Source organism: Pantoea sp. YR525, from assembly GCF_900116775.1.
GTDB classification, from domain to species: Bacteria; Pseudomonadota; Gammaproteobacteria; order Enterobacterales; family Enterobacteriaceae; genus Pantoea; species Pantoea symbiotica.
Genome location: NZ_FPBU01000006.1, coordinates 113,628 through 170,955 on the forward strand (window position 1 = coordinate 113,628; position 57,328 = coordinate 170,955).

Here is a 57,328-nt window from a genome sequence, read left to right on the forward strand (position 1 = left end):
AGCGTTCAAAACTCCCACCCTGAATAATGAGTCGCATATTGGGTGATTTATAGTACCAGGCTTTCTTAACGCCTGCAGTTACAGGCAACAGCCGTTTAAGCCATTTTTCCAGACTTCCGTCCCAAAGTTTACCTCTTACATCACCTTCCTCAGTCAGCTCGGCCTCCCCTACATTCAAACTTTTTTCGATTGTCAGATTGCCCTGTACAACGACATCGCCGCCAATATGTCCTCCGTCGCGGGAATAATACTTTTGATCCGATTCATCTGTGGTGTAGCTGCTTTTAGGTGAACTGAGAATCCAGGCGCCGATCGCGCTATTCCATTCAACTTCCGCAGTATGTCCCTGAGAAATCTGACCAGCCGGCAATTCCTGGTGTTCAGCAGTGAGGATGCTGGCCGCTGGAAAACGACTTACCGCCAGTGCCGACGGACCCGAATTTGTATTCTTCGCACGAAAATGTAATCGCATACCGTCGCTGATATGGCCAATTGCTGGCTGAAAAGAGACCTGATAGTGATTTACGGTTCCCGAATCCATTCCGTAAGTTAGCCTGCCCTGCTGAATCTCACCGATGAGACCATTTACGGGTAGAAAGGGAGCGCCATCAGCGGGACGGATATCCGCCGCATTAACATGACGATCGCCATAGTTAATCGTGATGACCCAGGCAGATGTATAGCCTGCATCGGGAAGAGGCGTAATCTGAGAGCCAGATGCAGCAGCTACTCCAGCTTTGAGACGAACAATACATGCACCTGAACGCACCGTACTCTGAGCATTGCCGGTATTATCAGGACCGCTAAATGCCATAGCAGGATCTGCAGCGTTGTAATAAGGTAGAACGGTTTGGCCGCCATCCACATCGTTATAGGCAACCTGAATCAGATAGTTGATGCTGTGGCCAGGCGTCGCTGGTGCAGACAGGTGGAATGTAACTGAATCAGGATTAAGTCCCTGCTTCAGCAGTGTATGTGTCGTGTCAGCTGCCAGCGATGAATACGGCGTACCGTCTGTGTTGTGCAGACTGTAAATCTGCCCTTCTCCTATGCTCACTGCCAATGATTCGGCAACAGCTGGTGTACAGACGAGTCCATGAAGATAGGTATTATCTCCCATAATGACTGATGCCAGTTTGGCCACCCCTGTCATGGCGAATTTGTTGGTGTTAAGTAGGTCAGTTTCGAGCGGAATAGCGCCCGGATAAACAATAAGACGATCCATTATTTCTCCATAGAAATGGCATTTGCTTAAGTGTCCTTAATGACGCCATTTATCTGAATTAACTATTTACTGCAGTCGCACCCATACGAGCGTGCCTTCCATCTTCACTGCTTCAATGGCAGCGTAAATCTGTGCATCCGTGATACTGCCGGCAACCATCTCACGAGAAACATACTCCCCCTGAGATGATTGCCCGTATGCCGCTGTAGAAGTCCGGTAGCCCGCTACCCACGGAATGCCCGCCTTCTTTGAACGCTGGACAGTAACAAATGCCTGGTAAGGTAAAAGGGATGAACCATAACCACCAGCCGCGCCATAACCCATTGTCGGCCGACTATATGCTCCCGTGTCCTGCACCCGCTGCGGCTCAAATATCGTCGGTGAATTGCCCGTCAGTTCTGCAAGAACATCGTTGATAGCCTGTCGTGTTCCCCGCTCACGTAAGAGTGCCCGTTTAATCACCGTGCGAAAGACGTCATCAGTCATATCCACAGGCCGCGTAAGAGAGTTCCCGAAAAAATCATACGCCGCCATATCCAGCCAGCCATCACTGGCGGAAGAGATACGGATCTGTGTTTTGGCGTAAAGATACAGGGTGTAGCACCAGGATAACGCCGCAGCGCATGCTGATAGCGGTCCATTCAGAATGGTGCTTTCCTCTGCAAACCATGCGGGAGGAAGCAACACCCTGAGTCTGGTGTAAAAGTCGTTCTGATCACCTTTGGCCATTCAGCTCACCACGATTTTCCCGGCACGAATAATCTGTCTGGCAGAAACCGCAAAATCCGCCATGCCACCGTTTACCGTCAGAGAAGTAACGTTGATTACACATGGGCTGGCGGCATAGGCCACTCTTACCAGCTGGGTGTAGGCAAGCAATTTGCCCAGTGACAGGCTCGACAGGTATTGATTAAGAGAAGCGCGCACCTGATTGACGATCTCCGCGTGATTAGCAGTGGCCTCGGTAGATACCATTAAGACGACATCGACTTCGATGGTTTCTGGGGGGAACACGCCGAACGACACCGTGAATCCCCGGGTATTTTCGATAGCCTGATAGGCTTTTTTCAGTAATGCAGGTGCGGGCAGCCCTGTGCCATCATCCACCACAGCATAAAAATAGCCGGGCTTATACTCTCCTTCCAGCGTGACATTTTCAGTCAGCGTATAACTGATACCGCTCTGCAGATTACTGATCGCAAAACCAATAGCCGCTTTCGTGGCTCTGGACAGTGAAGCAATCCACAGCACAAAGCGCGCGCGGAAGCTGTCATCGGATTCTGCATCCTTACCGTTTGTAAAAGCATCGTTATTAGTTACGGCATCAACCGACATTACCGAGCCAGTAATGACAGTAACTGTCTTCGCCTGCGCGTTACCTGCAGTCCCGGCAATATTCGCACGCACCGGGACGGCTAGTGAACTCACACCGGGGGCGATGACATACGCAGCCCGTGCTACATCCCACTCTTTAATCAAAGTGTTGGGTATGACTGAATAGGTCTGAGAGCAGTCAAATGTAGTCACCTGCGCGCCTTCCTTAATCAATGCCTCGCTGCCTGGAGTAAACCGGCTAAACGTCACTATCCCACTGGCCTGAACGGCCTGAAGGCGGAAAAAACTGAAGTCCGCCATCCAGCTGTCCAGGTCTTCGCCAGAGCAGGTAGCTGCACGTGTCGTGACCAGCAACTTCACTATCATCTGCTGTATCCACATGGCCACCCCAGCGTTGGATTCCGCAAGCGATCGCAGGATGCTACCGATCGAAAAATCCAGCAATTTTTCCGCTCGGGCCTGAATAGCCGTGACCTGTTCACTGACGAGTTCAGAGAATGACCTGGTGTTAAGGGAAGCCATCGCTTTACCTCGTTACGTCGAAATGGAGAGATTCATTGACCCTGGTCGTGGCGTCGGTGTAAGCAACTGAGACACTGACCCCACCTTCAATAATTGTCAGCCTGATTACCGGCGGTGGATTACTGGCCACCGATTCCTCCAGTAGCATCTGCCCGGTGATGAGCACTTTCCACTCTCCAGGGTTCACCGTTTCACCAATTTTTTTTGCCAGTCCGGCGCCATATTGTGGGTGAAAAACGTAGTCGCCCGGATTAGTCAGTAGGCGACGTAAAATTCGTTGATTAGTGCGCTCGCTTCCTTTTACTGTTCGCAGGTCTCCAGTAGGCGCCTCCTCGAGGTCGCCGCCTGTGAAGTGATAGATGTCGTACATGCACTAAGGCGCCCGCGTTGATTTAATCTGCTGCTCGGGAGGGTCAGTACGCTTACCCCGACCTTTTTCAAGGTGGGTATGACCGCCATAAACAGTGCGGATGCGATGTAACGATCCAAACCTGCCGTTTTTGTCGAAGATGTCTTTAACGACCCTGAGGTTTTTATCGACCGTCACATCACCGCCGGTAAAGTGATGCGCCGGTGCGTTAAAGGTGAGCTTAATTTTCGCACTTAGCAGAACTTCACCGCTGTTCAGGAACTTCAGGAGGGAGCCACTCTTATGCATCAGCCAGAACTCGCCTGATGGCGGCCCAGGACAACGGTCTTCATCGTTATAAAATTGCCCTGCTGCCATGCCGACGCCTGTCAGACCACTATCAAACTCAATCTCCACCACTGCACCGATCATCGGTCCAGCGGCCATGCCCCAGCCATTGCCTACCCAGGGAGAACTCAGTGATATCCAGCCTGTTTCTTCACCCGTAGGTTGCAACTGAACCTTCACGGCATAATTGTCAGGATTATAGGCAGTGATGATGCCCTGGCGTGTGCCACTTTCACCGGCGGCACTCTGTTGTGCTGTCGCCGCCATGATATTCAGTAATGCTCTCAAAGCCAGACTCCCAGCGCTGGGCTGTGGTTTTTCCCTGATATGTCCATGGTGTACCCCGTTTCCCAGCTCAGCGTCCGGCGTATCCGATCGCAGTGGTAAATCTGGTCGAAAGGACTCTGTGTGCCCTCAATACGTATATGTCTACCCGGCATAAGCAGATTGTCTCCTGCCGTTGATCCACTGAACTTCATCTCATGCTGTACCACCTGCCGGTAAATGGATTGCGCCAGCGCGTGAGCACCCTTTTCTGACAACCCGTTGCGGATGACCCGATAGACCTGCTTTTGGGATGTGGCTTTTCCTGGTGCGATACTTTTAGCCGAAGCCGGAAAGGACACGACAAACTGCTTATTTTTCAGTTTTGCATTCCAGCTCAGCACCTCAACCGTAATCCCCCGGGAAATGGTCAGCGCGCGTGAAAACGACAGGTCGTCGGAGGTATTGCACTGTGGATACGCCAGCAATCCGGGAGGCTGCCATCGAATGACATAGTTCTCAGCTTCAGCCGGATCCCGTTTCGGCTCAAAGTGCAGGTTGTCGCCATCCACGTAAACCAAGAAATTCTCAATGGCCGCAAGCGTTGTGATGAGGTCCCACTCCGTCTGCTCACCTGTCAGGTGTGCAGTATCAATCTGGTAAAATTCGCCAACACGCCTGCTGGTTGCGATAACAACCGGCGTGAGGCTGTGCCGTTTGGCCAGCATGGTCGCTATCTTTGAGCTGGTCATGTTTTTAAAGCTTTCCCCTGTGGTCTTCGCATCAATAAGCTTCGCGGCAAAGTCACGTCCTTCAGCCAATATCACAAAGCGCGCGGGTTCGAAGTGCCAGGTATCAATGTTGCCGGTGATGTGCCTCTTCTCATCAATGCCTGCTCGCGTGCTGACCGAGATGAACAGTTCAACCCGGATAGTCGTCTGCACTGCCCACCAGTTCAGCATCTGCATGGCGGCTGGCAGAGCTGTGATGGCCAGTGTCAGATCAAACGTCCCGGCGCCGCGAAAGGCATGCGCTTCAACACTAAACGATATGAAAGGCACGTCAGTACCATTCAAAAGACAACGCCCGCTGATTTGGCGGGCGCTGGATAAAACAAGAGGATCGTTGACGTCCATGGCTAGTTCATCGTTCCTGAGGGTATTTGTAGAGTGTTGATACCGCTCAGTTGCGGATCGGTCAGGTCGTTAGCTTCGGCAATTCTGGTCCACATAGATGCGTCCCCGTACTGTTCTGATGCCACCTGATACAGATTGCCTCCAGCAAGGGTAACGGCTTTAAACCCCTCAGCAGACTGACCTGTTCTGACGTTTTTATTCAGTCTTCCCAGCACTTCCTGTAACCGATACAACGCTAAAATACGCGTGCTGCAGTCCAGATGGATAAGCAGGTTACTCACGGTTTTTGATACCGGATTACCTGGAACCAGGCCACCGAGTGAGGTGATATCGCCGGCAGCGGCTTCCAGTAATGCCAGCTCATGCTGGATAATATTACGGGCGGCAATGAGGGGTCTGATTACAGACTGAATCTGCGCCACGGTAGCATGGGCAAAGTCCGTAATCTGTTTTACCGCCTGATGGAAATCTTTTACTGCCCTGGTGACAGCATCGATACTGATCATACTGGACAGGCCCAGCGCGCGCCCAAGATCACTGTCAATCAGCCCCCGCAATGCGCCCGTCAGTGCATCAGCTTTATCGGAGTAACCATCATTGCTGATGATTGCCACTTCAATGGAATACGGGCGACGCCATACATACTCATAAACCGGCGCAAAACGGGTGATGATCACCGTAAAGCGGTAATCGTCGAAAGTGAGCACTGTTGGTCGCCCTTCGTCCCGCATCCGCTCAAGGGCACCAACGCGTTCACCTGCCTGCGAGCCGGTGATGACGCCAGACCAGGTCAACGGTTCGTATTCGGTACCCAGCACATCAATGATGCGCCTCCCCCCGATTAGTTGGTGCTGGACTGTCTTCTGCCGACCGGGAATAACCACACGTTCCGGCACTTCGAATTCCATAAATTCGAATTCGCCTAATATCAGACGTGTGGCGGTCGGATCTCCACCACCGGTGAAAGATAAATTTATATATTGAATGCTCATACGATGATGACTGGACTTTTCCAGTAAGTGGCCCTAAAAATCATTGTTCAGGGATTTACGCCTAATGAAGGCTGAGGGGATTACATGCGTCACACTGTCCATTTTTTGTGTCCGGTTAACATGTCCACGGTTTCAGGCCTTCAGGACGCATGTCTGAAAGCTTTGGGGAATGGTGCAACGCAAATTAACCTGCATATCTCCAGTCCGGGCGGTGAGCTGTTGGCCGGTTTTACGGCTTATCACTTTTTAAAATCCCTGCCTGTGCCGGTGCATACGCACAATCTCAGTAACGTAGAGTCCATTGCAACGGTGATTTATCTGGCTGGTTGCGACCGCCGGGTAAACCCAGGTTCGCGATTCTTGATCCACCCTCTCCAGTGGGGCTTCACTAATCATGCTGCGGATCACGCCCGAATAGCAGAGTGGGTTAGAAGTCTCGATAATGATATGAAACGTTTCATTGATATCCTCACTGCAGAGACGAAAAACTCTGGTACGGACTGGTATGCGAAAATTGAAAACGCTTCATTTATTGATGCTGAGAACGCCGTTAGTTTCGGCCTTGCTGATTGTGAGATCCGGGCGACGCTTGAAGGTTCGGTAACTAACTGGTGGGTTAACTGCTGAAAATTATTGATAATGCAATATTGCGCGCGATGCATAAAGGTTCAGTGAGTCAGGTCCCAATTACTTAACACGAATGCCCACAGAGAACATTGTGGGGTGATTAATGTAGTGCGTACGCGGTTTGCTGTTCCTGAATCAATGTCAGAATAGGTTTGTGATCATAAGTTGTCCTCCAGAGATTCAATTGCCATCCGCATAGCCTGATGTTCCTCTCCGGTAAGAATTTTGTAACGTGCTGCAAGCTTTTTAATCTCTTCAACTAACAGTAAGCGGGTGGTCTCTTCTCCCCGCGCAGCTTTTTGTATAGCTACCTGCCCTATAATCTGACACGCATCATCAAAATTCTGTTCGAGTTGTTTACTTAATTTAGACACGATTGGCTCTTAATTCTGGTTATTAGTCTTAACTAAGAGTGGATGAATATGAGATAAATTCCAATAAGAAAAGAGGAAATGTTGAGGAGTATCAATGCGCTGCCCTTTCGAATCCCATGTAGAAGGATTCACACCTCGTCTCATGGTTCATCTACACTAAGATGATCACGGCCCCTGGTCCGATAAAAGATAAAAATTTGCCGCTTTACATGTACTTCTCTCAACATAATCTACAATCATAATTGTCTTTATCACCCCCTGTGATGAGACCCGCTCTTGTTGGAAATTTGGCACAGGATTGTGCCCAGCCCGGTTGCCACCACTACCGGGCTTTTATTTTTATCACCCCTTCTCATCCCTCATTGTCTTTAATCTGATGCTTTACTTCTCACAAGATTATTAGCAATTGACGGCTATCAGATAACTGAAGTTTTGTTTCACGTTACTGCCGCTTTAGCTTGTCGCCCGCATGAGTCGTCGATCGCTACAATTGATGCATAAAAAATGATTAGCAACAGTATGGCTGGGCATAATGATGACGATGGATTTAAAAATACATACGAAACTCAGCCTAATCCCGCCCCTTAAGTCAATTTTTGGTTGCTTATTTGACCTTCATCATTCTATTCCCCTGCCTGAGGGTGGAAAAAACACACAAGCTGCCTAATATTTTTATGTGAGTGGCTTAATCCTAACCTAAATGCAAAATTAATTAAGGACTAACTATGGCAGAAGTAAAACTCAGAGGCGGTGCAGGTAATTTTGCTAACGATCCTAATAGAGCGAGTGAGGCCGGTAAGCGAGGAGGACGTGTCAGCGGTGGTAACTTTAGAAACAACCCGGAACGAGCAATCGAAGCTGGACGTAAAGGAGGACGGATAAGCCGTCGCCCTCCAAACCCATCTACATGAAGAATTAATAAGATATGTGCCATGGATTGGCATAAACACCTGTCCTGTTAACTATTTTTAGGACCTTTTAATTCTCCAGTCATATGCAATTAAGGAATTAGAGAGCTTCTTTATTGTTGGTAATTTCATCACCAATTTTGGCAATGAACTTTCTTTATTACCTTTTAATGTTGAATACGATTCGTCATTAAATAAGTATCATACGGCCATTCTCCTTATGTTCCGTACGGCGCAAGGGAAGTTTAATTAACAATAGTCAAGGCATAAATACATTGCTGACCTGGCCCGGATGAGTCATTAGCATAGATGGATCGAACCTACTACTCCCTTCTGTTGCACGAGTCGCCTCACGTACCTGATGTTGCGTTACGGCCTCGCCCACTGCTTTTTTGTCCAGATAGACCTTGCTGTGAACCTGAACCATCTGCTGAATTCTGTCTGGCATTGGCGGGACGTCATTACCGCGATGTAAGCTCTGCATACCTTTAGCATAATCTATCCCACCCTTATTTCTTCCCTGCGTTGCCATGGCGATCGCTAATGCTGAATGAGTTCCGGAGACGCGTGTACCACGGGTTATGGCCTCAATATCATCGTACAGCGTGTACGCGCTCTTCTTCAGTTGGCGTTGAGCCGTTGTCGGAATGTTGACGCCTGGCAGATTGTTGAGCAGGCCGATGATGTAGTCAAACAACCGGTTAAAGCCTGACTGCATACTTTCTCCGAACTTATCCGCCCTGCTCTCAATGCCTTCCCACCAGCCAATGAAATGCTGCCCCATCCCCTTTATTGCTGACCAGGTGGTACTGCCCACTTCGCTGAACTCTCTCCACATTCCCGTCAGCGCGGGACGGATGCGTGCCCAGTTGCTGTAAATCAGCACGCTGGCACCTGCAACTGCTGCGATGGCCAGCGTCACCGGACCACCCAGCATGGCGGCAACAGAAGTTATAACGCCGAGACTGCCCACCAGCCTTGCTCCGGCAATGGTGGCACTTAACAACAGAATGCCACCGGACAGCAGTGTCAGACCCGCGAGCGCAGTCGCAGAGTAAGCCGCAATCCGGGTGGCCCATGGATTGTCTTCGGCGAACTGGCTGAGCTTGTCGATAAATCGTGTAAGTCCCAACGTCAGGCTGGTTACCGTGGGCAGCAGCTGGATGCCCAGGATGGCTTTCAGGTTGGTCCAGGCTGCCGTGAGCCCAACAGCGGCACCGTCAGGTGAATTCAGATAAGTGTCGTAAGCAGCGCTGTAACTCTGCGCACGGTGGAATACCTTGGCGTCTTTGCTCAGCTTAGCGGCATTCTTAATGTGCTGGCCATAAAACTGTCCGGCGTTACGGTTCAGGTATTCACCGAGCATGTTTCCGACTTCATCATCGGTAAGCCCGCTGCCGTAACGCTGTCGGATTTTATCCGCCATCACGGCAGCAAGTTTATCGGGGCGGGAAAACAACCTCGCATACTCCGGCTTCAGACCGCTACTGGTAACGGACTCACTGCCAAGACTCTGCCGGTATAAATCCCTCTCTTCAGCCGACATGTTGCGCATAGCTTCGCGCATCATCTTCAGTCGTACAGGACTGACACCCTCTTCCAGCATGCCTATTTCAGCGAGCAAACCCTTTGCCTTCCGGTCCATGTGCCCACCAATCAGCGAACTGAATGCTGTCATAAGCGCAGTACCGGATTTGTTACCCCCTTTGTCCATGCTCATCAGGCCAGCAAACTGACCATACAGATATTGCGGATCGAGCATCATATAAGCGGCTTTGCCCGTCTGCGAGGCGGCAAGAAAGTCTTTCGGGCTGACACGCCCGCGAGATGCAAGCTGTACCTGAGACATCATTGACAGCTCATTCAGGAATCGGGCGGGATCATTAATCACCGCACCGCCACGGTGCTCTAAAGCCTTCGCTGCGGCATTGACCAGTCCGTCAGTTGCGCCTTTACCAAGCGCCATACGTACTGTCGCTTCATAGCGGGCAAATTCTGGCGCGGTCTCAACGGCATGGTGCAGATCACCAAAGGCTGTATGCAGGTCCTGAATCAGGCGAATATTACCTGCAATCGTGGTACCCAGCGTCTGGTGTGCCAGCAACTGCGCCTGACCCGTCACTGCGGCATTGTCCTGAGCTGAAAGATTAAGCGTGCGGAAATCAGTCTGAGCGCGCACCAGGTCTCGTGCAGCCTTAAGGGTTGCATCCAGTCCCTTTGTAATACCCAGGCCAACAGCTGTCAGACCTCCACCGGCGATCGTCATTCTCCCGATCTGTTTCATCTGAGCCTGAAACAATGCAGCCTGCTGGTGGGTGTCTGCAAACCTGCGGGAGACAGCCAGTAAACCAGCGGAGATGTTTTCAGTCAGACTAAGCCTGACGGCGACTTTGTAGGCTTCTATATCCATCGACACTCCGTTAACAGGCAATAAAAAACCCGCTTTCGCGGGTTTAGTCAGGCTGCATGGCTTTTACGCCATTCATCGACCATCTCTCGTGAAACTTCTTTTTTGTAGCAAATAGGGGCATACCCGCCCTGCTTGCTCCACGCACTTCTTCTACCACAGCTACTGCCATTACGGGCGGAGTTGAACGGACAAGCACAGACGCCAGGGTAAGATGCGATTGAATCTTCGATGATGAGCTGTCGTATCTGATCGTCGGTTTGTTTTGATGATTTCGCTTCTGCTGCGCCTACAAAAAGTAAACTAATTGCCATGGCCATCGAAAAAGCGATACTGCGTGTTTTCATGAACCCCTCCTTATGATTAGAGGGACAAATTAGAACAACCTGACACACAGCAATCGTGTGATAAAGAACCAATATATTGCTTAATTTTAATCAATGACTAAAGGCAAAAATCAGCCAACTCTTCTGCCACTAAGTCGGAAGTGACTTTTTCAATCAGCCACCTTTTTATGAATTTTGACGAGGACTTGAGAAACCCGGCGCCGACTAGGAATATTCTCATAAATTTTATTGATAATTTTGTGCCTCAGCCGTAATGTGATTTCGCCATTTGGCAACACAATCACACAGCGAGAAACATGATGAAAAAGGTAATGGCTATTTTTTGCCTCATTCTGTCAATGGGTGCTTCGGTAAGCGCATTTGCGGGTAATTGTCAGCATAACAACGATACTGCTGCAGACGGTTCACGTTGCGGTAACCGCTCTGCGGACGCTCGCCCGGGCGGCAACTAAACTGATGGCCCACGAAGGTGGGCTATAACTCTCAGACGGCTTAATGTGGGATAGATGATCAAAGGTTATTTTGGCTAAATGATCCTCGTTATTCGCCGATAATCTCAGGCAATCAACTCATGGAGAACTCTCAATGGAAAAGCCAAACCCTCTCGCAGCCCTGTCACTAATCATCTGGTTTCTGATGTTCATCCCTTGCTTTCGTATGGCTCAGAAAGCTGGTTTCGGATGGAAAATGGCGTTGCTGCTATCCTGTCCGGGCCTTCACTTCATCATGCTCTACGTCTTTGCCTATAAGAAATGGCCAACTGCCCCATATCGGTAAGCATTGCTCACATTTTAGACTAGGCGACAAGGAAAAGATGAGTTAGGATAATTCTTAATTCACTTCACATTCATACAGTTAGACGTTGGTAGCTAAATACATAAACTTGGATATCAATGATATGCATTAAGTGTTAAGTGAATTTTGTCAATTTAAAGTGTTAGTCCTAAAAGATGCCATCTATCGAATCGCTTACAATTTTCAATGTGACACTACAGGTGATGTCAACTACTATGAGCAAAGTATCAGATGCTATAGACTATCTGACCGCTAGGAAAAAATCTGTAGCGTGTATGGGTAAGCAAGGTTTGCGTCTTATGATGACTGACCTAGGGTTTAAGGATACTCCCGGTGATACAGATAACCACCGAATCTTCACACATGCTGCTCTGAGTGATGAAACAGACTTCAAATCTACTTCTGTAGATTGCACTCACCAGCAAAGTAGACCAATGAAATTGCCTTACGTTGTTAAGATCATTGGTGTTCTTCGAACTTATAAAGGAACATTCGAAGAGTGGGAGAGAAATGAGAATGAGAATGCACAAAGCTGAAGAATATACAGTCTCAGTCAGACTTGAGATTATTGAAGATGAAAACTATTTTGTTGGTCGTGTGGCCGAGCTACCTGACGTTGAGGAATATGCTGATTCAGCTGAAGAAGCCATGTCTTTGGTCTTAGACTCTATTCGCACGACTCAGCGAGTGTTTGCTGAGGAAGGTCGTGAGTTTCCGACACCACTGGTTTTCGATAGGGAATCAAAAAATGCAAGTGGGAGAGTCACGCTTCGCTTGCGTAAAAGCACACACTACAAAGCCGTAGTGGAGGCTGAGTCTGAAGGGGTAAGCCTTAATTCTTACCTCTCATCGTTGATAGAAAGTAATATCGCATTGGCAGGCTTCAGTGAAGCTACCAATAAGCTTAACTTTGTCCAGCAAAACATTCAGAAACTGACTACGTTAGTTGAGAAAATCTCCACAAATAGCGATATGCATTTAACGATTTTCTCCACATTATTCAGAAAGACTGCATTTTCAATGCAATCAAAAGTTAATTACTTGCTGGAAGATGAAATTGAATATGAATCACAAAGTCAGCCATCTTTCGCACGTTTAAATGTAAGTTTCATGCAGGGCGATAAACATGTCAGCTGTTGATTTTATTGAAAGCGTGAGTCTGAAATCAATCAGACCTGAAAAGCTTATATCTAATTACGATAGAAGCACAGTTTGTCCGGGTGAAAAAGAAATAAAGCTCACCCTGCAATCTTCATATGGGCAAGACAAGTCTGAGCTTAATAAGTACGTTTTGAAATTTTCAGCATGCACCGAAGTGTTCGAGGATAAGTCGCAAAAAGAACTTGTCTCAGTAACCTTTGAAACACATTACCTCTTTGACATTATTAACGCTGACAGAATCAAGAATATTAGCGATGAGGATAGAACCGCAATAAGTTCATCGATGGTATTTCTTGATTTTAGAACAAGGCTTATTAGAATCCTTGCGGATGTTGGTTTAAACTCTGTAAAAGTGCCACTTAGCCCTATTAACGCACAAACATCAGAATAGCACTAAAATTAATAAGCAGTCGCCATGGTAACTGCTTATTACATCCAATCACTCCCCTTAAAAAAACATTCCAAAATAGTTCCTCGGTTTAAATCGCCATTAAAGTCTGCATTAATCATAATTTTTGCACGCAACTTTGCTCGCCTAGGCCACCCATCACTCCCGGACTTTTTGTTTTCTAACTTTTGCGTTTCTTCTCGTCCACTTTTTTCAGGAACATCCACTGAATGCTGTAGGCCACACCGCCGGGCGCCCGTACCCACGAAGACGAAGAGTGTCCATCTGTGCCCATCACCACGAACGTCACTCCGACCAGGTTAAGCAGTTCGACGACCTTTCTGTCCCAGGTTTCTGCGATACCGGTATCGCCTGGCACCACATCCACTTCGACGCGTGTACCTGGCGGGCATGTTACACGTGTGCATGTTCCATGAATTTTAGCCATGGTGTTGTCCCAGCTGTCTCCGTAGTAGGTTTCACTGTCATTCGCATCCATGCCAGCGCCAACCATCGTCAGCGCAAGTAAAGATAATACTGATAATGAGTTCATACTCTTTCGCCCCGAAAAATGCCGAGACTATAAGCTGACACTGACAGCATTAAGTTTTCCGCAAATATGCTTTCCGTTCGTATTCACTCATCATGTTTCCGTCTGTGCGCGCTTCACCGCCTCTTCAAGTTCACTGAAAGGCACATCACCCGTCAAAACGGTGTCGCCGATAAGGGTCGCGGGCGTATGAGTGATGTTGAGTTTTTTCATCAATGCTTTGTTCAGCGCCAGGGTATGCGTGACATCCGGGCTGAGTTGATAAATGGTTGAGCCTGCAGAGCGGACTGCATTCCGGATACTGTAATCATCCAGTAAGCCCTGATAACGCATCAGATAGCGATGAAAGGCCTCAAATGTTGAGGGCTGTTGTTCCCATAAGGTGAGAGCCATACGCGAAGGGTTAAGCGGCTGAAACATGGATGGGCTGAATTTGTAAGTAACAGCCAACTGAGGATGCAGCGCCAGCAGCCGATGCAGTTTTTCATCCAGGCCTTTACAGGCTTTGCAACTGTAATCGGTAAAACATACCAGCGTCAGCGCCGGTTGCAGCGCCCCGACTCGCGGTGAATGCGGATCATCAAGCAGGTTGCTGCGAATTAATGCCTCCGTCTCCGGAACCCTTTCGGGGGTATATGCCACCAGCTCCGGAGCAGGCACGCGATGGATGTGACCTGGTGCGATGGAAACAATCTGCGCAGGTGCAGGTAAAGCAGGCAGTAAAATCATTGGGACAATCAGGGCTTTCAGCATAATTACTCCCGAAACAGTTCATCGGCCGGCCCCGTGAGAAGGTCAACTATTGGCCGTAATGACATTGAGGCGCTAATTTGACTTAAGTTTGGCGATGAAGTTTCGTGGCGGGATTTATATCTGGCGGTCATATCCCATAACACTGTGGATGGCGGTGCCTTCAGTGATACCCGTAACTGCAGCACGCCCCAGTATCCGGCGGATGGTGCGCTCATTGTGGATGACTGCCGGGCCAAGCACCGGACGAGGAGGCATATTGACGGTACCGAATTCAAACCAGGGAGCTCTTTTATCTTTTGAACCTACCACCGCCTCGAAACCACTGATCTCATGCTCCCACGTATCGCGGAACTCACCGGTACGCAGAAGCGGAGCTTCCAGTGGAAAGCCTTTTCTCGCCTTGTCCTCTTCGGTACTCTCAGCCAGCGGAGCCCAGTCCTGAAAAGGACCCACCGCCGGCTGATAAAAACCGATTTCATCTTTCGCGGTCTGTGCGATAGATTCTGCGACGTTTTCGAGTCCGTCAGCCAGTCGCTTGTGCAGCGTGACTTCCAGCGCCGCAAATTGCAGTGCCGCAGCGAGGAATCCATCTAACTCTTTCACGTCTGTTTCTCCCAGGCCCATGTCTGCCAGTTGAACTGCGCCCCTTCCAGCTCTGAAAAGACGATCGCCATCGCGTGCCGTTCGTGCGTCACCATCTCTGTCACATCAAATACCATTGAGAATGGAACCCCGTTCTTCAGCAGCCAGCAACGACTGCGAAAATCAGGGTTCAGGGCGAGTTTTTTGTGGCGGTCCTGTGAATGTCATCACCTTGATTGCAGTCTCCGGTCGGGAAAAATTGGGTGGCCAGCGCGTCCATGCCCTCGCGCCCCAGAATGCTGATCATGGCATCTACCTGAGCCTGCGTCTGAGGAATGGGGTACTCATCCCCATCAATGTCTGAGACCCGCGCTGCAGGAATGGCATACACATTCACATAAACCGGGTTCATTGCGGCCTGCGCGCCAATTGCCAGAATCAGACGTGATTCCTGTAACGGGTCAAGCTCGCGATAGCGGATAACGCGACCGCGAGTGTCAGTTACCTGATTTAGTACAGCAACGGAGGGTTCATCAGATCTCGGTTTTTCATGGACTGTGACTTTCACTCAGTAACCTCAGTTAACTTTTTTACGACGGCTGGCTGTGAACGTCAGCGTCTGGTTGACGGTTTTCTCACCCTGCTTGTTGCCGGCATCGGTGAGGTGAAATGACACCCCTTCATAGCGGAACACGCTGACCGTGCCATTCGCTTCAGTGATGGTTTCAGTAATGGTGCCGCGCGGCTGATCAATACCGTTGTAGTAGTTCTCTTCCCACTTCGCCCAGAAGTCATCCAGCGTGGCATCCATACGTTCAGCCGTAATGGTCCCATGCCAGCCAACAGGGATTTGTAATTCATCAGTAATGCCGTTGAGCGGGGTAATCTTCTGTGTCGAAACCTGCGGCTTTGAGTCAAAGCTCATTATTTTGGGAATGCGCAGCTTGCCCGTGTGCGTATTGATATCAACAGCGATATCGCGGCCCACGGTATAGCCAAGGGTTGGCATGGTTTATCTCCGGATTAATAGCGCAGCGGCATTAGCGGTGTGAGTCGTTTGAGACGGAGATGGACACGCTGCCGCCCCCTTCCATATTCACCAGGAAATAGCGCACCACATTCAGATATTTGACCTGCACATCGGCCGTCATATAGCCCAGCGCAACGCGGGAATCCGGGTTGTTGGTCGCATCGAGGCGCACTGAGAAAGCCGGCCCGCCGTTCGGATCGCCGATCATCTTCAGCCCTTCCAGGTTTGACAGGAATGACTCCAGCGTGCTTTTCGTTTCCCGGCGCAAATCCACCGTCTGGTTGTCACCCACCACGCCACCAAAGCTTACCGCAATCGTCAGCGACAGGAAGTTGGTCATGCGGGTGTAAGTGTCATCATTCTGGGTCGGGTTGGATGAGGTATTCCGCCCCGAGCGCATGCCAAAGTAATGGCCGCCCGGACAGGGATTGGTGATGACATCAAGACGCGCTGAGTTAATCGCGCCGATTTCCGGTACTGAATAGGGACGCCCCGCCTGCTGGCGCTCCGTGGCAATAATGCCAGGGATACGTTTGTTCAGGGTGGAGATATGCGGTGATCGGGATGCAATATTCGCCGCTTCGAAGGTGGCTGGCGCAATCAGCCGGTTAATCCCGTTGGAAGTGTCTTTCCAGGACGGCCAGTCGCCCACAATCAGTTTCAGGTGCCAGTCATCCACACCAGAACTGTTAAGCTCTTCAGACAGGGTTTTGTAGTCGGTGGAAACACCGCCCTGGGTGATGATATATGCCCCTTCTGACTCCGCAAACGCAGCCATCGAAGGCCAGCAATTTTTATCCGTCACATCAATCAGGTTGATGACCTGCGAGTTGGTACCTCGCAAGGCAAACATGCCTTTACGAGGGGTATCAATACCGTCCTGACCAAGGAGAATTGTGTCATTAATTCCTGTTACGCCATCGGTACCGCCACTCAGGGTGACCTCAGTAGCCGGTGACGGCGTCGTCGCCTCTGACTCGGTGACTTTTGCCCTGACTAGCTGGCTGGGACCGCGAATATTCATCTGCCCGTGGTTCACCGCCTCTGCCATGGCTTTCCACATCGCATCCCCTTCACCTTTCAGGTTATCGAAGACCTCAGCACTGACACCCGGCAGGCTGATGGTGAGCTTTCGTGAACCGACGGCGGTACCGTTACTGATGCCTGCGCTGATCTGATTACCGCGCGTGCCGCTGTACAGTGCCGTAAGCAGCAGGCCTGATTTATTGGCATTTTCACAGAGTCTGCCACTGGCCGCTTTATCCTGACCGTTTGTCACACGCACACAGTTCAGGTTTGTGGCACCGAGCTGCAGTGAAATGGCAGCCGCCGTGGCCAAGTCATACTGGCGGTCTTTAGGCGCGCCCAGAAAGAAGGCCATGTCGTTATCAGAAAGGATACAAAAGGCGCTGTTAACCGGCCCCCAGCATGCCACACCCACCAGCCCCAGCCCGTCGGTGGGTACACCATTAATGTAACGGGCCCGGGGCGGGACAACCTGAACATAAAGGTCAGGTGCCGTGAGTGCAGACGTGTTGAGGTCGCCGGTTGAATAAATCGGCATGAGAGAGACTCCGGATGAGTGAGCTGATGCTGGAAAAAGGGTTATCGCTTGGTCTGGTGCCCGTTCAGGGTGACCTCAAACTGTGTCACCTCAGGTGCGGTGATGGTCCGGGTGGTGGCGTAATTCACGCTGAAAATCAGGTCGCGCCGGTAAACATGCCAGTTCTCTGACCTGTCCGAATCTAACTGCCGGGCATAAAGGAGCTGCGCGGGCGCGCCGTCGTTTAAATCAATGTGGCACTGTTCAGAGAGCGCCGTATCAATGGCGCTGCCGATGCGGTCCCGAAGGCCGGGCGTGGGTGCCCATACAGTAATATGAAAATCCTTTATCTGCCTGCGCAGCTCTTTTACAGCCGTGCCCGCGGTGGTAACTGAAATACTGAGATGCTCTGCCAGCGGGATACATACACTGCTGAGCACAGTGAATGACTTCGGCAGTGCTACAGACAGCGCGTGAATTGCCCGTCCAGCCGTGGTTCCCGCCCGGAAATGGAAACTGAACGTTTTCCTGTTTAGGGTTATCAGCACGTTTGTAAGTGCCGACGCCACACCTGTAACACTTATCGCGGTGCCGTTCACTGTGAACTGCAGTGTCGGTTTGCCCTTAGCCATCAAACGGAACGGCCTGCCAAGCGCCGTGCTGATTTTACGCTCTATCGGCAGCGGCCAGACGGAGATGTGCACACCACCGTTATCAATATCCTGCTGCAGTGTTCCCGGCACCGGCCAGCCCGGATAGATTTTCACTGAGGGGTTAACAATACCGGGTAACCGGCTGCCACCCGGATACACCACCTCGGCTACCCGACGGGCCAGGTAACGGGCAACATCATCGGTACTGGCCATGCTACACCGTCACCTGAAGCGCTGTCAGACGCCAGCCCATGTCGGTAAGCTCCGAGCCGCTGATGACAAAACGATGCCCGGCGTCATCCGTTATAAAATCCCCGGCATGAACAAAGACGCCTCTGAACGCGGGCATCATAATGTTATGCCACGCGCTGCGCGTTTCACCCGGCAGCTTCAGCGGGCTGTGCTCACCGCCCCGGCTCAGCAGAATATTGGCGGGCCAGCCGGACATGATGAGCGCTCCATTTGCTGCAGTCGTGCCACCGTAATCCTGCAGCCCGGTATCGGAACCTGACTGAATAGTTCGCCTGATGCTGACAAGCCGCTCGGCTTTGACACACAGGATGGGTTGTAACAGCGGCATGGCTGCCACGTAAAAGGTCCCCTCTGTGGACACCAGGATATCGCCTGCCTCGAACCCCGCCGCGTCAAAGATACCAATGCGGGCGGCCTGACCAAAACGCGCAGCACGCATGTAGCCGTAATCAGTCGTGAAGGACGCTGCAAGCACCTGCAATGGTTCCGTTTTGAGCGGGCTGAACGGGTTCACTGCCCGGTAATGCCGGGCGATACTGCCAAGACGTTTTGCTGCCTTGCGATTACCCATGCTTACCCTTACTGAAAGCTGTAACGCATCCATATCAGCTCCTGACCAGTCGTGCTGAGCTATCGCCCAGCGAAGGACCGGGAGTGATGCCCAGCAAGCCGCACAACTGACGTCGCCACTGGTTGTAGAGGCGTGTGCGATCGGCCACTTCAGATCGGTTGCGCTGCCATACCGCTGCTTTATCCGTATCGAGATTTTCCGCAGCGCGGGCAATGCCACTCTCCAGCCCCGCCAGCGTAATGAGGAAACTTGCCACTATTAGTTCCTCCTCATCCCGCAGCGTGTTCAGTCGATGCGCCAGCGTCTGATAGCGTCCGGAGGTGACCTGTGCGTACGCCACATCTGAGCGATCGTCGGGAATGGTATCACCCAGCATCGGATAGCCCATATAACGGCGTGCGTCCGCCTGCTGTTGGGGAGTCAGCATGAGATACCTCATTCAGTGAGATGTCACCGGAAATGGCAGCTAAAGGCTAGCCCAGCAAAACGGCGGTGTGTTCAGGTTTGATGTTCTGACATCCCCACGCAGCAGCGATTTCATAACGAACACGGCGGTATTGCTTATACATCGAGACTTCGAATGACATGTTGGTGCGTGGGTCGGTGATCATGATACGGTCGTCTGCCATATCCCCCTCTTCAGGCAGCGCGGGCGCACGTGTAGCGAGGATGATCGCAGAACGGCTGAAAGCAAAGTTGGCCGTGAACTTACCGACGACTTTAAGCTCGGTTCCTTTCAGTATCTCTTCACGTACGCCAGGCGCAAAAATATGCACCCCTTTTTCAGAGTCCACCTTAGCAATGACATATTTATGATTGCCGGCAACAAGAACATCACCCAGGGAAGCCTGCTGGGATGTGATCGCTAAGGGGATAAATGTGGAACCGACAGCAATTTTTTCATCTCCGGCCAGTTTAGAGGCTGCACCTGCCTGGCCATTCAGTGAAGCCACCCCCGCCGACTCGCGCAACGTGAAGCCATGCAATTCGAGCAGTGTGCCCTGCGCACGCAGCGATGTGGTGCCCGCTTCGTTGGCTCTGGTCAGCTGCGCCATGGTGCGCAGTGCTGCACCTGCAGTCGTGTCGATAACACATTGCAGGTCACTGAGCGGTGCACCGTTATCGGTGAGAATTTTACGCACCTGTGCCGTATCGGTAAGCGTGTCTTTGAAAGGCGTTTTACCCGCCTCACCCGCCGCACGTGAGGCGCGACGAAAGAGCTGTCCCAGGTCGACTTCGATTTCATTAACCAGCGTACGCATCGCCTGAGTGACCTGGTCGCGGCGAATACCGTGGTAGCCTGGTCCCGATTTGATGCCTTTCTGTTGCTCGCCTTCCCAGCGGAACGGCACCATGCGGGATTTGGTGATGGTCAGCGGCACATTATCAATAATCTGATCGCCGTTATCGGGTGGTAACTGGCCGGGCGTCACATCATCTGCTTTGGCTGCAGGCGTCAGCGGAATACGGATCGGCTGGTTAAGAGCCGCACGTTCCGCCGATGCATCAAGCGTGACGGAGGGAATAAACCCTGCCAGTTCGCGCGACACTATATCGAGCGACTGATACAAGTCGGGAATAAGTTGCGTTAGGGTATTAGACATTCAGAGTGCCCTGTTAATCAGTAATCTGCACACCCGCGCACGCTCGTTCGCTCTGCTCCTGAGGGCTGAGTGTTTCGAACTGTTCACGGGTAAGCGTATTCGGGTTGGTGTTCCCATTGCCTCCACTGGAGCCGCCGCCTGATGCGCCGGTGCCCTTGAGGATCTGGTCTTTGTAGGGATAGTGCTCAACGAGAATGCCCAACGCTTCATCGAAGCTGGCTGCTTCGCCAGGCTTGATTGCACTGAAGATTTTATTGCCTTCACGATCAAACGCCGTGACAGCGTCACCGACTAACTGGAAGTTACTGCCAAAACGGGCTTCCACGAGGTCAGCCGGGATACTCATCTTCTCGGCGATGAATTTAGAACGGGCAAAACTCCCACCGATTTTTTCCGCAGTGAGCTTTTCGCACAGGTCGTCGCGCTCTTTGACGATCGGGGCGTATTTCTCTTCTACTGCACGAACTGCTTCTGTACGCACCTTTTCGATTTCACCAGCATCCACCAGCGTTTTGTCTTCCAGGTTTTTAACGGTTTCCAGCGCCGCCAGCGCAGCGGCCGGATCAGTGATGCCGTCGAACGTCTTAAGCGCGGTCTCCGCCGTCTCCGCACGTTCGCGGTGCGACCTCGCCTCGCCATTCAGGCGCGAGATGGTCTGCAGAGTGCCCGGCGCATCGAATACGATTTCTTTGCCGTCATCCTGCATGTACACAGGTTTACCATCGTTCACGACAACATTGCCGTTCTCATCGAGTTTAAGTTTCATACAGGTCATCCAACCGGGTAAGAGCCATCCGGCTCGTGGCGCCGAGCTGCATCCGCAGCGGTCGGCAATAAAAAAGGCCCATGCGTTTGCACAGGCCTGAGAAGGTTAAACCGGGTCTGGTACCGGCTTATCTTTATTGGGTGGCGGCATGGCGCGGATACGTAGCAGTTCATCCGTCCAGCGGAGTTCGCTGTTTATCAAACCACGGCGCTGAATTTCGTTGAACAGCGTTTCATCTGACAAAGCCCGGGCTTTATGCATGCCCACCAGGAAGTCTGCTGAGGCTTCGGCGAGTGTGGTGGCACCAAAGTCGCTGAATATCGTGACGTGACCGCCGTCGTTTTCCCCGATCCATTCAGCCAGGTACTGCAGCGCCAGACGAGATGCATCGGTCAGGTCACAGACCATACGCTGCAGAGCACTGGTACCCGCCTCGTTATCTGCCAGCGTCTGCACCACGGTTCGGTGGCCGGGTTTAATCACCAGCAATTCCGCCCCTATCTGACGCATCTTCTCCTCAAGGTCGAGAATGTCAGTGCGCCCGGCTTCGATGGCTTTACCGCTGTGCTCGACATAGCGCAGGTCTGCATCGTCTTCTTCAGCCATGATGGCAGACGCAGCCCCAACAGATATCGGCCCATCGCCGAGTTTTTTACCAAACAGGACCGGCACCCGCGCCACGTGCAAAATGGTCTGCTGGTCACTGCGGGACTGCCAGTGCTCGACATTGAGCCATGCAAGCTCAGTCAGCGGCGGCCTGCCGTGCATGAAACCACGCTTATCGCCATAAACCGGGACAAAGGTGATTTTTTGCAGGCTGGTTTTACCCTCATCGTGCAGCTGCCACTCCAGAGTACCGGTTGTGGTATTGGGTTTTTCACGGTAAACACGCCAGCGGCCGGGGTTCAGCACCCTGACCTGTTCAATGTTTTTAACAACAAATTCATTGTCCGGATCGCGCTCGCTCACCGTCTCGACAAAGCGCAGCATGGTGAACGTCTCCTGACCATTGACTCGTTCGGAGTCGAAGTCCAGCAGGCTGTTGGCGGTCACCTTCACGAAGTAAGGACGCAGCCCCCGGTGACGTTCCTCAGCCAGAGAAATGCGATTATTTGAGGGCGGGTGCTCAACCAGAATGCCACACAGGCCATACGCCATCGCCTCTTCACAGATGTCAGCCAGAAACGAGTGCAGATTTGTACCCTGCAGGTCGATATCGGCGAACATTTCTCGGATGCGGGCAGGCACAACCTTCTCATCCCAGGTCACCGGGCGGGAGAAGGGTTTGCCGCTGAGCACTTCAACGGTTCGGCTGAACGCCGGAAACAGCGTGGCCGTACTCAGGCGGTTCTGATAGAACGCATCTTCTTCGTTGGGCCACCGTGGCAGATACGTTTTTCCTGCCTTACGCATTGCCGCCGTGCCACCCAGCAGTGCGCTGATCATGGGCCAGCATCCGGCCATCGACTCAATTCTGGGCGATCGCTTCCGGACGTCGTTGTTCATGATGATATTCAGTTATGCAGTGAATGGACGGACTGTTGTGCCTTTTGGCTGGAACAGCTCAGTAATGGCCCAAACCAGCGCATCGAGGCGATCCGGTGATTTTTTAGCGGTGGCAGGTACGTACTCCAGCAGCTGATTCTCCAGCTGATAAAGATTGCCACGGTGCGCCACCCGCCCCTGTTCATATAGCGCCGAGATAGGTTCAGCGCGGGCAAATTTGCCCTTACTGGCATGGACGCGAATGATGCGCCCGCGATAGCCCGCATTACGCAGCGTATCTTCCGCCATGTCACCGCCCTGATTGGTTTCGATAACGATGGCTTCAGCCCAGTGCTCCTCATAAGCCCGGATGGCACGCTTCGCCCAGCCATTGGGCGAGTATTTCCCCGAATAATCAGCATCAGCGGAGAACAGCCGGTCATTACCGCGCCCGTAGCTGCTCGCCACGACAATGCCCGTTTCGTCACTCTCTTCGCTGTTGGTGGCCTGTGGGTCGATAGCCACAACGGTACGGGACGGCTGAAGCGCAATCTCCAGCGCTCGGGCACCCGACACCATGGTTTCTGTCCACAGTGCGCCTTCAGCATTAAACCGGCGCGGACGCTGCATGTACTGCGCTTCGGCAGTGCGGCGGTGTGAAAACAGGGAAACCCGGTGCGACTCGTTATGCTTGTATGGCCACAGCCAGCCGTCAGGGAGCCCGTGGTCAATCGGTATCGCGTGAGTGTTCTCAGGGTAAAGCGCGCTGTAAGACTGACTGTTATCGATAATCACCGGCAGATTCAGGTGATGCCACTCTTCACCGCTGCCACCCCGCAGCAGATAACCGCTCAGGTCGTGATAGTGGATACGCTGCATGATGACCACGATAGGCGTGGTCTCAATGGCCAGACGGGAGCGGATAGTTTCGTTAAAGCGGGTATTTACCCCGTCGCGGATAATTTCGCTGTAGGCGTCGTCAGGCTTTACTGCGTCATCAATTATGAGCGCGCCCTGCCAGCCAGGCTCCATGTGCCCGGCACGAAAGCCGGTAACCTGTCCCGCAGCCGACGAGGCATACACCCCGCCGCCATATTCGGTCCACCACATGGCTTTACTGTCCGCATCATCGCGAAGTGCCATAGGCCACATGGCCTGATAGGCTGCTGACTTCACGATGCTGCGCGTTGTAGAGGAGTTCAGTAACGCCAGGTTGTGGGAATAGGAAAGATGCATGAAGCGCGCGCGGCGGTTCAGCGCCAGCCCCCGGCCCATCATGTTGATGGTGGCCAGTTCGGTCTTGGTGTAGCCCGGTGGAACGTTGATGATTAGTCGCTGGATGTCACCATCAATCACCCGGTCCAGCGTCTGCTGTATGACCTGATGATGTGGTGCCACAATCATTCTGCTGCCGGTGCGCTGCCTGAAGAAGTAGCGGGCGAAGTACATCCCGTCCTCTTCACACTCTATACGGCGTGCAGCGGTCTTATAGTCAGCAGTCGTCATCCTCTAACATTTCCCGGCGTGCCTGCCGGTATTCCTCGCGGGAGAGCAGCTTAACTTCAACTGGACCACCATCCTTGCCCGTCAGCGCATGCGTGGCCTGCTCTCTGAAGGCCTGCACTGCAATGTGCTTACCCAGCAATTCCAGGTTCTTCACTTTATCCGGCCACTTGATTTTTTTGAGTATGTTTTCAGTGGTGGTTTCGTCGAAGTTAGTGACGGTCGTCAGCACATCCAGGCCACTCAGTGTCGTGCGCCAGACTTTTGGCCACTCATGAACAAGTTTAAGGCCACCGTCGTCTTTCAGGATGTCGAGTACGTCCATTTCATCGATCTGAACCAACCGCTGCAGAACGTAATCTGCATTAATCTCTACCCTTTCATTTCGCGCTGATTTAAGTTCAATGATGCGCTTCGCAATATCAGGTTTAGAGAGGTTTTCAGATCCCATGCGGCTTGCTGTTTTCTGACTGTAACCAGCCCGAATGGCGGCCTGTGAGGCGTTTAAATCGATGAGGTACTCGCGACAGAACATCTCTTGTTTGTCCGTGAGTGCCATATTTAACCTTTGGGATTATTTCGCTATGAATCTTTTTATATTTCGCAAGCTGTTTGATACAGACGCTGTAAGGAATGCCTTCATTGCGTCTACTGACAGCACTGACGATTTGGGTGTTGTGCTGAGGCTTCATCTCGTTACCGAAAGTTTTCTTGAAGCTTTTATTTGTTCAGCAATCCGAAGAGAAGATTTATTCGACACCGAACCGAAGGAAGGCAGGGCATTCAAATTAAATTATTTTAAAAAGTTAGAGTTGGCAGCCAAGCTTGGTCTTCCCTTGCCTACCTTTAAGGCATTGGACAAGCTAAACCTATTAAGGAACAACCTTGCACATAAAATCCAAAATGATTTCATAGAAAATAGCGTCATTGAATCTTTGTCTTCGCATGTCAAATCAATAGGCGGAGAAGACAAGGTTTCCTTAGCTGAAGAAGCCGCTGAGTTCTTCAATGAGGATGGCAGTAAAAGAGCCACCTATCATTTAAAAGATTCTGAAACTCCAAACCGCGTCAAACTAATGATTCTGATATCGTCCCTGATACGCCGTACAACCGGGGAAACTTTAGGTTTCTATCAGCTTCACGCCTATCATCAGTTCACAATGAAATCTACTTAAGGCATTGTTCCCTAATGTACTGCTGCAAGCCGGCTATTTGCTTTCCGGCAACTTCGATTCGACGTCTGAGAGTGAAATAATTGCGTTCAAGGGCGTCATCAGATCGGGGGCTGGCAGCATCATCCACGCAGGAGGTGCCGGTGGCTTTTGCCCTGTAACGTTTGACGTTGAGCTGCAACCGGCGCTTGCCAGTAGCAACATCATCGTGCAGCTGGTCAATAGTTGCCTGAGCATCGGCTAAGTCCCTTGTGTATTTTGCATCGAGCGCAGCAACATCGCGCTGGCGAACCTGCATGTCATCTATCTTTGCATTTCCTGACTGAAGTGCATCTGTCGCTTTGTCGCGCTCGCTCTGGTAGATGATGGCATTGCTGCGGTAATAAATGGCTATTGAGCCTGCCATTAGTGCGCTGCTTAAGGCAATCGATGTGATAACTACACCGGAATTAAAGGTCATCTGCACCACCCGCCAGGCAGAGAGAACGCTCCATATCGCGGCGGTTCATCAGGCCTTTCCACTTCATGCCACCGGCGTATACCCAGTGGCGTAATTCATCGCACGCTCCGCTTTGGTCGCCTGTATTGAGCTTTTTCAGAAGGGTGGATTTTGAGAAGGCTTCAGTACCGACGTTATAAGTAAAACTGTACAGTGCTGCCCGTTGGTACTCGTTGAGCGGCACGCTTACCAGGTCATCAACCGTTCGCCTGACTGGCTGCAGGTCATTCCACGTCAGGCGTTCGCATTCGCGATCGGTATACCTTTTACCTCTGACAATATCGTCCCCCGTATGACCGTCGCAAACCGTCAGGACACCAGTCACATCAAGATAAGGCTCATAAACCCGCCCTTCAATACCGGTTCTGCCACTGAGCAATACGGTGGCAATCATCAGCGCCCCGCCGCCAGCAGCAGCAATCAGTTTTTGGCGCAGTGCTTGTGGTATGGCCAGGGTTTATTCCTCGCGCGGATCTTTATCGCAAGATTTGTAGTGTAGGGCCTCAATCTGGGCTAGTGTCACTTTTCGCTTATAAAACCAGTTAATCATCAGTGTTAGGAGTGCAAGTGCGATACCGGTCAGCACGCCAAAGGCACTCCATTCATCCGGGCTGAGCCAGCTCAGAATGCCATTGGATACCAGCCCTGCCGAAGTACTGTAAGCAGCGCCAGAGGTAAGCCTGTCCATTGTGAAAGTCATGAGCCCAAACTCGTTAAGGTGAGGCGCAGATACACCAGGAAAATGAATATCGCCTAAGGCCATATCATTTGCTGGATGCAGAAAGCAAAAAGCCCCGCTTTCAAGCGAGGCTCAGATCGTGAATGCCATGAGGAAATTGGCATCGAGAGAAGTTGTGCAGAATATTATGGTGAAAACGAAGGCGTGATGAAAAAGATTATCAGGCACACTACCGATCCCGCGTAGTTTTCTGAAGGGCAACACCCCACGGTTGGGGGCAAGATACCACAAAAAATGGAAATGTAAATAGTGAGCTATATAATCGCCAGAAAACATATCGCTTACTACTTAGTGATTTGTTTTAGTTGCTTCTCCGCCCATGATTCTTCCGTCAGTAGTTTGGTTACGAGACTTTCATAGAATGATTTGACGCTTTTGTGCCATGTATCCAGCGATATTTCGGTAGTGATGTGACTAATAATGCCAAAAATATGGGTTGAAGGGATCCGGCTAAACCCTCGCCCACTACAACGCTTGCAGGGCTGGTAAACGGGTACACCCCGCAGCTTTGACTCGCGGCGATTGACGGCTTCGCCACGGCCCTTACAGGATGGACAGGCAGCGCGAACTTTCCGTTTACCTTTGCAGCACGGGCACAGGCCATTATCAAGAATGCCTTTTCCACGACAGACAGGACATTGATTCTCAGTGGCAGCACTGCGTGCAAACTCCATAAAAGCACACACCGACATGTGGTTAATGACTGATATTCTGACTGCCGGCGTCAACTTATTGAGCGCAGGAATATGTTGCGCCTGCTCCCGCGCATAAATACTCAGAAGGCTCACCGCACGCTGCGATTCAGTTTTGCTCAGATTCATTTTTCCTGCAAAGGCTGCATAGCCCAGCGCCGCACGGTGCTGCAGCATGCCTGCTGCAGCCATCACATCACTGGTGGCAAGCGATGAACATGAGCCTTTCGACGGCACATCTCCACGCGATACAGATTTGGGGTTGTGAAACTTGATCAGGTGTTCGAGATTCATGTTGACTCCGTTGCACTGCATCAGGAATGAAGTGATACAGGCAACGGACTGTAGCGATGAAGACGTTCACTTTTCTGAATGAGGTGAAACGATGCAAAGCGGTTTGTGGATAAACGCCCGCTTGCAGACAACCCTGGGTAACTCCTTTCGGTCCCTGCCAGTCACGTTCATCCAGATATCTATCAGAGCTTCACCCGTATGATGGCGAGGGCTTGCGCCCTGCTTCCAGCCGATGAGTGTTGAGGTAGCGACATCCAGTTCGTAAGCAATGGTCTGAAGCGAGAACCCGGCCCTGCTGATGTCGCAAAGCACTTTGAACCAGTCTGTCTTATAAATGTTGACTAAAGGCACGATGCTCTCCTGAACATGCATAACTTCTGATGAAAACATTAACCGGAAATCGTGGATGTATGGGTTGCATTGTCTTACATTCTGGTCAGGTCTTTAAGGCTTTTCAGGCCGAGTTTGTTAGCGCAGTTTTTTCTATGCTGGTAAATGGTTTTGACATTTACGTTTAACAGGACGGACTGGGCAGGAGCTTTAACACCCTTGATGTAACCATCGATAATTGAAAGTTCGCGCAACGACAGGTGGCATGCGTGATCGTTTCTTATTCGGCCATTCAATGCATCCACGAGTGCAAATCTGAGGCTGTTAACCGGCATAGTTGAATACAGGATGCAATCAGCGTGAGCTACCCTGCTGATAAGCCGTTTTTTTCCGTCACACACATAACTCTCATCATTGATATAAATCAAAATCCGCCCAAGCGTTTTTCTTTGCAGAAAGAGGAAAGTATTAAACCATTCTGGAAAGAATATGTTCGCTGAAATGCACACGATCGCGCTGAAGCTAACATCTTCGCGAAAACAGGGCTGCCTTCTGAAAAAATCACGCTCATCCCGGACATAAACGGCATGCGTTGAATGCAGATAACTCAGGTCATCAATAAGACTGAAAAAACCCAATGTTTCAATATTTCGCTCACCGAGCACAAGAAGGTAACCATTTTTGCTGAGCATTATAATATCTTCCCTAACCTGTCGAGTTGAAGAGCTTATTTATACTGCCCCGGAATAATGATGAGAACATGATAATTCCACTCAATCAATACATCATGAGGTTGCCTGACCAATTGTTACATCCTGACGCACCCTCTATAAAACAAATTAAGGATATTGAATTCATGCTATTGCAGAAAACATCAAACTTTATCTATGAGTTTTTTAAGAGAAACATACAGGTGTAACTCTTAGATAATTCATAACGGATGAATTGACCAGGAGCATAACTCTGACATAAAATCCCTTCGCCCATTAATAGTAACCAGATGAATCATCATGTTTAAAAAAATGGTCTACACGCTCGTTCTCTCATTATATTCACTGACTAAATGCACTGCCGAGCCTGATAATAATTTATGGCTAAACCCTCACGCTGTTCATTCGATCCATTCCGGTTACATAGAAGGGTATGAAAATTTTATCTTTGCAGTGCCTGATAAAAATATCTTTGGTGATGAGGCAAAATCCCATCGACTGGATCCCAATCGAAAGCACCAAAAACTTAAAGATTTAAAAAAGGGACAAAATCAAAACAGCAGTAGTTACAGAGGATAACTGCGCTTTTCGCTTCATGACAAAGCGCGGGCGTGAAGAAAGTGCATTCGGGGAATATTTTTTTAATTATGCATGTAGCGCTGCCGAGGATGAACAATTTATCTTGCCCGGCAAGAGCCCTGATGCCGTTATGCCCTGAACGCCCCCATAGAAACATCTGCAGCCAGATAACAGACAACATCTGACCTGTGCCTTCATAGTCCGCTGTCCAATCCCCCCGGCATCAAGCCGGGCACACTAATAAATGCGTTTAAGTTTATCTTAAAGACTTCAAATCATGAGGCTTTACAGGTCTGGCATAATATCCCCCAGACAACAGTAACACACTCAGGTTATTTAATTCTGCATAAAAAATCCACAACAAAACATCAGTACTGCCACGAGCACTCAATATTTACCCTTCAGTAAAATTCAGATAACTTAACCAGAAATGACTCACACTAGCCTTTTCAGACAAAAAAGATTAAATCCGAAAAAATTAACATCAAAAAGTGAGTTAGCTCATAACAGCGTTAACACAACCCTGAGAAATTTCACTGCCTTTGCTTAACAGGTGGAGGCTTTCAATATCAGAAAGCAGAATTTCTGGCCCTCTGCAGGAGAATTACACATGGATTACTTTATCAAAGGCTGGACTATCGCAGCGACAATCTATACCTGCCTGAATGTATGTGAAAAGCTGTGCCAGTTATTTCCTGATGAACAACTTACGATTTGCATTATTTGCACATGCCTCAATGTCGCCATCAACGTCATGCTTTTCTCATATCCTAATCGCGGGCGAGATTAACCTGCTGCTCTACGAGTTGCCTAATCCTTCATGCTAAACCTGATAAATTCAGGATTACGCATCTCGTGTGCGCAAATATGTGTATTGTCCCGACATCATTTGCCAGTTCCAGAACCGTTCACCCGTGTCCGTGAGGGAAATATTCAGGTTTAAATATTTCTCTCACTAACCCGATACGACCAAGGAAAACCATGAATAAGGATGTTAGCACGGGTAACACACTGAACCTGATGGCCATCATTGCAGTATCGTTAAGCACGGTCATTGCGATGCTCGACAGTACAATCGCTAATGTCGCGCTCCCTGTGATTGCGCGAGAGTTTTCAATCAGTGAGTCCAACTCCATTCTGATCGTCAATGCTTATCAGTTTGCCGTGGTCGCATCACTGCTTCCACTGGCGGCACTGGGAAAATCCGTGGGTATCACGCGCGTATTTAATACAGGCGTACTCTTATTCGCGCTGTCATCACTGGGCTGCGCGTTATCTGAAAGTCTGGAAATGCTGACGGTATTTCGCGTGGTACAGGGTTTCAGTGCAGCGGCGATTTTGAGCGTGAATGCTGCCCTGATCAAAGCTATCTATCCCGCAAGCCTGCTGGGCAGAGGTTTGGGCGTGAACGTTATGCTGGTCTCAGTTGCCGCAGCTGCCGGGCCATCTATTGCCTCTGCCATCCTTGCTGTGGCGAGCTGGAACTGGCTTTTCACCATCAATGTACCTGTTGCGGCGTTATCGTTACTGATTAGCGTAGTCTTTCTGAATAAGAGCCCGGCTGAAAAGGGATCGTTTGATCGCACAGGAGCCATCATCGTATTTATGCTTGGTCTCCTTTTCTCATGCACTGTTTTCGGTCTGACGCGGCAAAAAATGTTTTTTGCGATGGGGAGCCTGATTGTTTTTGTATTGTTGCTGGAAACGTTTTACCTGAACCAGAAGCACAAGGTCGAAAAGGCGCTGATACCTGTAGCCGTCTTCCACAGTAAAACGTTAAGCCTCTCACTTCTGATGTCAGCGCTCTCCTATGCAACACAACTGCTGGCCTATGTATCGCTGCCCTTCTACCTTCACAATGTGCTTCATCGCGATATCGTGTCAACAGGGTTACTTCTGACTGCCTGGCCACTGGCAACAATGTTTACTTCGGTTCTGGCAGGCAATCTGCTGAAAAAATATGACTGTAATATCATTGGAGCCGCAGGTCTTGGGTTGTTGTTTGCCGGCATGCTGCTGACCGCTGCCCTGCCGGTGCTACCCGGAAATATTGATATTATCTGGCGAGTCGCGCTATGTGGTGCGGGCTTCGGACTTTTTCAGTCACCGAATAACTATCTCATCATGACTTCAGTAAACGATGAAAATACCAGCGTCGCCAGCGGTCTGTTAGGAAGCTCGAGGCTCCTGGGTCAGATTGTGGGTTCAGCACTGGTTGCACTGTTTTTTAACATCAATGTGAATGATCCAATCAACTGCAGCCTCATAACAGGAGCGTGCTTTTCCTTCTTTTCTCTTGCAGTCAGCTACTGGCGATACATATCGGCAAAGCCTCATTAAAGCCATAAAACCTGGGAAGATGAGATTTGTCGCCGGGTGACTTCAATCATAAAGACATTACTACGTGGTTCCGGGTTTCGGTTATCGTTTCAGACTACTGCAGCGGGCAGTAGTAAACTTCACTTCGCCATGGGCAGATCCTCATACCGCGTCGTGTATGCCGGTGACAGCATCTCACGCTTCATCTCCCAGGATTTCTGGATCCCCTGACCTGCAAACCATAATTTCCCCTTCCCGCTCTGGTTTAGGCCATCAACAACACGCATCAGCGCCTCACTGTTGGCCTGAGGCTTAAATTCATCAAAGAGATTGAGTTGAGAAACGCCCTGGCTGTAAAAATCGCCCAGCATCACGCCTGCTTTCATATAGCGGCACCCGTCACGCCAGATATGGTCGAGACCCTGCATAGCAACTCTGATGATATCGCGCGTGTCGTTGGAGGGCGTTAGCAGCTTACCCATCGCCTGGTTTCCATAAAACACTTCACCTTCAGCGTGTGGGCTGGTCCGGACAAACACCGCTACCTGACTACAGTACTGGCGCTCCCTTCTCAGCTTCTCCGCCGCGCGTTCTGAATACGAGCAAACCGCCTGACGCATATCCATATACTCGGTTATGCGCGAGCCGAAGGATCGTGAGCAGACGATTTGCTGCTTGGTAGGCGCAAATTCTTCCAGCGCAAGGCAAGGCTCGCCCCGCAGCTCGCGCACCGTTCGCTCCAGCACAACGTTGAAGTGCTTACGGATGATATATGTGCTTTGCTCCGACAGGTCTTTCGCGGTGATGATGCCCATAGCATTTAGCTTCTTACTGATGCGCCGGCCAACACCCCATACTTCTTCGACCGGAACCAGCGCCATCAGCTTCCGCTGGCGCTCAATGTTTGACAGGTCAACAACGCCGCCGGTCTGCGTCCACTTTTTGGCAGCGTAATTTGCTAATTTTGCTAACGTTTTAGTTTGCGCGATACCGACGCCCACTGTCAGATGCGTGTTGCGTCTGACGCGTTCACGAACTTCTCGCCCATAATCTTCAAGAACCCGGCAATTTCTCAGACCTGTCAGGTCCAGGAAGGCCTCATCGATTGAGTACACCTCGACGGATGGCGCCATAGCTTCCAATGTTGTCATTACGCGATTGCTAAAATCTGCATACAGCGCGTAGTTGGAGCTAAACACGTGAATCTTGTGTCTGCGTATTTCATCTTTAAGCTTAAAGTAAGGTGCGCCCATGGGGATATTCAGCGCTTTGACTTCCGCGCTGCGGGCAATGACACAGCCGTCATTATTACTTAAAACCAGCACTGGCTTTCCCCACAGGTCAGGTCGGAAAACCTTCTCGCAGGCGCAATAAAAATTATTAACGTCCACCAGCGCGAACATTACTGGGCCATCGATTTAATCGAGTATTTGACCACTCCAAAAATTTCAAACTGGTCAGGATCGTTGACCGGAATGATAGCGTGCGCTGGATTCATGGGCTTCAGGTGCAGGCAAGGTTTAGTCATGAGCTGTTTCACCGTGAACTCTCCCTCGATGGCCGCCACAATAATGTCGCCATGATCAGCTTTCACTGAGCTGTCCACAACCAGCATATCGCCATCACTGATGCCACCGTCAATCATGGAGTCACCGCTTACCCTGATGAAATAAGTTGAGCTGGGATGGCTGACAAGCAGACTGTTAAGATCGATTCGCTGTTCAACATAATCCTGTGCAGGAGAAGGAAACCCACATGGGACGCGCTCAATAAATAATGGCAGCGCTAATATGGCGCGGATTTTTGCAGGTTTGTAGAACTTCATGGCTGTAGTCTCAATTGATGAATTTCAGAACAAAATTAAAAGAAAATTTAATATTTTATTTATTCTCAACCGTTTGGATTGAACACCTGAAACACGCGCTCATCACCTTCCGCTGTGGAAATATCCCGGAAAACTGACTTATGCGCTTCTATCCAGTTGTTGGCTTCGCGTGGCGTGTAATGCCAGTTGAGCCGCTTAAGCTCAGTGACAAAATCGAGTGTACTGACGGTGTATCGGCCAGCGGCATCGCGTTTGATTGCGAACCTAAAGGCGTCTTTGATTTCGTAGTCGCGGGGCATGGTTATAACCCTCCCTGATAGATACTGTATATAAATACAGTAATATCGATCACCAGGTTCGATCAAGTCAATTGCATGAGGTTTTTGCGAAGGGATTGGCGGGCAAAGAAATTTATATTGCAGTGGACTTTATGAGGGGCAAAAACTGGCTGAATACACAGATGTGAAAAAATACAGCAGTTAAGCTGATCTTTTTATTGAGGTTTTTGTGCTGCCTGGATATTATCCGAAGATGTGGTCAGTAAGTGTCCGCCACATAAGGGAAAGCCCCAAGTTGCGTCAACAACATGGGGCCGATAAAAACAGTCAGTGCTTGAATGTTTTCTTGAGATCTCATTTTTGAGATTATCTCAAGCGAGATCCCGTGTAAAGCGTTCGGCACCTTATTTTTCAAGGTGCTTTATGAAAATTATTTGTAAACAAGGCCATCGCCGCAATCAGATGTTCGAGGTTCTTCCGGAGAACCAAGGTCAAACTGGGCGCCATAAATGCGCTGGTTGTGCGTATGATTTAGGTAAGTGGCACGCAATGATTGGCGTTCCAAAAGCTAGTGATGACGGTGTGCTCGCCGACCTAGCAGAAAGTCAGGCAAGTTATGTTCGCCACAAGGATGCATTCACTGCATACCTAATGGGATACGAGCATGGACTGAAGCTACAAAACGTTGCGTAATTACTGACCCGGCCGCCGTGCCGGGTTTTCTTTTGGCTCAGTGCTTGCTGACAACAAAAAGATGCATTGCCAGCTCTGCCACGCAACTCCTGGCTCATCCTCAAACATTGCGCCCATATAACCGACCAGTGAATCGTTCGTAATCGGTATACCTTCGTCAAGCATGTTTATAACCGCCTGCCCCATAACGCTGCGTACTACATGCACAGTCAGCATCCTCCTATTGTGAAGTCTCCTCGATAGGCCTGCCGCATGTCTTTTAGTTCTTCTGGAGGGAAATTCCTCCATACTTTTCGCGCCAGGTGTAGGACATGACGTCGGAGATATCGTGCTTTCGATAGACCGCCGGCACGGAAGGAACCCAGCCAGAAAGCTTCACCCAAAATACTAACTGCTCATCGGGACTTTTAAATTGGCACAATCTCAACTCGGGGGAGGGATTATCATGCCAGAATTCTGTTCCTGAATGGGGCCGGTTTTTGAGTCGTGATCAGCGTTCAGAAACGTTGGAGAAAGAATAGCATCGTAGGGTGTTCTGGCAGGCTGCTTCTTCTACAAACTCTGGGTAGAAGGTAGTATGCCCATAGATTCCTTCTGCACTCAAACTGCAGAGCAGATTTGGCTATGGGCTAAGTGCACTCAATTCTGGTACACGTGAGTGCCATAAGTGTATGATTTTCACATATGACGAACGAGTTGGAAATCAGTGCCGTGGATTTGCGGCTGCAGTGGCTTCTTTAATCCAGCCGTCAAAGAGAGACTGATGCGCATGGATCCAGCCATTCACATGTCGCTCAATATCAGCTGATGAAGATTCGCCTGTGTGCATGCGCTGGTTTTGTGCGTTGACATCGGCAAGTGGAAGCTTAACGATAGAAAAAAGTTTTGCTGCTGCAGGATTTTTCTCTGCCCATTCCCTGTTAGCGACAACATGCTCATTGTTGGCCTTGAATCCATAATTTTTGCCGTTAGGTAGTGCAGTATCCTCATTTTTTTGCGATCCGGGAGTTGCCGAAAATGGAACAGTAAGCCAGATCACATCCCTGCCGGGTTTTAATTCATCACTGACCCAGTAAGGTGTCCAGGTGAAATAAAGCACAGGCTTGCCGGATTTATAGCGCGTCATAGTGTCCGCTATTATAGCGGAGTAATTTCCCTGGTTTTGTTGAACAGTTTTACTAAGTCCATATGCTTTTAACTGAGCATTGATAACTTGTCCACATACCCAGCCAGGATTGCATCCTGCAAGGTCAGCTTTACCATCATCATTGGCATCGAAGAGTTTCGCAATTTTAGGGTCTGACAATTGTGAAATATCGGTGATCTGATATTTATCTGCTGTTTTTTTATCAATCAGGTAACCTTGAGCTGCACCACTGATATAGGTGCCCGCACGGTAAAATTTACTGTCTCCACCGGCGGCATTATACATATCGTGTTGCAGTGGTTCCCAGTTGACGGCCATGAAGGTTGCGTCACCGGAAGCAATAGCGGTATATGCTACATTGTAATCGACTTCCTCGGTTGCCTTTACGTTGTAACCGAGCTTTTCGAGAGCTTTGTTTATCAGCTCAGTCTGAAATGACTCTTCTGGAAGTGTACTTTGTACCGGAAAAACACTAATGCCACTGCCTGGTAGTGTTTCAGCCACAGCAACGTGAGAAACTGCAGTCACTGCAAGTGATAACACGAGTAGTTTTTTAGTCAAAATCATTGAATATTTCCTGGTTGTCGTGCACGCAAATTCTTTCCTCACCAATAGGTGAAGACGGAAAAAAGAAAGGGACTGGAATATTGCAAATTTGCTATTTGCTTAGGTGGTGATGCGAGTAGCGGAGTAGATGATAATAATTAGCGAGGAAAACTGAGTTCAGGTTAACATTAGTCATATTTCATTTAAGAAGCTGGCTTGATATCCTTTTTGTGACCAGCAACAATTACTCCATAACAATTAAATGATTTCATACCCTACCACATCATAATCTTCGTGCAACCCTGAATCTATGATTAGCTGGAGAATTATCGGAGCGTGGATGCACCGGGGGATAATTTACACGTCCTTTGAATTCTCACTTCAGCCGTTCTTTGTTGCTGTGACATAATTAATGTAAGCCCTCAGGCAGCCTGGAGAAGGAATCAGGATTGCTCGTCAAACACTTCTTGCGCATGGATTCTTTCATATCAACGTTATAGTGCGAATTCTGAGTTCAATTCAGAACTCGTTAAAAAGACACTGTCGTGAATGTTGACAAGACACTCATGAGGAATAACTGTTATTTTGCCGCTTTATCGCTGGTTAAGTTTAAGGACAAGGTTGCATTTGGAACACAGGGAAAGTGCAGGGAATTTAGCCGCATAAAGGAATATTCACGCAGATTTCGATCAGCACCTTTGCACTTTACTTCTGATTTTTTTAAAAAAATCAGAAGTAATATAAAAATATTACACATTCTGAAAGTCGTTGTTGAAAAGGGGTATGATGTGCTTATCTCAGTGTATATTATAATATCACTGATTTTTAACCGTAACGATTATAACTTTTTCAATTTCTCTGCAACGCCACTTCCAGGAGAAGTACATGAGTGATGCACTTAAGTCATTAAATAATATTCGTTCTCTGCGCGCCCAGGCTCGCGAATTCCAGCTTGCAGATTTGGAAGAAATGCTGGAAAAATTTAAGGTCGTCGTTTCTGAACGACTTGAAGAAATCCAGGCTTCAGAAGCTGCCGTCCGTGAGAAAGAAGAAAAGCTGGCTAAATATCGTGAGCTGATGCTTCAGGACGGTATCGATCCAAATGAACTGCTGGGATCTTTTGCCTCTGCTGGTAAGATTGTCACTAAACGTGCCCCCCGCCCTGCTAAATATAAGTATAGTGAAAACGGTCAGGAGAAGTTATGGACTGGGCAGGGCAGAACACCTGCTGTTATTAAGGTGGCTATTGATGGTGGTAAGTCTCTGGATGACTTCCTTATCTGACCTCTGCATTACAGTCGAATCTCTGAAGTGGGCATTATAGCCACTTCAGAGATAAAATTTTTAACTTAACGGATGACTGAATAATTAATCTCTCATCACGCCACAAAACATAGGAAACATGGCTGAACTTTACTGATTGTATCGGTTATCGGAACTGCCGTCAGTGCGCTGACTAAAAAGGGGATCTCAGTCAACAAATAAGATATCCTTCAGGTACTTGAGCGCATGAAGGCGTCAGCAGGAGTTTTGCCGGGCTAAACTAATTCACAGGTCGCCGTGAAAAGATTGCGCTAAGTGCGCTGTGGCTTAGATTTAATACTGCGCACTCCGGCACGATGCCGAAACCCGTATAGAAGATAGCCCACTGTCTTCTTGGATTTTTTATGACCTCAACATTCAGGATACAGGGATGTCGAAAACTCAATGGATACTTAGTCAGCTAACCCGGCAGTTGTGGTTCAGAAGCTCCCTCTTTGCGGTGCTGGCCGTTATAACCGCTCTTGTAGCCATTGCGATAAAATCGTTTATCCCACCAACGGTATCCGGCATTATCGGCACCGATGCGGTTGATAAAATTCTTGGTATTCTTGCATCCAGCATGTTGGCGGTTACCACTTTCTCACTCAACATCATGGTGTCTGCCTATAACACAGCCAGTAGCAGCGTAACGCCACGCGCTACTCGACTGCTGCTGGAGGACAGAACGACACAGAACGTGCTCGCCACTTTTATTGGCTCGTTTCTGTACAGCCTTGTAGGCATTGTGGCGCTGGGTATGGGGGCTTACGGCAGGCAGGGGCGCGTCGTACTTTTCTTTGTCACGCTGATGGTCATCGTGATGATCGTCATTACGCTGCTTCGCTGGATCCAGCATCTTTCGCAGTTCGGACGCATGGCTGAAACATCCCAGCGCGTTGAAGAGGCCACTGCGCTGCCGCTCGCTGAACGTCTCAGGGATCCCTGCATGGGATGCTCTCCCTGGCATGGGGATGTTGAGCCCACCACAGATTTCCCGCTGATGCCCTGCAGCGTCGGCTATTTACAGCACGTGGATCTCAGGCGACTTTCTGATTTTGCTGAAAAGCACAGCGTCTGGCTCTATCTCAACACTCGACCCGGTGTATTTATTCACTTAACCTGCCCCTTGTTGTGGAGCCAGAAAGCCTTATCTCCGGAGCAGTCCGGCGAGTTGAGGGAGGCATTTACGATTGGAGCTCAGCGATCATTTGACCAGGACCCACGGTTTGGGCTGAGCGTTTTGTCCGAAATAGCCTCACGCGCACTTTCCCCAGCTGTAAACGATCCTGGAACGGCAATCGACATCATTGGCAGAGCCGTCAGGCTCTTCAGCCAGCCTGACGGTGCAGATGTTGTAGATACGCCTTACTACCGGCTTTTCATCCGACCAGCCGAACTCAATGATATGTTTGATGATATTTTTACGCCCATCGCGCGTGATGGTGCGGCTCTGGTCGAGGTGCACATCCGGTTACAGAAGGCCCTGATTGCGCTAGCGCGCTTTCGACCCGAAAGATATGAAAGTGAAGCCAGGCGTCATTCAGAACAAGCGCTTGAGCGCGCAAGGCAGGCACTCACTTATAAGGGGGATTTTCACATTCTGGAAGTTCTTGCAGGCGAATTTACAGCTACTGGCTTGAGTAACAGGCCTGAGTAAAAGGCTTGAAGATGAATTTACCTCATAACTTCCGATTTACGGCAACCCGCTGCTGAATAATTGCGCATTTGCTGGCACATGGGTTTTACTGTTCCATACTGATTGTTACATTTGGAATTCATTCAATCTGTACAGGAACGTTATGACTTCTTCTGAACCTGGCGAAATCGCTAAACGAATCCACATTAATCCACCGGTGTTCTTTACATCTGCCGCGCTTATAGTTGTGCTGGTTGCATTTGCCGCACTTTTTCCCGAGCAGGCGGACGTGCAACTCGGTGCGTTGCAAAACGCCCTCTTTGCCAACGCCAGCTGGTTTTACATTTTAGCCGTTGCGCTTATTCTTCTGACAGTAGCCTATCTGGGCCTGTCTCGCTACGGTGACATAAAACTCGGCCCCGATCACGCCGAACCCGATTTCAGCTATCACTCCTGGTTTGCCATGCTCTTCTCAGCCGGAATGGGTATCGGCCTGATGTTTTTCGGCGTGGCTGAGCCCGTTATGCACTATATGGCGCCGCCTTCCGGCTCGCCTGAAACCGTACAGGCGGCCAAAGAAGCGCTTCGCATCACTTTTTTTCACTGGGGGCTTCATGCCTGGGCCATTTACGCCATCGTGGCGCTGATACTGGCTTTTTTCAGTTACCGTCATGGCTTGCCACTTACTCTGCGTTCGGCCCTCTACCCTCTTATCGGCGACAGAATTTATGGATGGATGGGACATGCCGTCGATATCTTCGCTGTGATCGGAACCGTACTCGGCGTTGCGACGTCACTGGGATACGGCGTGTTGCAGGTAAATGCGGGACTCAATCACTTATTTGGCGTGCCGGTAAATGAAACCATGCAGGTTATTCTGATCGTTGTCATCACGGCACTGGCTACGCTTTCAGTGGTCTCCGGTCTGGATAAAGGTATTCGCATCCTCTCCGAGATTAACCTCAGCCTTGCGGTGCTACTGCTTATCCTGGTCGGCGCGCTGGGGCCGACAGTACTGTTATTGAAATCATTTGTTGAAAATACTGGTGGATATCTTTCTGAACTGGTGACGAAGACATTCAACCTGTATGCCTACGAGCCGAAGTCCAGCAAATGGCTGGGAGGATGGACACTGTTTTACTGGGGCTGGTGGCTGGCCTGGTCGCCGTTCGTCGGGATGTTTATCGCCCGAGTCTCCCGGGGCCGTACAATCCGCGAATTTGTGACCGGCGTGCTGTTTGTGCCGGCGGGCTTTACCCTGCTGTGGATGACCTTTTTTGGCAACAGCGCCATCTGGCTTATCATGCAGAAAGGAGCAAGGGATCTGGCCGAGACGGTACAGTCAGATCAGACGCTGGCGCTGTTCAATTTTCTCGAGCACTTCCCGTTCAGTTCGGTCCTGTCGTTTATCGCCATGGCCATGGTTGTGGTGTTTTTCGTCACGTCTGCTGATTCAGGCGCGATGGTAGTGGATACGCTTGCCTCCGGAGGAACGGATAAGACTCCGGTATGGCAGCGTATATTCTGGGCCGGGCTCATGGGTGTTGTTGCTGTAACGCTGTTGCTTGCCGGGGGTATGAAGGCGCTGCAGACGGTGACTATCGCCAGCGCCCTGCCCTTTGCCGTTATTCTGCTGATGTCAATTTATGGCCTCATGAAGGCGCTGCGGGTTGATGCGTGGAAGCGTGACAGCAAGCAAATCGCGACCATTGCGCCCACGGCAGCACGTAACCCTATTTCCTGGCAACGCCGACTGCGCAATATTGCCTACTTTCCTAAGCGTTCACAGGTAAAGCGTTTTATGACCGAGGTGATCCAGCCCGCAATGGAAATGGTTGAACAGGAGCTGGCGAAACAGAATACCGTTTCGCATACCCTTACCGATACTGATGATGGCCTGCACTTTGAAGTTGACCTCGGCAACGAACTGAACTTTGTGTATCAGGTCAGGCTACGCTCGTACATGCAGCCGGCTTTCGCGCTGGCCGGCATGTCCGACACGGATCGGGATGAGGAGCACAGGTACTTCCGCGCCGAAGTCTATCTCAAAGAGGGTGGACAAGACTATGACGTCATGGGATGGACACAGGAACAAATTATTCATGACATTCTCGATCAGTATGAGAAGCATCTGCATTTCCTGCACGTAGTACGCTAAAAGCGCATATAACTCAAAAGAGGCGCTGAATGCGCCTCTTTTTTTAGCAAATATTCATATCAGAAACCTGACGAGACATCTCAGGACCGCCAGAAAAAGCGTGAGCACAAGATTAGCAGCGGATAGATTTCCAGCCGCCCCATCAGCATTGCCGCACACATCAGATATTTGGCAGTGTCATTCAGCGTGCCAAACGTTGATGCCGTTTCACCGAAGCCAAGCCCCATATTGTTGATGCAGGCTGCGACAGTGGCAAACGAGGTCAGCAGATCATAACCCATCATATTGAGCAGCCAAACCAGTAAGACCGTCATTGAAACGTACAGAAAGAAAAAACTCCAGACTGACCGAAGCACTCTGTCACTGACTACGCTGTTGCCCACACGAACACTCAGGATGGCGCGTGGATGTGCCAGCTGGTGTACTTCGTGGCGGCTCTGTCGGAACAGCACCAGAAAGCGAAGTGCTTTAATGCCTCCGCAAGTGGAACCCACACAGCCCCCAAAAAAGCTGGCGATCAACAAAAAGATGATGGTGTGTGAGGGCCAACTGGCATAGCCGGCCGTTGCGAGGCTATTATCCGTGATCATGGAGCTGGTGAGAAAGAAGGCATGAATAAAGCTATCCGTTACATCATACATGCCAGCATGCCAGATTTGCCAGGCCGTGATCAGCACTGCGACCGTGACAACCGCCAGAAAAAAGCGAAGTTCCGCGTTATTTTTGAACGGCTTTAGCGTGCGCTTTATCAGCGCCATATACCAGAGCGTGAAATTGAGCCCGGACAGCAGTGAAAACGCCCCACCAACAAGTTCAGCCGCATGATTCTGATAGAACCCCAGACTTTCGCTGTGCGTGGAAAACCCTCCCAGTGAAACCGTTGATAATCCATGACATATCGCATCAAAAATCGGTAGTCCGGCCATCCAGTAGGCCAGAGAACAGCTTACGCCCAGGGCCGTGTAGACAAGCCACAGGCTTTTAGCTGTGTCGGCAAGGCGGGGGGTGAGGCGTTCTTCCCTGAACGGCCCCGGCATTTCGGACTGATAGAGTTTCATTCCACCAATGCCTAGTAAGGGAAGTACCGCGACAGCCAGAACAATGACACCCAGACCGCCGATGAAATTCAGTTGTGCGGGAAGTTCGCTGACACTCTCAACGACAGTGGCACCCGTCGTCGTAATACCTGAAACGCCTTCAAACATCGCATCGGCAAAACTGAAGCCCAGTGAGTCATTCAGCCAGAAAGGCATAGCACTGATTATCGAAAACAGCAGCCAGAAAAGCACAATAATGATAAAGCCATCCTGAGTGCGCAACTGCAGCCCTGGGGAGCGGGTGATGGCCCACAGGCCAGTTCCCCGCTGAAAAATAGTGCAAACGTTGACAGGAAATCAAGATAACTGCGATCGCGGTTAAAAAGTGCCATGAGTGCCGGTAGCAACATCGTGAGGCTGTAAAGCATCACCAGAAAGCCGCATGGGTGGAAAATAACCCTGAGCCTGGAGGGGGCCTTTAAAAAAAGGTTATGCACGGGGGTCTCCCGAAACGCATGTCGGCAGGCACATCACTGGCAAGTTATAAGTCCCATGAAATTATGCTACCTGCTCATTATGTCGACTTACTGTCGCCAGTTTTAAGAAAATCAGACCGGCAAGCGCTGACAATGCTGATCCTGCCAGTACACCCACTTTAAGCTCAGTTTGCATTACATCATCGCCCGGGAAAGCCAGACCACCAATAAACAGGCTCATGGTAAAACCTATCCCACAGAGAATAGCCACACCATAAAACTGGACGGCTGTCGCGCCTTCAGGCATACGGGCCATTCGGAGCCTGATCAGTAACCATGAGACTGTCGCTACGCCCAGTTGTTTACCCACAAATAGTCCCAGTGCGATCCCGACAGGAATGGGAGACAGCAGCTGTTCAGCAGAAATGCCCTTCAAATTCACCCCGGCATTTACAAAGCCAAAAACAGGAACGATGAGGAAAGCAACCCAAGGAGAAAGCTTAACCTCAAGCCGGCTAAGTGGAGAAAATTGCGCATGCGTACGTGCGGTGTGCGGAATAGAAAGCGCAAGAATGACACCTGCCACAGTGGCGTGAACGCCGGAATGGTAAACAAAATACCACAGTAACATGCCTGTTAGCAGATAAGCGGACAGCGACTTCACCCCGGATTTGTTCAGGATTATCAGGCACAGTGTCACAGCAGCAGCGCCTCCCAGCATAATCAAGCTGAGGCTGTGCGTGTAAAATGCCGCGATAATGATTACCGCACCCAGATCATCAATAATTGCCAGCGCTGCCAGAAACACCCTGAGTGAAGGAGGCACTTTATCTCCCATCATGGCAAGAACACCCAGAGAAAATGCAATATCTGTGGCTGACGGGATGGCCCAGCCATTCAGCGCCTGAGGATTATCATGATTAAAAAAAACGAAACAGGCCGCGGGCACCAACATTCCGCCCAGCGCAGCTGCACCCGGTAGGATACGTTGATCCCACTGTGCAAGTTTACCCGACAGCAGTTCACGCTTTATTTCCAGTCCAACCAGCAGAAAGAAAACGCTCATCAGCACGTCATTGACAACCTTTTCAACCTGCCACCCCCCCAGTGAGGCATGCACCAGTTGATGGTAGAGGCCGTCGGCGGCAGTGTTTTCCATGATGATTGCGGTAACTGAAAGCATAATAAGCAACAGACCGGGAGCCAGAGGAGAATGGAGCAGTTTCTTCATAAAGAGACAGAGTCCGGATGATAAAAAGCGCACCTTACCATCTCTCCCGAAGCCCTTCCATCACTGCCGGGCGCGGAAAATTCCATTCTGGTACTCGCCAGCAAAAAGAAACGTTTTGTCGCGTCCATATCCCACTGGCTATCATCATATTTTCAGTCAGAGAAATGAATATCCATGGGACGTTGCTTCTCCCGCTGATGCCGCCACACCGGAGTTCATGTTTATCGATATGTTTTCAACGGCATCAGGGGAAAAGCCGCTGGTGAGGTGAATGCCGAACAGCTTTAAGCACTTTCGTTTTAAGCTTTCGCTGAGGTTTCCTGGCTTCGCGGCTAACATGAACCTGTGCCAGTTTTAATGGCTTTACTAGTGTTTGCTGGTCTTGATCCAAACCTAAGCACTGCGGGCAATAAGTAACACTCGCGTACTGCACCAATGCCACAGCAATTGCTTGTTTAGGTGTATAACAACTCCCGATAAACGCTCTTGATTCAACTGGAGGGAGGTGTTCACAACGTTCAGTATGTAACAACAATCCATTATTAATATGATCACTGACGTAGTACTTAATTGCCTTATAATTGTACATGATAGTTTCCAATATAGTTTGCTGTGTGAGTCGTAACCTGGACTCGGTAAGAAAGTAGTAATAACCTGAGTTTTTTTCTAACACTCTTGAAAAATTGAATTCTGTGCTCGCTACCAGCACGAAAATAGGTCATTAAAAATTGAAAATTTCGTAATTTGAGACAAATTCGGCACTCACTAAAACTTATACTCATTCAGGCCGTAATTATTCAAGAATACAAAATATTAAACAGCATTATTTCCGCCATTTTATCTGTTATAAATAAGAATACTACGCGTAGTAATCATCTGAATTGAAAAATAAAAATCGACCATCAAAAAACCTTTTACGATAAAGACTGTTGGAATACTTTACAAACTACCATCGAGAGATGATCTACATTGTCTGCAAGGCATCCATTACACATTACAACATTTTTACTACATGCTGCCACTTTTTTTACATTGATAACAATTTGAGAGAAAATATTTTTTTGATTTAAATATTAGTAGGCTTCTGTGCATAATGGACTGAAAACAAATGATTTTATTATTTATCATCATCTTGTCAAATCGTCGGTTTTGTGAGGGTACAATTTAAAGTTAAGCAGTCAATCATACGATTAAACTTATGTTTAGTCATTTTCAGAAAAGTGCCAAATCAAATAAATAGAACATCTTCAAGTGGTTTCATCAGAAAATTTGCACAGCAAAAATGTGCAGATTATAGCGATAAAGTACATATTGCTGTGATCTTATTTAGGCAACCCAGGTAGTATGTCTTGAAAATTTCTCAAGGTGGGGATAACACCAAAAAAACGGAAGGAAGATAGAATTGAAATGTGAAGTTTATTTAACCTTGAGCCAGAATTTAGAACTTTCATCACAACTAGTACTCGTGAGTTACATTACTAAAAACATTCTCCATGGCTCAGGATTATTATCATGAACTAATGCATCAACTCATGAGTAACGACTGCATTTAACTGAGTACCCTCAGTTCGATTTGAATATTGTCATAGGGGAAAAATGTCAGCGCTCAATAAAATTAATATTACTTGCAAAACCCTAGTAACCGAGCTATGTCCTCTGTCTTCTCATGAAAGATAAAAATCAAGTGAACATTAAAAAATAACTTCGCTTTCACCTCAACGCTTCCGGTATTACAAAATCAGCTCTGAGTACAAAAGTAACATCTCAGCGAACTCCATCCTTACCAGTAATCTTGCGAACTTTCGCTATAAAATGGGAAAGCTTGATTTCCACTGTTTCTGCAAATACTTTGCGCCCTCGTTCATCAACTAGTTATTAAACTTGGCTAGCTCATAATTCGATGCGTCAGAATCTGACTTGATGTTGATATGCCAGGCCTGTCTGTAAGTTTGCTGAAAATAGTCCCGTGTGTCGAACCTTTATCTATTCGTAGTGATAGAAATATCTCAACTCAATGTTCATAACTCACAACTTAACAACACATGATAGCTTTCAGGTTATCTCCCTAACACCGTCCGTTAATGTTTTTGACGTTGAAATAGTGTTAATTTTAATTCGATTTATTATGCCATTTATCGTCTTCACCTTTCTCATATTGATGCTTTACTGCGGCCCATGCAACCTTGTGTGATACCTCTTCGCGCGAGCTGTTATCATTCCTGTCTTTTTTATCTTTATACTCATCCCAGGCATTATTGAATGCTGCTAGGTATATGTCCTGTGCATGCGCAGGGAGAACATTTTTAACATTATCAGGTAGTGAACTTCGTGAATTATAGGGCATAGTGACCTCCGAAAGTAAGTCCGACAGTATCATACAGTGTCAATGTTTTTAAAGGGGCATACGCCAGTGAAAAATGCATACGCTAAAACAAGCACATGGTTAACCCTCAAAAGTGCGCTAATAACTCTAAATAAGCACTAAGGAGTTAAACTTGAAAATATTTGTCTAAGAGATTTTAAATTCCAAAAAATTATTCAATACTTTCATGAAGTTAAAAATCGCCTTGGAGTACCCCCTTTGTATCAAGAAGCAGTATGTATGCTGCCGGATGCTTAGAAAGTATGATTCATATTCAAAAAAATATGTCACCGGACGCCTTATCAGGAACTGATACTTATAAATACAGACTGACATTGTAAAAATGTTATATAAAAACCACCTTAAGCAGGTAGCATGAATAACAAGGCGTTAGCATTGCGGCCTGCTTATACTTTATTCCGTCGGCTTATCTTGCCGCCTTTACGACCTGCTTCTCTTGCTCGTTCAGGATCGTTTCTAAAATTGCCGCCACTCACCTTACCGCCTTTTCGACCGGCTTCGGCAGCACGCTCACGATCTGAAGCAAAATTACCAGCGCCGCCCCTGTAAGTCTCCATAACTACCTCCTGTTGAGATATAAGTTACCTGCTAGGAAGCATAGCGCGCCGGTAAAATGATGCAAAAACTGATAAGTTCTATTTGCGCCTCGTTTAAAGCATTTAAGATTATTCCTAATAATGGGTCATTATATTGCAACTCGCGAGATTGTTAACTTACTTATTTAACGGACGCATAATTATCACTAGGCTAGCGAATGCTTTCATGCAGGAAAGTAACTAAAGCCTGGTACGTTTTCCCCTGGTGTTGTCATCTATATGACGCCCGCTTCGGCGGGATTTTTTTTGTAAGATAGAGCTTAATACTCTCCCTGCAGAGTATGTTATAAAAACCTTTATCTTCAGATGAATAATAGCCCATAGGATTCTGATTTTCATACAGTTATATATCCATAACCATTCTTAAACAGCAGTTATGACAAGTATCGGCTAATGCCACCGTTATGTTTTAACTAACCGGAAAAAAAATAACTTTTGCTAAAAAAAGGCACTACTACCCTACTCTACAGTATACACTCTGACCCGTACTCAACTTATCTTTTCATACATAACATATAAATATCCAAGACGAGTTAATCCGTCTCGTTAACTATAACCACCCTAAAAAATTCATCTTGAAGTGATAACATCATAAAGGCTGGTTCGCTTATTAATTTCCGTCGTAAAATTAATAGGTTAGAAAAAATAGTTGAAATATCATAGTTTATATCTATTTTAATGTTTAATAAAATCACTTCTTTCATCATCCAGAAAAATGAGATCTATCAGAACAGGATTGATTAATAGGGCCATAGGCTCTGCTGTAACAGAACTGACATCCAAAGGTATAGCGGTAAATAAGGAAAATATTTTGTACGAACTTGAAAAGGTAGCTGCTTCATCAAATGAACTTCAAACGAAAATTTTTGCATTAGAAGCGGCTAAGTTGTTAAGAAAGAGTGACGGGAGCAGCCCAAACTAGTTCAAAGGCACCGAATAAGCCATATTATCTGACTTTATATTATTCTGAGGGAGTAATGCCCATATCAAGGCCTGACTCATGACAGAATTCGCCCGAGAGTGGGCCATTTATCCTGCAACCGTCTGGCTTGCATTTCAAGCTATGGCTACCAGAATTGTTGGGGTGCCAGAAACTTGTGCATTGAATTTTTACAGCGAGGAGATCAAAATGGGTAAGAAGATAGCAGTCCTGATAACGGATGAATTCGAAGATACTGAATTTACCTCGCCTGCAGAAGCCTATACAAAGGCTGGACATGAAGTCGTCACCATCGAAATGCAGGCGGGAAAGATTGTTAAAGGAAAACAAGGTAAAGCGGAAGTCAAAATCGAGAAAGATATTGATCATGTTTACCCGGCAGAATTTGATGCATTACTGCTCCCCGGCGGGCATTCCCCTGACACACTGCGTGGCGATGACAGGTTTGTTAATTTTACCAAAGAGTTTGTCGCAAGTGGGAAACCTGTGTTTGCGATTTGTCATGGACCTCAGCTATTGATAAGCGCTAATGGTGTTCGCGGACGAAAGATGACCTGTGTTAAAGCTATCGCCATTGACTTGCGTAATGCGGGGGCAGATTTTTATGACAAAGAAGTTGTAGTAGATGACGATAAGCTGGTAACCAGCCGAACGCCTGAAGATTTGCCTGCGTTTAACCGAGAAGCATTGCGAATTCTGAGTGCTACGTGAATATAAACCTTACTTTATGTACATAAGTATTTCGTTCACCATCCAGCACAGTTATCATCGTTTCGGCTTAACACATACAGATATGTGCCGGCAGGATTTGGTGGCCATGCCCCCCTGCCGCTGAGTAATCTTAATCTCATAAATTCGTTCAGTTATTATCATCTAGAGGTTTATTCATTCTTAGTTTATCGAATATCGACTTGCAAAAAGCTGAGTGTGCTCTCGAGTTGATAGGAGTGTTATGTCTTTATTCGAAGCGTGACACAAGGATTCATCTGAACAGTAAAATAAGCCAACAATAGTTGGTATGGGTTTATTTCTCCATCACCCCCTGAATCCTTTCAGTAACGCATTATCGGCATCGGCACTCGGCATGTCAGTGATATCCCGTAGAGAAGTTCGCTTCTTTGCCGTAAGCCTACGCCCCTTCGGGATAAAGCGGGCAAGCTTTGTCTACCAGTGCTTCTGGGTGTGCTGCGCGCCCTCTTGCTTGCTACATCAAGCTAATATTGATCGCGCTGCCCTTAACTAAGTGTTGAAGCGGGCATTTCAAAGCCAGCGTGTTAAATTTGAACACCGCTATCGTTTGTTTTAAACAGGATTCAACAAGTGAAAATCGATTGGCATAGTTCTTCATTAACACGTTTGACAATGGTGGATAAAGACTACAAAAACATACAAAACGTTCACCGTTTCATGATGTATGAGTGCGGTCCAGATTCCGGTTTGATCGCGAGTTTATGGCCTGGATACGAAATGACGTACCAAAAAATCTGGGTGATGTAATTGCTGAGTGGAAGCGTAGACATCCACTTTAGGCTAGGAACGTAGGGTCTTCGCTTATAGCGGATCGTTACCTCGTCCGCTGAAAGCCAATAGCGGACGTTGTTTAACTCATGCAGTATGGATTCACGAAGAACAGACGTTATATTTTGTCCTGATTGACACGGGATGAAAGCTCCCGATGGCTCTCTTTCCGCTCGCTGTAACGATCCGCAAGATAACCGGTTTGTCCCTTAAGCAGCAGTGTGATTTTAAACAGCTCCTCGGCTACATCGACGATGCGGTCATACCATGACGAAGGTTTCATTCGTCCATTTTCGTCGAACTCTTGCCATGCCTTAGCTACGGAGGACTGGTTGGGGATCGTAAACATCCGCATCCAGCGGCCCAGAATACGCATCTGGTTCACTGCATTGAAGGACTGAGAACAGCCGCAGACCTGCATTACCGCAAGTGTTTTGCCCTGTGAAGGACGAACCGCGCCTTCACTTAAGGGTATCCAGTCAATCTGCGCCTTCATAACTGCGCTCATAGCCCCGTGCCGTTCCGGAGAACTCCACACCATCCCGTCACACCATCTGACCAGACCGCGTAGCTCGGTCACTTTAGGGTGCGTGTCCGGCGCATCATCCGGCAGGGGTAAACCGGAGGGGTTAAAGAGTTTTACCACCGCGCCCATCTCCGTCAGCAGGCGACCAGCTTCTTCCGCGGCAAAACGGCTGTAGGATCGCTCTCTTACTGAGCCATACAGGATCAGAATCCGTGGCGGTTCCTGCGGGTGGAGGCGTTTCGCGATGTGTTGATCAAAGCATTCTGTGTTCAGGGCAGGAAATTCTTCCATTTTTCTCCTCCGGAGAGAACTGGTGATTTCAAAATCAATACATATGATTTAGCATATGTGTATTCTAAAGGGAACGGAGTGATAAATGCTACAACCTGTTCAGTTATTCAAAATCCTGTCGGATGAAACACGGCTCGCCATCGTCATGCTTCTCCGGGAGTCCGGTGAACTGTGCGTCTGCGATATCTGCGCGGCCACCTCTGAATCGCAGCCCAAAATCTCGCGACATATGGCTATCCTTCGCGATGTTGGGCTGGTTCTTGACCGTCGTGCAGGCAAATGGATCCACTATCGTCTGTCACCCCACATACCGGCGTGGGCAGCTGAGACAATCACAACGTCCTGGCAGTGTATGCGGGAGGATGTGCGTGAATGGCTGGAAAAATCAGCCAGCACCTCCTGTTGAGGCAGGGTGACATATTTACATAAGCATATATGATGGAGTCTGAGATGCTTTTGGCAGGGAGTATATATTTACTGACGCTGGTACTGGTGATCTGGCAACCCAGAGGTCTGAGTATTGGCTGGAGCGCGAGTATCGGGGCAGTGCTGGCTCTTGGGACCGGTGTCATCCATATCGCTGATATTCCCGTTGTCTGGAATATCGTCTGGAATGCGACAGCGGCATTTATTGCGGTCATCACCATCAGCCTGCTGCTCGATGAGTCCGGCTTCTTTGAATGGATAGCACTGCACGTCTCCCACTGGGGTAACGGACGTGGTCGCCTGCTGTTTACCTGGATAGTCTTGCTCGGTGCCGCTGTTGCTGCGGTGTTTGCCAATGACGGCGCCGCGCTAATCCTGACGCCTATTGTGATTGCGATGCTGCTCGCACTGGGGTTCAGCCAGGGCACGACACTGGCCTTTGTCATGGCAGCAGGATTTATTGCAGATACAGCCAGCCTACCTCTCATTGTTTCTAACCTGGTGAATATCGTCTCGGCGGACTTCTTCGGTCTGGGCTTTACGCAGTATGCCTCCGTTATGATTCCCGTGGATGCTGCAGCGATTGCGGCCACGCTGATCATGCTGCATCTCTTCTTCCGCAGGGATATTACGGCAACGTATGACGTTTCGCTGCTGAAGAAGCCTGCCAGTGCGATCAAAGATCCGGGAACCTTCAGGGCGGGCTGGATTGTCCTGTTATTGCTGCTTGTCGGTTTCTTTGTTCTGGAGCCGCTGGGGATCCCGGTCAGTGTGATAGCGGCGGCTGGCGCAGCAGTGCTTTTTATGGTGGCGAAAAGAGGTCATTCCATCAACACCGGGAAAGTCCTGCGCGGTGCGCCATGGCAGATCGTTATTTTCTCGCTGGGCATGTACCTCGTGGTCTATGGCCTGCGCAATGCAGGGCTCACGGAGTACCTGTCTGGCGTGCTGAATCTGCTGGCAGACAAGGGGTTATGGGCAGCGACGTTCGGCACCGGCTTCTTGACGGCATTTCTCTCATCAGTGATGAACAATATGCCAACGGTGCTGATTGGTGCGCTGTCGATTGAAGGAAGTACGGCGACTGGCATCGTCAAAGAGGCAATGATTTATGCCAATGTGATTGGCTGCGATTTAGGCCCGAAAATCACCCCGATTGGCAGTCTGGCAACCCTGCTGTGGCTGCATGTGCTTGCCCAGAAAAATATGACGATCACCTGGGGATATTACTTCCGTACCGGCATTGTCATGACTGTGCCGGTGCTGTTTGTCACTCTGGCCGCGCTGGCGTGGCGGCTATCTGTCACTTTGTAATGAGATACTGATATGAGCAACATTACCATCTATCACAACCCTGCCTGTGGCACCTCACGTAACACGCTGGAGATGATCCGTAACAGCGGTAACGAACCAAGCATTATTTATTATCTCGATACGCCCCCAACTCGTGATGAACTTATCAAACTGATTTCAGATATGGATATTTCAGTACGTGCATTACTGCGTAAGAATGTCGAACCTTATGAGCTGCTGGGTCTTGAAGAGGACAAATTTTCTGATAAACAGTTGATTGATTTTATGCTTCAGCATCCGATCCTAATTAATCGGCCGGTTGTAGTAACACCGCTCGGCACACGTCTTTGCCGCCCCTCCGAAATGGTGCTGGATATTCTACCTGAAAGTCAGAAAGGCTCTTTTACCAAAGAAAATGGCGAAAAGGTCATTGACGAAACGGGGAAACGGGTTAAGTAAACCTTCTGTGTATTATTAACGGGCGCTCGTTTGCTATATACCAGCGTCCGCTTTTCGCTCACAGCGGACCTTCAATGCATTAATCTCCCTGCCCCGCCCCAGAAGCGGACACTATTATCTCATTCGATAAACTGACTAAACCGCAAAAGATAACCATCTGGATCCTGCACGAGAAACTCTCTTTGGCAGGCAGAGCTTTCTCCTATGCTGTAATGGCTATCATGGAGATCCCGATAAAGCGTTACGCCATGCGCATGCACCCGGGTTAGAATCTGTTCAATGTCATCAACTTCTATCTGAAAATTTATGCCGCGTCCGTGTGGCCTTGTAAGTTCTCCCGTGTTCCATCCATCCGGGTGGTATGCTCAAGCATTAGTTGGGCTTCACCAAGATTGAGGTAAGCAAAATCGGGTTCTTTTCGCTTTATCATTATGTTGAAGCCAAGCACAGAGACATAGAAGTGCAGTGAGACGGGAAAATCAGTTACCGTCAGCTCTGGGACCATACGGTTCCAGAAGTGTTCTTTTTTTTCAGTCATTTTCTCATCCTTTATAGGCTGACCCAGCATACATCAAGTGGCTTTACCTGTTTGTAACTAAGACATTACGTCCGCTGTTCGCTCTTAGCAGCTCTCCAGACTCCCATGTTCACTAAAGGATCTGTTTTAATCATGGCTGTCTGTTCATCCCCCATGAAACCCATGCGGGATGGCGTAATCCATGCTGGTTGGAATTGTAAAGTCCTGACGGCGTTTAGCATGCTTAGCCGCCCGCTTACGCCCCTTGCCTATAAACCGTGCCAGCTTCGTCTCCCACTGCTTCTGAGTGTGCAGTGCGCCCTCTTCCATCCAGTAATTTACAAACTCGCTCAGTTCATAGTTCGATGCGTCAGTATCTAGCTCGATGCCGATATCCCTGGCATGTATGAGAAACTGGCTTGAGGTTGTCCAGTGTGGGTCAAGCCTGAATTTAGCCTGCTCAGTTGATTGTGCATTGCCTCCACCCGTTGAGCCACATGCGGCACGCTTGCGAGTGACACAGGTGGCGGAGTTTCCGGTTCTCAGGATTGTCACGCTCTGGGTCACGTTGCGCATGGCGTCGAAGGCACAACCGCTGGGCCGGGTTTTACGTGGGGAGGACTTGCTCACCCAGGGGGTTGGAAAGTCAGTCAGCCAATCAGGGGTCAACGTGATTTTGCTGTTGGGGTCGAAGTTATCCACAGGCCATGAAATTTTCTCGCGCGCGATGTGTGTTGTTTTAGGTTTTGATTTTAGGGTTTTAGATCTTAAAAAACTAAAACGGGTGCGCGCGCGCGAAGGTATAACACGCGTGAGCCCGCCAGGAACGTTTCGCGTTACGCTACCGGTGACGCTCTGAGTGACGCCTGAAACGCCGGGCGTTACGCTGTCGGTGACGCTCTGCGTTACGCCGGATTCAGCGGGCGTTACGCTGCCGGTGACGCTCTGCGTTACGCCTGAATCACCGATCGTTACGCTGTCGGTGACGCTCTGCGTTACGCCTGAATCACCGATTGTTACGCTGTAGGTGACGCTCTGCGTTACACCGGATTCAGCGGGCGTTACGCTGCCGGAGACGCTCTGCGTTACGCCTGAATCATCGGGCGTTACGATGTCGGTGACGCTCTGCGTTACGCCAGAATCACCGGGAGTTACGCTGCCGGTGACGCTCTGCGTTACGTCAGAATCACCGGGCGTTACGCTGCCGGTGACGCTCTGCGTTACGTCAGAATCACCAGGCGTTACGATGTTGGTGACGCTCTGCGTTACGTCAGAATCACCGGGCGTTACGCTGCCGGTGACGCTCTGCGTTACGCCAGAATCACCGGGAGTTACGCTGCCGGTGACGCTCTGCGTTACGTCAGAATCACTGATCGATATGTCTGATGCCCAGGATGGCCGGCCATGCTTGTCAGTTGTTTTATGTTGGGGGTAGCAGTAACCAACGTGCGTTGTTTTGCCATCGACAGTGATTGACCCTAACTTCAGCAGCCTTCCCTCCTCGTCATAAACCTCATCATGCTTTATGACGACAGTCTGATTTTTAAAACGTGAGCTATTAGCAAGTTCAGCAGCAGCCCGCCTTCCCTCAACTATCCAGTTCCTGACCTTAAGCCTCATGCGGTAGCGCTGCTGTCTCAATGCAGCCTGGGATTTTTTGCCTTCAATCTTCTGTTGCTCCCCTTTCATTTCCGTAAGCGCCAGGCAGTTTCTCCGCTTGTCATACTTAACCCAACCTACTTTCTGCATTGCCTGACCGAAACCGGGATGGTTCACGACAGCATCGATGTATGAGAGATCAGCATCAGGAATCACACCCTTTCGGGCATGATGTTTCGCAACAGACCAGAACTTAAGCAGACCAGCCACAGTGATATCGCGCTTATCACGAATACTGCCCTCCTGCTTTGCACGGTGACTGCCCTCGCCTACTGAGCGAGGGGGAATCAGGAGATGTTGTGCCATCAAATGCACTTTGGGATGGGATGAGAGAACTTCTGGCGACTTCATTTTTTTGGCGAACATTTCCTGCCCCTTAACTCAAATCGCAGCCGTTTACTTGCACGGCTGCTGCTGACATAATTGGGATGGTTTCTGACGAAACTGTTCTGCACTAAACCCCGGTACTGTTACAGCAGTCCGGGGTTTTCTCTTTTGTGCGCTCCAGTTCGTACTCGGCAAACTGTATGGCCACGGTGAGAAGCCATCGATACTGTTCCATTGGCACTTTCATCTCTCCCCTCAACACGAAATCCTCTACCCCACTTGCTGCCAGCGTTTCCATGATTTCTGGGTATTTTTCAGTTCGCCTTAGCACTGTTGAATCGGCTACGTTAAGTCGTTTAGCAACTTCAGTTTGCCGCGTATGCAATAACGCTTTATGGGCTAAGGAGAGAAGATGACGGCCATTCACACTCAGGCCATCTGATTTGCGTGCATTTGCTCTATCCATTGGATAAATTCCTAAATGATCGAAACAGCGTTTCCGGGCAAAGAACTTCGGAGACGCTGATGATGATTAGTGATAATTAATCTTCTAGTAAGTTTATGTTTAATATCATTTTTATGGAGGGAATACCTCATCTATAGTAAGTGTGTGACCGAGCGTTTCCAGACCCTTGAGGATTAGACGACAGCTGGCCAGGCTTGGGGTTCGGATGTTGCTCTCGTAATTGGCGATCCGAGATGGCCCCCAGCCAATAGACTTCGCCAGCACAGCCTGAGAAATGCCTATTTTTTTTCGAATCAAAGCTAAATTGTTCATAATGCCTCCAGTGTAATCACATATTAACTATCACAAATTGTGATTTAATTTCAACCACGTCGTGAGGCTGCTATACTCACGGCATGTGTAATTCCGTTAATTGAGAAATGAAATGTCTAACGATATTGGGGAAAGAATAAGGGCGCTCAGAGAGGCAAAAAGGTTGAGCCAGGCTCAGTTAGCAAAACAGTGCGGCTGGGTAACAGCTTCAAGATTAGGCAATTACGAGATCGGCTCGCGAAAAGTAAATTCTGACGACGCGGCCTTACTGGCTTTGGCTTTAGGGGTAACTCCTGCATTTATCTTATTTGGTGATGATTCAAGTACAGTTTACAAACAACACGAATATCCACTGCTCAATAAAGACCAATTAATAAGTCAGGAGCGCGGAGATCCCATTACTTTTGACAGTAATACTAAGTTTTACTCCTCTACAACACGGGCAAGTAAAAAATCCTTTTGGTTTCAGGTTCCGGGGCATTCGATGACTTCGCCCTATGGGGTAAAACCCAGTTTTCCAGAGGGCATCCTTGTTTTAGTTGATCCTGAGGCAAACATCGAATCTGGCCACTACTGTGTAAGTATCGTTTACAACAAGACGGAAGTAACTTTCAAAAAATTTGTTACTGAGGATGGTAAGCAGTGGCTAGAGCCTATGAATACTACAGCGAGATATCAAAGCATCGAAATTGATGAAAATTGTCGCATTCTCGGTAAGGTTGTAAAGGCACAATGGGATGATGAATTTTTTTAAGTCTTGCGAATGATCTTATCTTACATCTGAAATTGACCTCGTTCGAAGTTCTTAACTCATGCTCATAAAAACCCAAATTGCGGGTTTATGAGCATAAAAGATCACATAAAATTCAATAACAAAACGTGAACATCAAATTAAATCACACAATACGTGTTGACATATAATGCCACATCATGTGATCTTTGCCGTAGCGGAACGGAAACGCTCGAACTAATGCACTACGAGTTAGTTTGGACGGCACAATAAAGTCGGGCGGGAGGAGCACAGGAGTGCGATATCCCGAAGTGGCAAAACCCAGCTTCCTCGCAGCAAACGAGATGGCACTGATCAGTGCCATCTCCTTTGTTGAAGGGGGTTATCAATGTCTTATCGTCTTAAGAAACAATCCGTAAAATGCCCCGTATGCGGTCTTAATTTTGACCCGCGGACGCCACGTCTTCACATCACGCATTATCATTCCTCAGCGAGTGAATATGAGTTAAGAAAGATTTGTGAAGCGCGGCGCGAATGTTTCGGGAAATTAAAACCTCTCAAGCAAAAATCACCCTGCCTATCGATTTACGCGATGAAAACTGGCAAGGCTTGATTTTGCTAATCAAAAAAATCATTACAGAGGTGAAATGAAATATACGAATGGATAAGTTTTTCAGTAAAACGAATAACGATTAGATTATAAATCTCTTCGTCAGGAAGTAATTCTGACTCCTCGTCTAGTCAATGCGCGG

59 protein-coding genes and 3 pseudogenes (1 of these 62 running past the window's edge) are annotated in these 57,328 nt (G+C 49.1%); 19 read left to right on the top strand and 43 right to left on the bottom strand.

The features are described from left to right. The 7 genes from BM323_RS13585 to BM323_RS13615 form a co-directional block, all read right to left on the bottom strand. Positions 1-1,225, bottom strand: partial view of a gp53-like domain-containing protein gene (locus BM323_RS13585; protein WP_091003804.1) — the 5' portion only. It extends 191 nt beyond the left edge of the window; 1,225 of the gene's 1,416 nt are visible here — the first part of the coding sequence; it begins with the start codon at positions 1,223-1,225; the stop codon falls past the left edge of the window. Positions 1,226-1,291: 66 nt separating this feature from the next. Further along, positions 1,292-1,954 carry a hypothetical protein gene (locus tag BM323_RS13590; RefSeq protein WP_091003807.1) on the bottom strand — a complete coding sequence of 221 codons (663 nt, stop codon included), beginning with the start codon at positions 1,952-1,954 and terminating at the stop codon, positions 1,292-1,294. Beyond that, entirely contained in the window at positions 1,955-3,082 is a 1,128-nt protein-coding gene (locus tag BM323_RS13595) for a baseplate J/gp47 family protein (protein ID WP_091003810.1), read from the bottom strand. It abuts the gene before it with no gap. 4 nt (positions 3,083-3,086) lie between these two features. Then, complete coding sequence (locus BM323_RS13600; protein ID WP_091003813.1) at positions 3,087-3,452, bottom strand: phage tail protein; 366 nt, start codon at positions 3,450-3,452, stop codon at positions 3,087-3,089. 3 nt (positions 3,453-3,455) lie between these two features. Further along, the gene (locus tag BM323_RS13605; RefSeq protein ID WP_091003816.1) at positions 3,456-4,067 is read right to left on the bottom strand and encodes a phage baseplate assembly protein V; all 612 of its coding nucleotides are present in this window, start codon (positions 4,065-4,067) and stop codon (positions 3,456-3,458) included. After that, positions 4,064-5,179 carry a phage late control D family protein gene (locus BM323_RS13610; protein WP_091003819.1) on the bottom strand — a complete coding sequence of 372 codons (1,116 nt, stop codon included), beginning with the start codon at positions 5,177-5,179 and terminating at the stop codon, positions 4,064-4,066. Before BM323_RS13610 ends, BM323_RS13605 begins: the two co-directional genes overlap by 4 nt. A 2-nt stretch (positions 5,180-5,181) precedes the next feature. Continuing rightward, entirely contained in the window at positions 5,182-6,171 is a 990-nt protein-coding gene (locus BM323_RS13615; protein WP_091003822.1) for a LysM peptidoglycan-binding domain-containing protein, read from the bottom strand. A gap of 84 nt (positions 6,172-6,255) precedes the next feature. On the opposite strand from BM323_RS13615, the gene BM323_RS13620 reads away from it, so the two are divergent. Continuing rightward, the gene (locus BM323_RS13620; RefSeq protein WP_008101683.1) at positions 6,256-6,798 is read left to right on the top strand and encodes an ATP-dependent Clp protease proteolytic subunit; all 543 of its coding nucleotides are present in this window, start codon (positions 6,256-6,258) and stop codon (positions 6,796-6,798) included. A gap of 158 nt (positions 6,799-6,956) precedes the next feature. Here the strand turns inward: BM323_RS13620 and BM323_RS13625 are convergent, their stop codons facing one another. Then, on the bottom strand, positions 6,957-7,172 hold the full coding sequence (locus BM323_RS13625; RefSeq protein WP_175501707.1) for a DUF2767 family protein: 216 nt from the start codon (positions 7,170-7,172) through the stop codon (positions 6,957-6,959). 725 nt (positions 7,173-7,897) lie between these two features. Between BM323_RS13625 and BM323_RS13630 the strand changes: the two genes are divergently transcribed. After that, positions 7,898-8,083, top strand: a complete 186-nt coding sequence (locus BM323_RS13630; protein ID WP_071531635.1) for a con-10 family general stress protein — start codon at positions 7,898-7,900, stop codon at positions 8,081-8,083. 256 nt (positions 8,084-8,339) lie between these two features. Here BM323_RS13630 and BM323_RS13635 read toward each other — a convergent pair whose 3' ends face one another. Next, positions 8,340-10,490, bottom strand: a complete 2,151-nt coding sequence (locus tag BM323_RS13635; RefSeq protein ID WP_091003829.1) for a hypothetical protein — start codon at positions 10,488-10,490, stop codon at positions 8,340-8,342. 47 nt (positions 10,491-10,537) lie between these two features. Next, a complete protein-coding gene (locus BM323_RS13640; protein ID WP_254773270.1) occupies positions 10,538-10,807 on the bottom strand; it encodes a hypothetical protein in 270 nt (89 codons plus the stop codon). 1,037 nt (positions 10,808-11,844) lie between these two features. Between BM323_RS13640 and BM323_RS24330 the strand changes: the two genes are divergently transcribed. Genes BM323_RS24330 through BM323_RS13660 form a run of 3 tightly spaced genes read left to right on the top strand, consistent with a single transcriptional unit; the run spans position 11,845 to position 13,181 of the window. Beyond that, entirely contained in the window at positions 11,845-12,165 is a 321-nt protein-coding gene (locus BM323_RS24330) for a hypothetical protein (protein WP_139221417.1), read from the top strand. After that, the gene (locus BM323_RS13655; RefSeq protein ID WP_175501708.1) at positions 12,152-12,769 is read left to right on the top strand and encodes a toxin-antitoxin system HicB family antitoxin; all 618 of its coding nucleotides are present in this window, start codon (positions 12,152-12,154) and stop codon (positions 12,767-12,769) included. The genes BM323_RS24330 and BM323_RS13655 overlap by 14 nt, the downstream gene beginning before the upstream one ends. Then, on the top strand, positions 12,756-13,181 hold the full coding sequence (locus BM323_RS13660; protein ID WP_091003840.1) for a hypothetical protein: 426 nt from the start codon (positions 12,756-12,758) through the stop codon (positions 13,179-13,181). Before BM323_RS13655 ends, BM323_RS13660 begins: the two co-directional genes overlap by 14 nt. Before the next feature lie 178 nt (positions 13,182-13,359). Here the strand turns inward: BM323_RS13660 and BM323_RS13665 are convergent, their stop codons facing one another. The 14 genes from BM323_RS13665 to BM323_RS13730 all read right to left on the bottom strand — a co-directional run bounded on the left by BM323_RS13665 (position 13,360) and on the right by BM323_RS13730 (position 25,029). Further along, complete coding sequence (locus BM323_RS13665) at positions 13,360-13,731, bottom strand: hypothetical protein (protein ID WP_139221418.1); 372 nt, start codon at positions 13,729-13,731, stop codon at positions 13,360-13,362. Positions 13,732-13,821: 90 nt separating this feature from the next. Beyond that, positions 13,822-14,481 carry a thioredoxin domain-containing protein gene (locus BM323_RS13670; protein ID WP_091003846.1) on the bottom strand — a complete coding sequence of 220 codons (660 nt, stop codon included), beginning with the start codon at positions 14,479-14,481 and terminating at the stop codon, positions 13,822-13,824. A 114-nt stretch (positions 14,482-14,595) separates the two neighbouring features. Next, positions 14,596-15,084 (bottom strand): phage virion morphogenesis protein, encoded by a 489-nt coding sequence (locus tag BM323_RS13675; protein ID WP_139221419.1) that lies wholly within the window; start codon positions 15,082-15,084, stop codon positions 14,596-14,598. Between the two features lie 169 nt (positions 15,085-15,253). Further along, entirely contained in the window at positions 15,254-15,631 is a 378-nt protein-coding gene (locus BM323_RS13680) for a hypothetical protein (RefSeq protein ID WP_091003852.1), read from the bottom strand. A 9-nt stretch (positions 15,632-15,640) separates the two neighbouring features. Next, positions 15,641-16,072 (bottom strand): hypothetical protein, encoded by a 432-nt coding sequence (locus BM323_RS13685; protein ID WP_091003855.1) that lies wholly within the window; start codon positions 16,070-16,072, stop codon positions 15,641-15,643. A gap of 31 nt (positions 16,073-16,103) precedes the next feature. Beyond that, positions 16,104-17,657 carry a phage tail protein gene (locus tag BM323_RS13690; RefSeq protein WP_091003859.1) on the bottom strand — a complete coding sequence of 518 codons (1,554 nt, stop codon included), beginning with the start codon at positions 17,655-17,657 and terminating at the stop codon, positions 16,104-16,106. A 41-nt stretch (positions 17,658-17,698) separates the two neighbouring features. Beyond that, a complete protein-coding gene (locus BM323_RS13695; RefSeq protein ID WP_091003862.1) occupies positions 17,699-18,502 on the bottom strand; it encodes a hypothetical protein in 804 nt (267 codons plus the stop codon). Position 18,503: 1 nt separating this feature from the next. Then, complete coding sequence (locus BM323_RS13700; RefSeq protein WP_091003865.1) at positions 18,504-19,145, bottom strand: hypothetical protein; 642 nt, start codon at positions 19,143-19,145, stop codon at positions 18,504-18,506. Position 19,146: 1 nt separating this feature from the next. After that, positions 19,147-19,539, bottom strand: coding sequence for a hypothetical protein (locus tag BM323_RS13705; RefSeq protein ID WP_091003866.1), 393 nt, complete (start codon positions 19,537-19,539; stop codon positions 19,147-19,149). Positions 19,540-19,585: 46 nt separating this feature from the next. Next, entirely contained in the window at positions 19,586-20,716 is a 1,131-nt protein-coding gene (locus BM323_RS13710; RefSeq protein ID WP_091003867.1) for a P22 phage major capsid protein family protein, read from the bottom strand. A gap of 13 nt (positions 20,717-20,729) precedes the next feature. Beyond that, positions 20,730-21,482, bottom strand: coding sequence for a DUF6651 domain-containing protein (locus BM323_RS13715; RefSeq protein WP_091003868.1), 753 nt, complete (start codon positions 21,480-21,482; stop codon positions 20,730-20,732). Positions 21,483-21,587: 105 nt separating this feature from the next. Next, the gene (locus BM323_RS13720; RefSeq protein WP_091003869.1) at positions 21,588-22,928 is read right to left on the bottom strand and encodes a DUF4055 domain-containing protein; all 1,341 of its coding nucleotides are present in this window, start codon (positions 22,926-22,928) and stop codon (positions 21,588-21,590) included. Positions 22,929-23,000: 72 nt separating this feature from the next. Continuing rightward, entirely contained in the window at positions 23,001-24,473 is a 1,473-nt protein-coding gene (locus BM323_RS13725) for a phage terminase large subunit family protein (RefSeq protein ID WP_091003870.1), read from the bottom strand. Further along, positions 24,460-25,029 (bottom strand): terminase small subunit, encoded by a 570-nt coding sequence (locus BM323_RS13730; protein WP_091003873.1) that lies wholly within the window; start codon positions 25,027-25,029, stop codon positions 24,460-24,462. The genes BM323_RS13725 and BM323_RS13730 overlap by 14 nt, the downstream gene beginning before the upstream one ends. Positions 25,030-25,054: 25 nt before the next feature. Between BM323_RS13730 and BM323_RS13735 the strand changes: the two genes are divergently transcribed. Then, on the top strand, positions 25,055-25,645 hold the full coding sequence (locus BM323_RS13735; protein WP_139221420.1) for a hypothetical protein: 591 nt from the start codon (positions 25,055-25,057) through the stop codon (positions 25,643-25,645). Here BM323_RS13735 and BM323_RS13740 read toward each other — a convergent pair. The 6 genes from BM323_RS13740 to BM323_RS13765 all read right to left on the bottom strand — a co-directional run bounded on the left by BM323_RS13740 (position 25,638) and on the right by BM323_RS13765 (position 28,888). Further along, positions 25,638-26,102, bottom strand: coding sequence for a lysis protein (locus BM323_RS13740; protein ID WP_091003876.1), 465 nt, complete (start codon positions 26,100-26,102; stop codon positions 25,638-25,640). The two genes, BM323_RS13735 and BM323_RS13740, sit on opposite strands and share 8 nt — an antisense overlap. After that, positions 26,092-26,535, bottom strand: coding sequence for a lysozyme (locus BM323_RS13745; RefSeq protein ID WP_371515166.1), 444 nt, complete (start codon positions 26,533-26,535; stop codon positions 26,092-26,094). Before BM323_RS13745 ends, BM323_RS13740 begins: the two co-directional genes overlap by 11 nt. A 63-nt stretch (positions 26,536-26,598) precedes the next feature. Next, a complete protein-coding gene (locus BM323_RS13750; RefSeq protein ID WP_369689752.1) occupies positions 26,599-26,904 on the bottom strand; it encodes a class II holin family protein in 306 nt (101 codons plus the stop codon). Between the two features lie 260 nt (positions 26,905-27,164). Beyond that, the gene (locus BM323_RS13755) at positions 27,165-27,866 is read right to left on the bottom strand and encodes an antitermination protein Q (RefSeq protein WP_091003878.1); all 702 of its coding nucleotides are present in this window, start codon (positions 27,864-27,866) and stop codon (positions 27,165-27,167) included. A 66-nt stretch (positions 27,867-27,932) separates the two neighbouring features. Next, positions 27,933-28,217: a hypothetical protein gene (locus tag BM323_RS13760; RefSeq protein ID WP_091003879.1), complete on the bottom strand. Its 285-nt coding sequence runs from the start codon at positions 28,215-28,217 to the stop codon at positions 27,933-27,935. A 74-nt stretch (positions 28,218-28,291) separates the two neighbouring features. Beyond that, entirely contained in the window at positions 28,292-28,888 is a 597-nt protein-coding gene (locus BM323_RS13765) for a hypothetical protein (protein WP_091003880.1), read from the bottom strand. 318 nt (positions 28,889-29,206) lie between these two features. On the opposite strand from BM323_RS13765, the gene BM323_RS24335 reads away from it, so the two are divergent. The 3 genes from BM323_RS24335 (at position 29,207) to BM323_RS13780 (ending at position 31,825) form a co-directional block, all read left to right on the top strand. Continuing rightward, on the top strand, positions 29,207-29,485 hold the full coding sequence (locus BM323_RS24335) for a hypothetical protein (RefSeq protein ID WP_139221421.1): 279 nt from the start codon (positions 29,207-29,209) through the stop codon (positions 29,483-29,485). A gap of 610 nt (positions 29,486-30,095) precedes the next feature. Further along, positions 30,096-30,275 (top strand): hypothetical protein, encoded by a 180-nt coding sequence (locus BM323_RS13775; protein WP_091003882.1) that lies wholly within the window; start codon positions 30,096-30,098, stop codon positions 30,273-30,275. Positions 30,276-30,466: 191 nt separating this feature from the next. Then, positions 30,467-31,825 carry an MFS transporter gene (locus tag BM323_RS13780; RefSeq protein ID WP_091003883.1) on the top strand — a complete coding sequence of 453 codons (1,359 nt, stop codon included), beginning with the start codon at positions 30,467-30,469 and terminating at the stop codon, positions 31,823-31,825. Between the two features lie 119 nt (positions 31,826-31,944). On the opposite strand, the gene umuC is transcribed toward BM323_RS13780, so the two are convergent. The 3 genes from umuC to BM323_RS13795 form a co-directional block, all read right to left on the bottom strand. Further along, complete coding sequence (gene umuC, locus BM323_RS13785; protein WP_091003885.1) at positions 31,945-33,207, bottom strand: translesion error-prone DNA polymerase V subunit UmuC; 1,263 nt, start codon at positions 33,205-33,207, stop codon at positions 31,945-31,947. After that, on the bottom strand, positions 33,207-33,629 hold the full coding sequence (gene umuD, locus BM323_RS13790) for a translesion error-prone DNA polymerase V autoproteolytic subunit (RefSeq protein ID WP_091003887.1): 423 nt from the start codon (positions 33,627-33,629) through the stop codon (positions 33,207-33,209). Before umuD ends, umuC begins: the two co-directional genes overlap by 1 nt. Before the next feature lie 65 nt (positions 33,630-33,694). Then, the gene (locus BM323_RS13795; protein ID WP_008101736.1) at positions 33,695-33,928 is read right to left on the bottom strand and encodes a hypothetical protein; all 234 of its coding nucleotides are present in this window, start codon (positions 33,926-33,928) and stop codon (positions 33,695-33,697) included. A 402-nt stretch (positions 33,929-34,330) separates the two neighbouring features. Between BM323_RS13795 and BM323_RS13800 the strand changes: the two genes are divergently transcribed. After that, positions 34,331-34,600, top strand: a complete 270-nt coding sequence (locus tag BM323_RS13800; RefSeq protein ID WP_008101739.1) for a hypothetical protein — start codon at positions 34,331-34,333, stop codon at positions 34,598-34,600. Between the two features lie 703 nt (positions 34,601-35,303). Here BM323_RS13800 and proX read toward each other — a convergent pair. Beyond that, positions 35,304-36,314 (bottom strand): glycine betaine/L-proline ABC transporter substrate-binding protein ProX, encoded by a 1,011-nt coding sequence (gene proX / locus BM323_RS13810; RefSeq protein WP_091003889.1) that lies wholly within the window; start codon positions 36,312-36,314, stop codon positions 35,304-35,306. Between the two features lie 864 nt (positions 36,315-37,178). Here proX and BM323_RS13815 point away from each other — a divergent pair. The 3 genes from BM323_RS13815 (at position 37,179) to BM323_RS13825 (ending at position 41,389) form a co-directional block, all read left to right on the top strand. After that, the gene (locus BM323_RS13815) at positions 37,179-37,577 is read left to right on the top strand and encodes an H-NS family histone-like protein (protein WP_091003891.1); all 399 of its coding nucleotides are present in this window, start codon (positions 37,179-37,181) and stop codon (positions 37,575-37,577) included. A gap of 409 nt (positions 37,578-37,986) precedes the next feature. After that, positions 37,987-39,252 carry a DUF2254 domain-containing protein gene (locus BM323_RS13820; RefSeq protein WP_091003894.1) on the top strand — a complete coding sequence of 422 codons (1,266 nt, stop codon included), beginning with the start codon at positions 37,987-37,989 and terminating at the stop codon, positions 39,250-39,252. A gap of 142 nt (positions 39,253-39,394) precedes the next feature. After that, complete coding sequence (locus BM323_RS13825) at positions 39,395-41,389, top strand: BCCT family transporter (RefSeq protein ID WP_091003896.1); 1,995 nt, start codon at positions 39,395-39,397, stop codon at positions 41,387-41,389. 80 nt (positions 41,390-41,469) lie between these two features. Here BM323_RS13825 and BM323_RS13830 read toward each other — a convergent pair. From BM323_RS13830 to BM323_RS13845, 4 genes and pseudogenes are all read right to left on the bottom strand, one after another. Then, positions 41,470-42,854, bottom strand: a pseudogene (locus BM323_RS13830) (TrkH family potassium uptake protein). A 130-nt stretch (positions 42,855-42,984) separates the two neighbouring features. Continuing rightward, positions 42,985-44,133, bottom strand: a complete 1,149-nt coding sequence (nhaA, locus tag BM323_RS13835) for a Na+/H+ antiporter NhaA (protein WP_091003897.1) — start codon at positions 44,131-44,133, stop codon at positions 42,985-42,987. Between the two features lie 2,110 nt (positions 44,134-46,243). Then, positions 46,244-46,477, bottom strand: coding sequence for a putative cation transport regulator ChaB (chaB, locus tag BM323_RS13840; RefSeq protein WP_091004052.1), 234 nt, complete (start codon positions 46,475-46,477; stop codon positions 46,244-46,246). 425 nt (positions 46,478-46,902) lie between these two features. Continuing rightward, entirely contained in the window at positions 46,903-47,073 is a 171-nt protein-coding gene (locus BM323_RS13845; protein WP_091003902.1) for a con-10 family general stress protein, read from the bottom strand. 1,168 nt (positions 47,074-48,241) lie between these two features. Here BM323_RS13845 and BM323_RS13850 point away from each other — a divergent pair. Both BM323_RS13850 and BM323_RS24645 read left to right on the top strand, forming a co-directional pair. Continuing rightward, a complete protein-coding gene (locus tag BM323_RS13850) occupies positions 48,242-48,763 on the top strand; it encodes a type 1 glutamine amidotransferase domain-containing protein (protein WP_091004056.1) in 522 nt (173 codons plus the stop codon). A gap of 609 nt (positions 48,764-49,372) precedes the next feature. Next, positions 49,373-49,581: pseudogene (locus tag BM323_RS24645) on the top strand (DUF6434 domain-containing protein). A 107-nt stretch (positions 49,582-49,688) separates the two neighbouring features. Here the strand turns inward: BM323_RS24645 and arsH are convergent. After that, a complete protein-coding gene (gene arsH, locus BM323_RS13860; RefSeq protein WP_091003905.1) occupies positions 49,689-50,387 on the bottom strand; it encodes an arsenical resistance protein ArsH in 699 nt (232 codons plus the stop codon). 85 nt (positions 50,388-50,472) lie between these two features. Between arsH and BM323_RS13865 the strand changes: the two genes are divergently transcribed. Genes BM323_RS13865 through arsC form a run of 3 tightly spaced genes read left to right on the top strand, consistent with a single transcriptional unit; the run spans position 50,473 to position 52,565 of the window. Beyond that, positions 50,473-50,793: a transcriptional regulator gene (locus tag BM323_RS13865; RefSeq protein ID WP_091003906.1), complete on the top strand. Its 321-nt coding sequence runs from the start codon at positions 50,473-50,475 to the stop codon at positions 50,791-50,793. 44 nt (positions 50,794-50,837) lie between these two features. Further along, on the top strand, positions 50,838-52,127 hold the full coding sequence (locus BM323_RS13870; RefSeq protein WP_091003915.1) for an arsenic transporter: 1,290 nt from the start codon (positions 50,838-50,840) through the stop codon (positions 52,125-52,127). A 12-nt stretch (positions 52,128-52,139) separates the two neighbouring features. After that, positions 52,140-52,565, top strand: coding sequence for a glutaredoxin-dependent arsenate reductase (arsC, locus tag BM323_RS13875; RefSeq protein ID WP_091003918.1), 426 nt, complete (start codon positions 52,140-52,142; stop codon positions 52,563-52,565). Between the two features lie 119 nt (positions 52,566-52,684). On the opposite strand, the pseudogene BM323_RS13880 reads toward arsC, so the two are convergent. The 4 genes and pseudogenes from BM323_RS13880 to BM323_RS13895 form a co-directional block, all read right to left on the bottom strand. Further along, positions 52,685-53,103, bottom strand: a pseudogene (locus tag BM323_RS13880) (bleomycin resistance protein). A gap of 144 nt (positions 53,104-53,247) precedes the next feature. Further along, on the bottom strand, positions 53,248-55,107 hold the full coding sequence (locus BM323_RS13885) for a DnaT-like ssDNA-binding domain-containing protein (RefSeq protein WP_091003920.1): 1,860 nt from the start codon (positions 55,105-55,107) through the stop codon (positions 53,248-53,250). Positions 55,108-55,195: 88 nt separating this feature from the next. After that, positions 55,196-55,534, bottom strand: coding sequence for a hypothetical protein (locus BM323_RS13890; RefSeq protein WP_091003923.1), 339 nt, complete (start codon positions 55,532-55,534; stop codon positions 55,196-55,198). Positions 55,535-55,645: 111 nt separating this feature from the next. Further along, positions 55,646-55,846 (bottom strand): helix-turn-helix transcriptional regulator, encoded by a 201-nt coding sequence (locus BM323_RS13895; protein ID WP_091003926.1) that lies wholly within the window; start codon positions 55,844-55,846, stop codon positions 55,646-55,648. A 112-nt stretch (positions 55,847-55,958) separates the two neighbouring features. On the opposite strand from BM323_RS13895, the gene BM323_RS13900 reads away from it, so the two are divergent. After that, positions 55,959-56,600, top strand: a complete 642-nt coding sequence (locus BM323_RS13900; protein ID WP_091003930.1) for a helix-turn-helix domain-containing protein — start codon at positions 55,959-55,961, stop codon at positions 56,598-56,600. Positions 56,601-57,328: the final 728 nt, after the last annotated feature.

Coding starts and splice junctions, on each gene's coding strand:
- BM323_RS13685 (WP_091003855.1), bottom strand. CDS start 16,072: ATGCCAACCCTTGGCTATACCGTGGGCCGCGATATCGCTGTTGATATC.
- BM323_RS13630 (WP_071531635.1), top strand. CDS start 7,898: ATGGCAGAAGTAAAACTCAGAGGCGGTGCAGGTAATTTTGCTAACGAT.
- BM323_RS13800 (WP_008101739.1), top strand. CDS start 34,331: ATGAAAATTATTTGTAAACAAGGCCATCGCCGCAATCAGATGTTCGAG.
- BM323_RS13750 (WP_369689752.1), bottom strand. CDS start 26,904: ATGGCCTTAGGCGATATTCATTTTCCTGGTGTATCTGCGCCTCACCTT.
- BM323_RS13660 (WP_091003840.1), top strand. CDS start 12,756: ATGTCAGCTGTTGATTTTATTGAAAGCGTGAGTCTGAAATCAATCAGA.
- BM323_RS13775 (WP_091003882.1), top strand. CDS start 30,096: ATGGATTACTTTATCAAAGGCTGGACTATCGCAGCGACAATCTATACC.
- arsC (WP_091003918.1), top strand. CDS start 52,140: ATGAGCAACATTACCATCTATCACAACCCTGCCTGTGGCACCTCACGT.
- BM323_RS13825 (WP_091003896.1), top strand. CDS start 39,395: ATGACTTCTTCTGAACCTGGCGAAATCGCTAAACGAATCCACATTAAT.
- BM323_RS13620 (WP_008101683.1), top strand. CDS start 6,256: ATGCGTCACACTGTCCATTTTTTGTGTCCGGTTAACATGTCCACGGTT.
- BM323_RS13690 (WP_091003859.1), bottom strand. CDS start 17,657: ATGCCGATTTATTCAACCGGCGACCTCAACACGTCTGCACTCACGGCA.
- BM323_RS13865 (WP_091003906.1), top strand. CDS start 50,473: ATGCTACAACCTGTTCAGTTATTCAAAATCCTGTCGGATGAAACACGG.
- BM323_RS13615 (WP_091003822.1), bottom strand. CDS start 6,171: ATGAGCATTCAATATATAAATTTATCTTTCACCGGTGGTGGAGATCCG.
- BM323_RS13640 (WP_254773270.1), bottom strand. CDS start 10,807: ATGGCCATGGCAATTAGTTTACTTTTTGTAGGCGCAGCAGAAGCGAAA.
- BM323_RS13890 (WP_091003923.1), bottom strand. CDS start 55,534: ATGGATAGAGCAAATGCACGCAAATCAGATGGCCTGAGTGTGAATGGC.
- BM323_RS24335 (WP_139221421.1), top strand. CDS start 29,207: ATGTTTAAAAAAATGGTCTACACGCTCGTTCTCTCATTATATTCACTG.
- BM323_RS13870 (WP_091003915.1), top strand. CDS start 50,838: ATGCTTTTGGCAGGGAGTATATATTTACTGACGCTGGTACTGGTGATC.
- BM323_RS13590 (WP_091003807.1), bottom strand. CDS start 1,954: ATGGCCAAAGGTGATCAGAACGACTTTTACACCAGACTCAGGGTGTTG.
- BM323_RS13665 (WP_139221418.1), bottom strand. CDS start 13,731: ATGAACTCATTATCAGTATTATCTTTACTTGCGCTGACGATGGTTGGC.
- BM323_RS13815 (WP_091003891.1), top strand. CDS start 37,179: ATGAGTGATGCACTTAAGTCATTAAATAATATTCGTTCTCTGCGCGCC.
- BM323_RS13900 (WP_091003930.1), top strand. CDS start 55,959: ATGTCTAACGATATTGGGGAAAGAATAAGGGCGCTCAGAGAGGCAAAA.
- BM323_RS13740 (WP_091003876.1), bottom strand. CDS start 26,102: ATGACCTTTAATTCCGGTGTAGTTATCACATCGATTGCCTTAAGCAGC.
- arsH (WP_091003905.1), bottom strand. CDS start 50,387: ATGGAAGAATTTCCTGCCCTGAACACAGAATGCTTTGATCAACACATC.
- BM323_RS13735 (WP_139221420.1), top strand. CDS start 25,055: ATGAATCTTTTTATATTTCGCAAGCTGTTTGATACAGACGCTGTAAGG.
- BM323_RS13850 (WP_091004056.1), top strand. CDS start 48,242: ATGGGTAAGAAGATAGCAGTCCTGATAACGGATGAATTCGAAGATACT.
- BM323_RS13635 (WP_091003829.1), bottom strand. CDS start 10,490: ATGGATATAGAAGCCTACAAAGTCGCCGTCAGGCTTAGTCTGACTGAA.
- BM323_RS13885 (WP_091003920.1), bottom strand. CDS start 55,107: ATGTTCGCCAAAAAAATGAAGTCGCCAGAAGTTCTCTCATCCCATCCC.
- BM323_RS13765 (WP_091003880.1), bottom strand. CDS start 28,888: ATGCTCAGCAAAAATGGTTACCTTCTTGTGCTCGGTGAGCGAAATATT.
- BM323_RS13745 (WP_371515166.1), bottom strand. CDS start 26,535: ATGATTGCCACCGTATTGCTCAGTGGCAGAACCGGTATTGAAGGGCGG.
- BM323_RS13780 (WP_091003883.1), top strand. CDS start 30,467: ATGAATAAGGATGTTAGCACGGGTAACACACTGAACCTGATGGCCATC.
- BM323_RS13845 (WP_091003902.1), bottom strand. CDS start 47,073: ATGGAGACTTACAGGGGCGGCGCTGGTAATTTTGCTTCAGATCGTGAG.
- BM323_RS13820 (WP_091003894.1), top strand. CDS start 37,987: ATGTCGAAAACTCAATGGATACTTAGTCAGCTAACCCGGCAGTTGTGG.
- BM323_RS13600 (WP_091003813.1), bottom strand. CDS start 3,452: ATGTACGACATCTATCACTTCACAGGCGGCGACCTCGAGGAGGCGCCT.
- BM323_RS13730 (WP_091003873.1), bottom strand. CDS start 25,029: ATGGCACTCACGGACAAACAAGAGATGTTCTGTCGCGAGTACCTCATC.
- BM323_RS13705 (WP_091003866.1), bottom strand. CDS start 19,539: ATGCTGACTCCCCAACAGCAGGCGGACGCACGCCGTTATATGGGCTAT.
- BM323_RS13755 (WP_091003878.1), bottom strand. CDS start 27,866: ATGAATCTCGAACACCTGATCAAGTTTCACAACCCCAAATCTGTATCG.
- BM323_RS13655 (WP_175501708.1), top strand. CDS start 12,152: ATGCACAAAGCTGAAGAATATACAGTCTCAGTCAGACTTGAGATTATT.
- BM323_RS13895 (WP_091003926.1), bottom strand. CDS start 55,846: ATGAACAATTTAGCTTTGATTCGAAAAAAAATAGGCATTTCTCAGGCT.
- BM323_RS13725 (WP_091003870.1), bottom strand. CDS start 24,473: ATGACGACTGCTGACTATAAGACCGCTGCACGCCGTATAGAGTGTGAA.
- umuC (WP_091003885.1), bottom strand. CDS start 33,207: ATGTTCGCGCTGGTGGACGTTAATAATTTTTATTGCGCCTGCGAGAAG.
- BM323_RS13595 (WP_091003810.1), bottom strand. CDS start 3,082: ATGGCTTCCCTTAACACCAGGTCATTCTCTGAACTCGTCAGTGAACAG.
- BM323_RS13700 (WP_091003865.1), bottom strand. CDS start 19,145: ATGGATGCGTTACAGCTTTCAGTAAGGGTAAGCATGGGTAATCGCAAG.
- BM323_RS13710 (WP_091003867.1), bottom strand. CDS start 20,716: ATGTCTAATACCCTAACGCAACTTATTCCCGACTTGTATCAGTCGCTC.
- nhaA (WP_091003897.1), bottom strand. CDS start 44,133: ATGAAGAAACTGCTCCATTCTCCTCTGGCTCCCGGTCTGTTGCTTATT.
- BM323_RS13610 (WP_091003819.1), bottom strand. CDS start 5,179: ATGGACGTCAACGATCCTCTTGTTTTATCCAGCGCCCGCCAAATCAGC.
- BM323_RS13670 (WP_091003846.1), bottom strand. CDS start 14,481: ATGCTGAAAGCCCTGATTGTCCCAATGATTTTACTGCCTGCTTTACCT.
- chaB (WP_091004052.1), bottom strand. CDS start 46,477: ATGCCCTATAATTCACGAAGTTCACTACCTGATAATGTTAAAAATGTT.
- BM323_RS13715 (WP_091003868.1), bottom strand. CDS start 21,482: ATGAAACTTAAACTCGATGAGAACGGCAATGTTGTCGTGAACGATGGT.
- BM323_RS24330 (WP_139221417.1), top strand. CDS start 11,845: ATGAGCAAAGTATCAGATGCTATAGACTATCTGACCGCTAGGAAAAAA.
- proX (WP_091003889.1), bottom strand. CDS start 36,314: ATGATTTTGACTAAAAAACTACTCGTGTTATCACTTGCAGTGACTGCA.
- BM323_RS13720 (WP_091003869.1), bottom strand. CDS start 22,928: ATGATCAGCGCACTGCTGGGTGGCACGGCGGCAATGCGTAAGGCAGGA.
- BM323_RS13695 (WP_091003862.1), bottom strand. CDS start 18,502: ATGGCCAGTACCGATGATGTTGCCCGTTACCTGGCCCGTCGGGTAGCC.
- umuD (WP_091003887.1), bottom strand. CDS start 33,629: ATGAAGTTCTACAAACCTGCAAAAATCCGCGCCATATTAGCGCTGCCA.
- BM323_RS13795 (WP_008101736.1), bottom strand. CDS start 33,928: ATGCCCCGCGACTACGAAATCAAAGACGCCTTTAGGTTCGCAATCAAA.